The 55,494-nt window shown below is 70.1% G+C and carries 55 protein-coding genes and 1 tRNA gene (2 of these 56 running past the window's edge); 29 read left to right on the top strand and 27 right to left on the bottom strand.

Going from position 1 to position 55,494, the window contains the following annotated elements; all coding sequences use genetic code 11:
- From ACZ6S6_RS21420 to ACZ6S6_RS21430, 3 genes are all read right to left on the bottom strand, one after another.
- Positions 1 to 158, bottom strand: partial view of a hypothetical protein gene (locus tag ACZ6S6_RS21420; protein ID WP_362959612.1) — the 5' portion only. 91 nt of this gene lie to the left of the window's left edge; 158 of the gene's 249 nt are visible here — the first part of the coding sequence; its start codon is at positions 156 to 158; its stop codon lies beyond the left edge, outside the window.
- 157 nt (positions 159 to 315) lie between these two features.
- A complete protein-coding gene (locus ACZ6S6_RS21425) occupies positions 316 to 603 on the bottom strand; it encodes a hypothetical protein (RefSeq protein ID WP_469706600.1) in 288 nt (95 codons plus the stop codon).
- Between the two features lie 118 nt (positions 604 to 721).
- Positions 722 to 1,483 carry a phosphoglyceromutase gene (locus ACZ6S6_RS21430; protein WP_362959607.1) on the bottom strand — a complete coding sequence of 254 codons (762 nt, stop codon included), beginning with the start codon at positions 1,481 to 1,483 and terminating at the stop codon, positions 722 to 724.
- Positions 1,484 to 1,697: 214 nt separating this feature from the next.
- On the opposite strand from ACZ6S6_RS21430, the gene ACZ6S6_RS21435 reads away from it, so the two are divergent.
- Positions 1,698 to 3,077 (top strand): MDR family MFS transporter, encoded by a 1,380-nt coding sequence (locus ACZ6S6_RS21435; RefSeq protein WP_362959605.1) that lies wholly within the window; start codon positions 1,698 to 1,700, stop codon positions 3,075 to 3,077.
- A gap of 97 nt (positions 3,078 to 3,174) precedes the next feature.
- Here the strand turns inward: ACZ6S6_RS21435 and ACZ6S6_RS21440 are convergent, their stop codons facing one another.
- Positions 3,175 to 3,327, bottom strand: a complete 153-nt coding sequence (locus tag ACZ6S6_RS21440; protein WP_362959602.1) for a hypothetical protein — start codon at positions 3,325 to 3,327, stop codon at positions 3,175 to 3,177.
- Between the two features lie 263 nt (positions 3,328 to 3,590).
- Positions 3,591 to 4,268: a phosphate signaling complex protein PhoU gene (gene phoU, locus ACZ6S6_RS21445; protein WP_311304103.1), complete on the bottom strand. Its 678-nt coding sequence runs from the start codon at positions 4,266 to 4,268 to the stop codon at positions 3,591 to 3,593.
- Between the two features lie 198 nt (positions 4,269 to 4,466).
- On the opposite strand from phoU, the gene phoR reads away from it, so the two are divergent.
- Positions 4,467 to 5,741, top strand: coding sequence for a two-component system sensor histidine kinase PhoR (phoR, locus tag ACZ6S6_RS21450; RefSeq protein WP_362959598.1), 1,275 nt, complete (start codon positions 4,467 to 4,469; stop codon positions 5,739 to 5,741).
- Positions 5,742 to 5,746: 5 nt separating this feature from the next.
- A complete protein-coding gene (gene phoP / locus ACZ6S6_RS21455) occupies positions 5,747 to 6,418 on the top strand; it encodes a two-component system response regulator PhoP (RefSeq protein ID WP_469706742.1) in 672 nt (223 codons plus the stop codon).
- A gap of 105 nt (positions 6,419 to 6,523) precedes the next feature.
- On the opposite strand, the gene ACZ6S6_RS21460 is transcribed toward phoP, so the two are convergent.
- Complete coding sequence (locus tag ACZ6S6_RS21460) at positions 6,524 to 7,198, bottom strand: DUF461 domain-containing protein (RefSeq protein WP_362959593.1); 675 nt, start codon at positions 7,196 to 7,198, stop codon at positions 6,524 to 6,526.
- Between the two features lie 206 nt (positions 7,199 to 7,404).
- Positions 7,405 to 7,545 (bottom strand): hypothetical protein, encoded by a 141-nt coding sequence (locus ACZ6S6_RS21465; protein WP_362959590.1) that lies wholly within the window; start codon positions 7,543 to 7,545, stop codon positions 7,405 to 7,407.
- 300 nt (positions 7,546 to 7,845) lie between these two features.
- On the opposite strand from ACZ6S6_RS21465, the gene ACZ6S6_RS21470 reads away from it, so the two are divergent.
- The 10 genes from ACZ6S6_RS21470 (at position 7,846) to ACZ6S6_RS21515 (ending at position 20,137) form a co-directional block, all read left to right on the top strand.
- Entirely contained in the window at positions 7,846 to 8,328 is a 483-nt protein-coding gene (locus ACZ6S6_RS21470; RefSeq protein WP_006380568.1) for a CarD family transcriptional regulator, read from the top strand.
- A gap of 552 nt (positions 8,329 to 8,880) precedes the next feature.
- Complete coding sequence (gene ispD, locus ACZ6S6_RS21475; protein WP_362959587.1) at positions 8,881 to 9,627, top strand: 2-C-methyl-D-erythritol 4-phosphate cytidylyltransferase; 747 nt, start codon at positions 8,881 to 8,883, stop codon at positions 9,625 to 9,627.
- Positions 9,617 to 10,210, top strand: a complete 594-nt coding sequence (ispF, locus tag ACZ6S6_RS21480; protein ID WP_469706601.1) for a 2-C-methyl-D-erythritol 2,4-cyclodiphosphate synthase — start codon at positions 9,617 to 9,619, stop codon at positions 10,208 to 10,210. The genes ispD and ispF overlap by 11 nt, the downstream gene beginning before the upstream one ends.
- A gap of 120 nt (positions 10,211 to 10,330) precedes the next feature.
- The gene (locus ACZ6S6_RS21485) at positions 10,331 to 10,903 is read left to right on the top strand and encodes a GNAT family N-acetyltransferase (protein ID WP_469706602.1); all 573 of its coding nucleotides are present in this window, start codon (positions 10,331 to 10,333) and stop codon (positions 10,901 to 10,903) included.
- 77 nt (positions 10,904 to 10,980) lie between these two features.
- Positions 10,981 to 12,504 carry an ABC transporter substrate-binding protein gene (locus ACZ6S6_RS21490; protein WP_469706603.1) on the top strand — a complete coding sequence of 508 codons (1,524 nt, stop codon included), beginning with the start codon at positions 10,981 to 10,983 and terminating at the stop codon, positions 12,502 to 12,504.
- A 4-nt stretch (positions 12,505 to 12,508) separates the two neighbouring features.
- Positions 12,509 to 14,233: an ABC transporter permease subunit gene (locus ACZ6S6_RS21495; RefSeq protein WP_362959576.1), complete on the top strand. Its 1,725-nt coding sequence runs from the start codon at positions 12,509 to 12,511 to the stop codon at positions 14,231 to 14,233.
- Positions 14,230 to 15,483 (top strand): MFS transporter, encoded by a 1,254-nt coding sequence (locus ACZ6S6_RS21500; protein ID WP_469706604.1) that lies wholly within the window; start codon positions 14,230 to 14,232, stop codon positions 15,481 to 15,483. The genes ACZ6S6_RS21495 and ACZ6S6_RS21500 overlap by 4 nt, the downstream gene beginning before the upstream one ends.
- Positions 15,484 to 15,604: 121 nt before the next feature.
- Positions 15,605 to 17,008, top strand: coding sequence for a cysteine--tRNA ligase (gene cysS / locus ACZ6S6_RS21505; RefSeq protein WP_469706605.1), 1,404 nt, complete (start codon positions 15,605 to 15,607; stop codon positions 17,006 to 17,008).
- Positions 17,009 to 17,095: 87 nt separating this feature from the next.
- Positions 17,096 to 18,052, top strand: a complete 957-nt coding sequence (gene rlmB, locus ACZ6S6_RS21510) for a 23S rRNA (guanosine(2251)-2'-O)-methyltransferase RlmB (RefSeq protein ID WP_362959567.1) — start codon at positions 17,096 to 17,098, stop codon at positions 18,050 to 18,052.
- 336 nt (positions 18,053 to 18,388) lie between these two features.
- Positions 18,389 to 20,137: a DoxX family membrane protein gene (locus ACZ6S6_RS21515; protein ID WP_469706606.1), complete on the top strand. Its 1,749-nt coding sequence runs from the start codon at positions 18,389 to 18,391 to the stop codon at positions 20,135 to 20,137.
- 180 nt (positions 20,138 to 20,317) lie between these two features.
- Here the strand turns inward: ACZ6S6_RS21515 and ACZ6S6_RS21520 are convergent, their stop codons facing one another.
- From ACZ6S6_RS21520 to ACZ6S6_RS21535, 4 genes are all read right to left on the bottom strand, one after another.
- Positions 20,318 to 21,028 carry a nucleotidyltransferase family protein gene (locus ACZ6S6_RS21520; protein ID WP_362959562.1) on the bottom strand — a complete coding sequence of 237 codons (711 nt, stop codon included), beginning with the start codon at positions 21,026 to 21,028 and terminating at the stop codon, positions 20,318 to 20,320.
- A gap of 35 nt (positions 21,029 to 21,063) precedes the next feature.
- Positions 21,064 to 21,477, bottom strand: coding sequence for a hypothetical protein (locus tag ACZ6S6_RS21525; protein WP_362959560.1), 414 nt, complete (start codon positions 21,475 to 21,477; stop codon positions 21,064 to 21,066).
- Positions 21,478 to 21,691: 214 nt separating this feature from the next.
- Positions 21,692 to 22,828, bottom strand: coding sequence for an ABC transporter ATP-binding protein (locus tag ACZ6S6_RS21530; protein WP_362959558.1), 1,137 nt, complete (start codon positions 22,826 to 22,828; stop codon positions 21,692 to 21,694).
- 197 nt (positions 22,829 to 23,025) lie between these two features.
- Positions 23,026 to 23,763, bottom strand: a complete 738-nt coding sequence (locus tag ACZ6S6_RS21535) for an SDR family oxidoreductase (protein WP_362959555.1) — start codon at positions 23,761 to 23,763, stop codon at positions 23,026 to 23,028.
- 163 nt (positions 23,764 to 23,926) lie between these two features.
- On the opposite strand from ACZ6S6_RS21535, the gene ACZ6S6_RS21540 reads away from it, so the two are divergent.
- The 4 genes from ACZ6S6_RS21540 to ACZ6S6_RS21555 all read left to right on the top strand — a co-directional run bounded on the left by ACZ6S6_RS21540 (position 23,927) and on the right by ACZ6S6_RS21555 (position 26,408).
- On the top strand, positions 23,927 to 24,511 hold the full coding sequence (locus ACZ6S6_RS21540) for a TetR/AcrR family transcriptional regulator (RefSeq protein WP_469706607.1): 585 nt from the start codon (positions 23,927 to 23,929) through the stop codon (positions 24,509 to 24,511).
- A 71-nt stretch (positions 24,512 to 24,582) separates the two neighbouring features.
- A tRNA-Thr gene (locus tag ACZ6S6_RS21545) sits at positions 24,583 to 24,656 on the top strand.
- An 822-nt stretch (positions 24,657 to 25,478) separates the two neighbouring features.
- Positions 25,479 to 25,856: a CorA family divalent cation transporter gene (locus tag ACZ6S6_RS21550; RefSeq protein ID WP_469706608.1), complete on the top strand. Its 378-nt coding sequence runs from the start codon at positions 25,479 to 25,481 to the stop codon at positions 25,854 to 25,856.
- A 183-nt stretch (positions 25,857 to 26,039) separates the two neighbouring features.
- Positions 26,040 to 26,408 (top strand): VOC family protein, encoded by a 369-nt coding sequence (locus ACZ6S6_RS21555; protein ID WP_362959545.1) that lies wholly within the window; start codon positions 26,040 to 26,042, stop codon positions 26,406 to 26,408.
- 152 nt (positions 26,409 to 26,560) lie between these two features.
- On the opposite strand, the gene ACZ6S6_RS21560 is transcribed toward ACZ6S6_RS21555, so the two are convergent.
- The 7 genes from ACZ6S6_RS21560 to ACZ6S6_RS21590 all read right to left on the bottom strand — a co-directional run bounded on the left by ACZ6S6_RS21560 (position 26,561) and on the right by ACZ6S6_RS21590 (position 34,246).
- Positions 26,561 to 27,376 (bottom strand): hypothetical protein, encoded by an 816-nt coding sequence (locus tag ACZ6S6_RS21560; protein WP_469706609.1) that lies wholly within the window; start codon positions 27,374 to 27,376, stop codon positions 26,561 to 26,563.
- Positions 27,377 to 27,416: 40 nt separating this feature from the next.
- Complete coding sequence (locus ACZ6S6_RS21565; protein ID WP_362959539.1) at positions 27,417 to 27,821, bottom strand: hypothetical protein; 405 nt, start codon at positions 27,819 to 27,821, stop codon at positions 27,417 to 27,419.
- The gene (locus tag ACZ6S6_RS21570; protein ID WP_469706610.1) at positions 27,818 to 29,602 is read right to left on the bottom strand and encodes a hypothetical protein; all 1,785 of its coding nucleotides are present in this window, start codon (positions 29,600 to 29,602) and stop codon (positions 27,818 to 27,820) included. Before ACZ6S6_RS21570 ends, ACZ6S6_RS21565 begins: the two co-directional genes overlap by 4 nt.
- Before the next feature lie 222 nt (positions 29,603 to 29,824).
- Complete coding sequence (locus ACZ6S6_RS21575; RefSeq protein ID WP_469706611.1) at positions 29,825 to 31,105, bottom strand: ABC transporter permease; 1,281 nt, start codon at positions 31,103 to 31,105, stop codon at positions 29,825 to 29,827.
- Complete coding sequence (locus tag ACZ6S6_RS21580) at positions 31,102 to 31,779, bottom strand: ABC transporter ATP-binding protein (protein WP_362959780.1); 678 nt, start codon at positions 31,777 to 31,779, stop codon at positions 31,102 to 31,104. The genes ACZ6S6_RS21575 and ACZ6S6_RS21580 overlap by 4 nt, the downstream gene beginning before the upstream one ends.
- Positions 31,780 to 31,865: 86 nt before the next feature.
- Entirely contained in the window at positions 31,866 to 33,344 is a 1,479-nt protein-coding gene (locus ACZ6S6_RS21585) for a peptidoglycan-binding protein (protein ID WP_469706612.1), read from the bottom strand.
- Positions 33,341 to 34,246: a hypothetical protein gene (locus ACZ6S6_RS21590; RefSeq protein ID WP_362959528.1), complete on the bottom strand. Its 906-nt coding sequence runs from the start codon at positions 34,244 to 34,246 to the stop codon at positions 33,341 to 33,343. Before ACZ6S6_RS21590 ends, ACZ6S6_RS21585 begins: the two co-directional genes overlap by 4 nt.
- A 247-nt stretch (positions 34,247 to 34,493) precedes the next feature.
- On the opposite strand from ACZ6S6_RS21590, the gene ACZ6S6_RS21595 reads away from it, so the two are divergent.
- The 3 genes from ACZ6S6_RS21595 to ACZ6S6_RS21605 are packed head-to-tail and all read left to right on the top strand — an operon-like array spanning position 34,494 to position 37,251.
- The gene (locus ACZ6S6_RS21595) at positions 34,494 to 35,186 is read left to right on the top strand and encodes a response regulator (protein WP_469706613.1); all 693 of its coding nucleotides are present in this window, start codon (positions 34,494 to 34,496) and stop codon (positions 35,184 to 35,186) included.
- Positions 35,187 to 35,224: 38 nt separating this feature from the next.
- Entirely contained in the window at positions 35,225 to 36,676 is a 1,452-nt protein-coding gene (locus tag ACZ6S6_RS21600; protein WP_469706743.1) for a sensor histidine kinase, read from the top strand.
- Positions 36,673 to 37,251: a hypothetical protein gene (locus tag ACZ6S6_RS21605; protein ID WP_469706614.1), complete on the top strand. Its 579-nt coding sequence runs from the start codon at positions 36,673 to 36,675 to the stop codon at positions 37,249 to 37,251. The genes ACZ6S6_RS21600 and ACZ6S6_RS21605 overlap by 4 nt, the downstream gene beginning before the upstream one ends.
- 173 nt (positions 37,252 to 37,424) lie before the next feature.
- Here ACZ6S6_RS21605 and ACZ6S6_RS21610 read toward each other — a convergent pair whose 3' ends face one another.
- Positions 37,425 to 40,643 carry an AfsR/SARP family transcriptional regulator gene (locus ACZ6S6_RS21610; protein WP_469706615.1) on the bottom strand — a complete coding sequence of 1,073 codons (3,219 nt, stop codon included), beginning with the start codon at positions 40,641 to 40,643 and terminating at the stop codon, positions 37,425 to 37,427.
- Positions 40,644 to 41,461: 818 nt separating this feature from the next.
- The gene (locus tag ACZ6S6_RS21615; RefSeq protein ID WP_469706616.1) at positions 41,462 to 42,481 is read right to left on the bottom strand and encodes an ABC transporter permease; all 1,020 of its coding nucleotides are present in this window, start codon (positions 42,479 to 42,481) and stop codon (positions 41,462 to 41,464) included.
- A gap of 516 nt (positions 42,482 to 42,997) precedes the next feature.
- Here ACZ6S6_RS21615 and ACZ6S6_RS21620 point away from each other — a divergent pair.
- Complete coding sequence (locus ACZ6S6_RS21620) at positions 42,998 to 43,489, top strand: histone deacetylase (RefSeq protein ID WP_469706617.1); 492 nt, start codon at positions 42,998 to 43,000, stop codon at positions 43,487 to 43,489.
- A gap of 272 nt (positions 43,490 to 43,761) precedes the next feature.
- On the opposite strand, the gene ACZ6S6_RS21625 is transcribed toward ACZ6S6_RS21620, so the two are convergent.
- Positions 43,762 to 44,409: a cyclodeaminase/cyclohydrolase family protein gene (locus ACZ6S6_RS21625; RefSeq protein WP_469706618.1), complete on the bottom strand. Its 648-nt coding sequence runs from the start codon at positions 44,407 to 44,409 to the stop codon at positions 43,762 to 43,764.
- A gap of 156 nt (positions 44,410 to 44,565) precedes the next feature.
- On the opposite strand from ACZ6S6_RS21625, the gene ACZ6S6_RS21630 reads away from it, so the two are divergent.
- Complete coding sequence (locus ACZ6S6_RS21630; protein ID WP_469706619.1) at positions 44,566 to 45,393, top strand: arylamine N-acetyltransferase family protein; 828 nt, start codon at positions 44,566 to 44,568, stop codon at positions 45,391 to 45,393.
- An 8-nt stretch (positions 45,394 to 45,401) separates the two neighbouring features.
- Here ACZ6S6_RS21630 and ACZ6S6_RS21635 read toward each other — a convergent pair whose 3' ends face one another.
- Together ACZ6S6_RS21635 and ACZ6S6_RS21640 are read right to left on the bottom strand one after the other, a co-directional pair.
- Entirely contained in the window at positions 45,402 to 46,802 is a 1,401-nt protein-coding gene (locus ACZ6S6_RS21635) for an NAD(P)/FAD-dependent oxidoreductase (RefSeq protein ID WP_469706620.1), read from the bottom strand.
- A 74-nt stretch (positions 46,803 to 46,876) separates the two neighbouring features.
- Positions 46,877 to 47,626, bottom strand: coding sequence for a rhomboid-like protein (locus tag ACZ6S6_RS21640; RefSeq protein ID WP_469706621.1), 750 nt, complete (start codon positions 47,624 to 47,626; stop codon positions 46,877 to 46,879).
- A gap of 33 nt (positions 47,627 to 47,659) precedes the next feature.
- Here ACZ6S6_RS21640 and ACZ6S6_RS21645 point away from each other — a divergent pair, with 33 nt between their 5' ends.
- Positions 47,660 to 48,598: an aminoglycoside phosphotransferase family protein gene (locus ACZ6S6_RS21645; protein ID WP_469706622.1), complete on the top strand. Its 939-nt coding sequence runs from the start codon at positions 47,660 to 47,662 to the stop codon at positions 48,596 to 48,598.
- A gap of 67 nt (positions 48,599 to 48,665) precedes the next feature.
- Positions 48,666 to 49,148, top strand: coding sequence for a GNAT family N-acetyltransferase (locus ACZ6S6_RS21650; protein WP_362959499.1), 483 nt, complete (start codon positions 48,666 to 48,668; stop codon positions 49,146 to 49,148).
- Between the two features lie 60 nt (positions 49,149 to 49,208).
- Here the strand turns inward: ACZ6S6_RS21650 and ACZ6S6_RS21655 are convergent, their stop codons facing one another.
- Positions 49,209 to 50,411: an NAD(P)-binding protein gene (locus ACZ6S6_RS21655; protein WP_469706623.1), complete on the bottom strand. Its 1,203-nt coding sequence runs from the start codon at positions 50,409 to 50,411 to the stop codon at positions 49,209 to 49,211.
- A gap of 110 nt (positions 50,412 to 50,521) precedes the next feature.
- On the opposite strand from ACZ6S6_RS21655, the gene ACZ6S6_RS21660 reads away from it, so the two are divergent.
- A complete protein-coding gene (locus ACZ6S6_RS21660) occupies positions 50,522 to 51,229 on the top strand; it encodes a pentapeptide repeat-containing protein (protein WP_362959494.1) in 708 nt (235 codons plus the stop codon).
- A 31-nt stretch (positions 51,230 to 51,260) separates the two neighbouring features.
- On the opposite strand, the gene ACZ6S6_RS21665 is transcribed toward ACZ6S6_RS21660, so the two are convergent.
- From ACZ6S6_RS21665 to ACZ6S6_RS21675, 3 genes are all read right to left on the bottom strand, one after another.
- The gene (locus ACZ6S6_RS21665; protein WP_362959492.1) at positions 51,261 to 51,758 is read right to left on the bottom strand and encodes a hypothetical protein; all 498 of its coding nucleotides are present in this window, start codon (positions 51,756 to 51,758) and stop codon (positions 51,261 to 51,263) included.
- Between the two features lie 112 nt (positions 51,759 to 51,870).
- Positions 51,871 to 52,209 carry a hypothetical protein gene (locus ACZ6S6_RS21670; RefSeq protein WP_469706624.1) on the bottom strand — a complete coding sequence of 113 codons (339 nt, stop codon included), beginning with the start codon at positions 52,207 to 52,209 and terminating at the stop codon, positions 51,871 to 51,873.
- A gap of 163 nt (positions 52,210 to 52,372) precedes the next feature.
- Complete coding sequence (locus tag ACZ6S6_RS21675; protein WP_469706625.1) at positions 52,373 to 52,636, bottom strand: hypothetical protein; 264 nt, start codon at positions 52,634 to 52,636, stop codon at positions 52,373 to 52,375.
- Positions 52,637 to 52,736: 100 nt separating this feature from the next.
- On the opposite strand from ACZ6S6_RS21675, the gene ACZ6S6_RS21680 reads away from it, so the two are divergent.
- The 4 genes from ACZ6S6_RS21680 to ACZ6S6_RS21695 all read left to right on the top strand — a co-directional run.
- Complete coding sequence (locus ACZ6S6_RS21680; RefSeq protein WP_469706626.1) at positions 52,737 to 53,552, top strand: helix-turn-helix domain-containing protein; 816 nt, start codon at positions 52,737 to 52,739, stop codon at positions 53,550 to 53,552.
- Between the two features lie 11 nt (positions 53,553 to 53,563).
- The gene (locus ACZ6S6_RS21685; protein WP_362959482.1) at positions 53,564 to 53,773 is read left to right on the top strand and encodes a DUF397 domain-containing protein; all 210 of its coding nucleotides are present in this window, start codon (positions 53,564 to 53,566) and stop codon (positions 53,771 to 53,773) included.
- A gap of 403 nt (positions 53,774 to 54,176) precedes the next feature.
- A complete protein-coding gene (locus ACZ6S6_RS21690; RefSeq protein WP_469706744.1) occupies positions 54,177 to 54,998 on the top strand; it encodes a hypothetical protein in 822 nt (273 codons plus the stop codon).
- 78 nt (positions 54,999 to 55,076) lie between these two features.
- On the top strand, positions 55,077 to 55,494 hold the 5' portion of the coding sequence (locus ACZ6S6_RS21695; RefSeq protein ID WP_469706627.1) for a M1 family metallopeptidase. The gene runs 1,031 nt beyond the window's last position; the window shows 418 of its 1,449 coding nt (coding positions 1-418); its start codon is at positions 55,077 to 55,079; the stop codon falls past the right edge of the window.

Consider the following 55,494-nt stretch of genomic DNA (forward strand, 5'->3'; position numbering starts at 1 on the left):
TGCCGCATCACGGCCTGGATGTCGTGCACCCCGGCCTCGTTGATGGCACGGTCGAACTCCTCGCGTCTCGCCTCGGGCAGGGCGGCGCGGATGGCCGGGATGCTGTTGGGCACCTCGACCTCGGCGCCGCCGACAAAGGTCTTCAGAGGCTCACCCATGGCTGCACTCCCGATCTCCCCGCATGAGCCACAGAGTACGACGACGGGTACGGGCCGTCACCTCCGCCCGCGCCACCACCGCGACTTGGCGGCCGGCGCGGTGCCGGCCTCGGCGGCGGACAGTCCGGGCAGTTCTCGTACGGCGGCCCGTATGCGGTCAAAGGTGGCGACGGGTGGACTCGGACAGGCCGAGCCGCAGCCGTATCTCGGCGAGGTCATAGCGGGTCAGCGCCCCTGCGGTCAGCAGGTACTGCCGGTACGTCTCGTTTCCGTCCTCGTCCCTGTCCCCGTTCCCGTTCCCGTCCTCGGCGAGGAGATCGTTGAACCAGAACGCCGTCCCGAAGGCGTCGCCGCGGTGGGCCTGTTGGTACGGCAGCGTGCAGCGACCGCTGCTGCTGACGATGGCATCGATGATGGAGCCGTGATCGGCCGTCTGCTCGGGCATGAGAGCAGAACCTAGTGGAGGCCGGGCGGCTACGGCCGGGGCAGCGCCTTGGGCGCTGACGCAGCGGGGCCCCGCCCGTGGTTGAACCACGAGCGGGGCCCACGTGAGCGGCGGAGGGCTACTTCTTCTTGCCCTGGTTCTTCACGGCCTCGATGGCGGCCTTCGCCGCGTCCGGGTCGAGGTATGTGCCGCCCGGCTTCAACGGGCGGAAGTCCGCGTCCAGTTCGTACGCGAGCGGGATGCCCGTCGGGATGTTCAGGCCCGCGATGTCGCCGTCGGAGACGCCGTCGAGGTGCTTGACCAGGGCGCGGAGGCTGTTGCCGTGGGCGGCGACCAGGACCGTGTGGCCGGCCAGCAGGTCCGGGACGATGCCGTCGTACCAGTACGGCAGCATGCGGACGACGACGTCCTTGAGGCACTCCGTGCGCGGGCGCAGCTCCGGCGGGATCGTCGCGTAGCGCGGGTCGCCGCTCTGCGAGTACTCCGCGCCGTCCGCGAGCTCCGGCGGCGGGGTGTCGTACGAGCGGCGCCAGAGCATGAACTGCTCCTCGCCGAACTCGGCGAGCGTCTGTGCCTTGTCCTTGCCCTGGAGGGCGCCGTAGTGGCGCTCGTTCAGCCGCCAGGAGCGGTGCACGGGGATCCAGTGGCGGTCCGCCGCTTCCAGTGAGAGCTGGGCGGTGCGGATCGCGCGCTTCTGGAGCGAGGTGTGTACGACATCGGGAAGCAGGCCGGCCTCCGTGAGCAGCTCACCGCCGCGGACCGCCTCCTTCTCGCCCTTCTGGGTCAGGTTGACGTCCACCCAACCGGTGAACTGATTCGTTGCGTTCCATTCGCTCTCGCCGTGGCGGAGGAGGATCAGCTTGTACGGTGCGTCGGCCATGAGTCCGAGCGTAATCGAACCCGCGCGAGCCGCGCGCGCCCGGCCACGGAGCGGACAGCGGGGCGGGCCGGGGAGTCGGGGTGGCTTCGATTGACGGCAGGCGTCAATCGGGTGGCAGGGCGGAATCCGTGGTTCGTAATGTTCGGATCGGTGGCGGGGCTCTTACCTCTTACCCGCGCTGATCCGATTCCTTACGCCCCCGGGGGGAACCCGCATGTCTGTCGCCGGTCTCAGGCGGGCCACCCGTGACACCGTCTCCGGTCTCCCCAGGGAGTTCTGGTGGCTGTGGACCAGCACCCTGGTCAACCGGCTCGGGGCGTTCGTCGCCACGTTCATGGCCCTCTACCTGACCCTGGACCGGGGCTACTCCGCCTCGTACGCCGGTCTGGTCGCCGCCGTGCACGGGCTCGGCGGGGTCGTCTCCTCGCTCGGGGCCGGGGTGATGACCGACCGGTTCGGGCGGCGGCCCACCATGCTGGTCGCGCAGGTATCGACGGCCGTCTCGGTGGCGGTGCTCGGCTTCATGGTCCATCCGGTGGCCATCGCCGGTGTCGCCTTCTTCGTCGGCATGTCGAGCAACGCCTCCCGCCCCGCCGTGCAGGCGATGATCGCCGACATCGTCCCGGCCGGGGACCGGGCCCGCGCCTTCTCGCTCAACTTCTGGGCGATCAACCTGGGCTTCGCGGTCTCCTCGGCCGGTGCCGGGTTCGTCGCGGAGTACAGCTATCTCGCCGGCTTCGTCGGCGAGGCCGTGATGACGCTGGTCTGCGCCGTCGTCGTCTTCATGAAGATCCCGGAGTCCCGCCCGGAGAAGCCGGCCGCGCGCACCGCTGCCGGAGCGCCGGGCGCCTCGGACGCCGATGAGGTGCGGCTCGGCACGGTGCTGCGCGACGGGCGGTTCATGGGCATCGTCGGGCTGTCCTTCGTCATCGCCCTGATCTTCCAGCAGGGGTACGTGGGGCTGCCGGTGGCCATGGGGACGGACGGGTTCAGCAGCTCCGACTTCGGTACCGCCATCGCCGTCAACGGCGTGATGATCGTCGTGCTCCAGATCCCGGTCACCCGCCTCATCCAGCACCGCGACCCGCGCCGGCTGCTCATCGTGTCGTCGCTGCTGGCGGGGTACGGATTCGGGCTGACCGCGTTCGCCGGCTCGGTCGCCGTGTACGCGCTGACGATCTGCGTGTGGACCGTCGCCGAGATCATCAACGCACCCGTGCAGAACGGCCTGGTCGTTCAGCTCTCCCCGGCCCACGGCCGGGGCCGCTACCAGGGCATGTACACGCTCTCCTGGGCCGCCGCCGCGCTGGTCGCCCCGCTGCTGTCCGGTGTGGTCATCGACCACTTCGGGGCCGGGTGGCTCTGGGGGATGTGTGCGGTCCTGGGCACCGTCGCGGCGTTCGGGTACTGGCTGCTGATGCGGAATCTGCCGCAGGCCGACGTGACGGTGGAGACGGGCGTGACGGTAGAGACGGGCGTGACGGTGGAGAGCAGCGGGCCCTCCGTCGGTATCGATGCCGGTACCGCCGTCGGTGCCGAGGCCGGTGCCCGCATCGATACCGGCCAGGAGCCCGCCGTGGAGCGGACGCCCTGAATCAGGACGCCCTGACCCGGACGGCCGTACGCGGCAGCGCCCTCCGTCGTACGCGGCGGGCGCCCCGCGCGGGGCGCCCGCCGGTGCTCCGCGTCCGTCAGCCCGAGCAGCCGCCGCACTGGCACGGCGCTCCGGACTGGCATCCGCACCCGCAGCCCGAGCCGCAGCCGCAGGCGCCGAGGACGGCTCCGCGCGTCACGTCGGCGGCGGGTGTCTCCCGCTGGGGTTCGGTCGTGGGGGAATCGGCCATGGTTCCTCCTCAAGGCGTACGACAGGGCCGTACGCCCGCACGGGGCCCACGACCGGGGCGGTACGGACAAGTCGTGCCGCCCCGCCCCATTGCATGCCCACCCGGGCAGGCGCATCAACGGCGCACATGCGCAGGAACGCATGTGCGAGGCAATGCGCCGTCGTACGCCGTCGCCCCTCCCCGCCACACGCCGTCGTACGCCCGTCGCCTCCCGGCTTCGCGGGCATGTGGCTACACGGCTGAGTGGCTACGTGGCTGAGTGGCTACGCGCCCTCCACCGGTGCCGCCTGCTGGATCTCGTCCGCGTGCTCGCCCGTCACCAGGTACACGACACGCTTGGCCACCGACACGGCGTGGTCGGCGAACCGCTCGTAGTAGCGGCCGAGCAGCGTCACGTCGACGGCCGTCTCGATGCCGTGCTTCCACCGGTCGTCCATCAGGTGCTGGAACAGCGTGCGGTGCAGCAGGTCCATCTCGTCGTCGTCCTGCTCCAGCTGGAGCGCCAGATCGACGTCCTTGGTGATGATCACCTCGGCCGCCTTGGCCATCAGGCGCTGCGCCAGCTGCCCCATCTCCAGGATGGTGGCGTGCAGGTCGTGCGGGACCGCCGACTGCGGGAAGCGCAGCCGGGCCAGCTTGGCGACGTGCTGGGCGAGGTCGCCCGAGCGCTCCAGGTCGGCGCTCATCCGGAGCGAGGTGACCACGATCCGCAGATCGGTCGCCACCGGCTGCTGGCGCGCCAGCAGGGCGATGGCCCTGGCCTCCAGGTCGTGCTGGAGGTCGTCGACCTTCTGGTCCGCGGCGATCACCGTCTCCGCGAGCTTGAGATCGGCATCGAGCATGGACGTCGTCGCCCGGCCGATCGCCGAACCGACGAGCCGGGCCATCTCGACCAGCCCCTCGCCGATCGAGTCGAGTTCCTCGTGGTACGCGTCACGCATGGGAAGTCCCTCTCCAGTCCTAAACCGAGGCCGGGGCCAGCTCTGAACCCCACGCCCCTACGGTGACGGGGGTACGCGTCCGGATCCGACCGGCCAAGTGAACCGGTGCTTGCTCCTCGGTGAACTCTGGGCGACGAGTGTTCGAGTAGGCACTCGGATGGCTGGGAGAGTGTCCGCCGGGCCGCATAACCTGGAGGCATGGACGTGAACGCGGCGGTCGCCGCAGCTGCTGCGATCGCCGGTGTGTGTACCGGTGTGATCGCGATGCTGGCGTTCCGCTGGAGCGAGCGCGACCAGAAGAAGCCGACGCGTACCTCCATGCGGCCCGACAGCAATACCCCCCTGCCCCCCGGGGTCGACACGGTCCTGTCCGTGCTCAGCTCCTCCGCCGTCGTGCTCGACGAGAGCGACAGCGTCGTCAAGGCCAGCTCCGCCGCGTACGCGCTGGGGCTGGTCAGGGGCGGGCGGCTCGCCGTGGAACCGATGCTGAACATGGCCAGGGACACCCGCCGTGACGGCGAGATACGCCAGGTGGAACTGGACCTCCCGCGCCGCGGTACCGGCCGGGGCGAGGCCCTCGCGGTCTCCGCACGGGTCGCCCCGCTGGGCTCCCGGCTGGTCCTGCTGCTGGTCGAGGACCTCACCGAGGCCCGCCGCATCGAAGCGGTACGGCGTGACTTCGTCGCCAACGTCAGCCATGAGCTCAAGACCCCGACCGGAGCGCTGTCCCTGCTCTCGGAGGCCGTCATGGACGCCTCCGACGACCCGGAGGCGGTGGAACGGTTCGCGGGCCGGATGCAGATCGAGGCGACCCGGCTCACCAACCTCGTGCAGGAGCTCATCGACCTCTCCCGGGTGCAGAACGACGACCCGCTGGAGGACGCCGAACCGGTCCGGGTGGACGAGCTGGTCGCCGAGGCCATCGACCGCTGCCGCCAGCAGGCCGGCTCCAAACAGATCACCATGGCCGCGGGCGGTACCGCCGAGCTCCGCATCTGGGGCAACCGCGGCCAGCTCGCCGCCGCTCTCGGCAATCTCGTCGAGAACGCCGTCAACTACAGCCCCGCCCGCACCCGCGTCGGCATCGCCGTCCGCCGGGTGACCATGTCCGGCGGGGACGAGATCGAGATAGCCGTGACCGACCAGGGCTTCGGCATCTCGGAGAAGGACCGCGAGCGGGTCTTCGAACGCTTCTACCGCGTCGACCCGGCCCGCTCACGGGCCACCGGTGGCACCGGCCTCGGCCTGGCCATCGTCAAGCACGTGGCCGCCTCGCACGGCGGGGAGGTCACCGTCTGGAGCTCGGAGGGACAGGGCTCCACCTTCACCCTGCGGCTGCCCGAAGCGCGCGCCGCACGGGAACGGGACCGCACATCAGGCGGACCGCTCATCGTCAACGGCGACGAGGGGCCCTACCCGGCCGCCGCCCCCGACACTCTTGATTCATTCCCTGCCCCGGAGGCTCTTCCGTGACCCGAGTGCTTGTCGTCGAGGATGAGGAATCCTTCAGCGACGTCCTGTCCTACATGCTCCGTAAGGAAGGCTTCGAGGTCGCCATCGCGGCCACGGGTCCCGACGGCCTGGACGAGTTCGAGCGCAACGGCGCCGACCTCGTACTCCTCGACCTGATGCTGCCCGGACTGCCCGGCACCGAGGTGTGCCGGCAGCTGCGCAGCAAGTCCAATGTCCCCGTGATCATGGTCACGGCCAAGGACAGCGAGATCGACAAGGTCGTCGGCCTGGAAATAGGAGCCGACGACTATGTGACCAAGCCCTTCTCCTCGCGCGAGCTCGTCGCCCGCATCCGCGCGGTGCTGCGCCGCCGCGGGGAGCCGGAGGAGGTCGCCCCGGCCGCTCTGGAGGCGGGCCCGGTCCGGATGGACGTGGACCGTCACGTCGTCACGGTCTCGGGCGGCAAGGTCGACCTCCCGCTCAAGGAGTTCGACCTGCTGGAGATGCTGCTGCGCAACGCCGGCCGGGTACTGACGCGGATGCAGCTGATCGACCGGGTCTGGGGCGCCGACTACGTGGGCGACACCAAGACGCTCGACGTCCATGTGAAGCGGCTGCGCGCCAAGATCGAGCCCGACCCGGGCGCGCCGCGGTTCCTGGTGACGGTGCGGGGTCTCGGGTACAAGTTCGAGCCGTAAACCGGCCCGCTGCCCTGAGGGGCGATACAGGGCGATACGTACGGCTGAGGCGCCTCCCGGTCCGGGAGGCGCCTCAGCCGTATGCGCGCGTGCGGGGGAGTGCGGTCAGCCGTTCGGCTGGGCCGAGTCGGACGCCGCGTCGGTCGGCGTGGTCGTGTCGCTCGACGAGCCCGGCCCGGAGGTGTCGGACGAGGCGCCGGGGGTCTCGGACGCGGAGCCGGTGGGCGTGGCGTCGGCCGAGGCCGTCGCGTTCGGCGGCTCCGGGAGCGCGCTGGGGCCGAAGCCCTCGAAGTAGCTGGTGGCCGGGACGACGATGACGCCCAGCGGGATGTCGCCGGACTCACTGAACTTGAAGACCAGGTTCTGCACGTTGCCGTCCTGCATGGCCTCGCTGCCGTTCTCGATCACGGCGGCGGCGTTGCCCTGGCCGCCGAGCACCACCCGGCCGCCGGCCGGTACGACGACCGGGCCCGAGCCCTTGGCGGCGTGCAGCCGCACGGACGCGCTGGTGCCGGTCAGGGCGATGCCGTCGAGGGTCTCCGCCTTGGTGCTGTTGTTGAACAGCGTGGCGATCACGACGGCCGGGCCCTTGGCGCCGCGCTTCGGCTGGGTCACCACGTTGGCGTTCTGGATCTTGATGGCGCCGGCCGACGTGGCGGCGTTGTCAGGCCTGACTTCGAGCGTCTGCGCGTTCATTCCCGCACCACATGCGGAGAGCGCGGCGATCGAGAACGCGATGGCGGTGGCGGCGAGGGCGCCGTGTCGAAGGCTGCGGCTCACGGCGGTGGCAACTCCTTGAACGAGCGGACGTACGGACGGGGTCGGGCGAGCACTTCGGGCGAGTGGTGCCGAAGCCGCCCCAAGGGTGTGACAGCGGCCAGGTTACCGAGCCGTCGTCCCGGCCCCGCACCCGACCCGCCCCCCGGCGCTCCGGGGATCGGGGACCGGCTCGCGGGGCGGCCCGCGAGCGATGATTCGCAAGCCGTTCACATAACACGCTTGATCAATTCCTCCGGACGTTCGGCCCGCGCTTCCTGTGGATGTTCCACCTGCTCTTGGCGTGCCCCGGCGCATTCATTGCGGATAATCCACGCGATGGCCGAACGTTGATCAATTTCATTGGTCATCGGCACTTACCGCCGTACGGGTGATCGATCCTCGAACGGCGTACGGAAAGTTCACCATCTTGAACCCGGCAAACCGGGACGTTAGGTCTCTTCCGAGCAGGTTCCGGCAGATGTGACGTCCGCGTTTCTCCTCGCCCGTACAGCGGCTCCGACCTGCGAATACCGTCTCCGGCGAGCCTTCCGCAGCACGTACGTGTTGCAGTTGTCAAGCCCCGAGATATGCCCTGACCTGCGAAAACGCCATTCAGGAGAAGCTGTTCTCGTGTTACTCTGGATAGCCACGGAAGGGGTACCTGTCACATGACGTTCAAGGTTGGCGACACCGTGGTCTATCCCCATCACGGGGCCGCGCTGATCGAGGCTATCGAAACTCGCCAGATCAAAGGCGTGGACAAGACCTACTTGGTGCTCAAGGTCGCTCAGGGCGACTTGACGGTGCGTGTACCGGCGGACAATGCGGAGTTCGTGGGTGTGCGCGACGTAGTCGGGCAGGAAGGGCTGGACCGGGTCTTCGAGGTGCTTCGCGCGCCGTATGCCGAAGAGCCGACGAACTGGTCCCGGCGCTACAAGGCAAATCTCGAGAAGCTCGCCTCCGGCGATGTCATCAAGGTCGCGGAAGTTGTTCGTGACCTGTGGCGTCGTGAGCGTGAGCGTGGACTCTCCGCAGGTGAGAAGCGCATGCTCGCCAAGGCTCGCCAGATCCTGGTGAGTGAGCTCGCTCTCGCGGAGAACACCAATGAGGACAAGGCCGAGGCTCTGCTCGACGAGGTCCTCGCGTCCTGAATCGGATCGCACCGGTCTGAGGCGTAAATAATGTGCCGCGGTGCCCGCTGACCAGCCGTATGAACGGCGTGTCGTCGGGCGCTGCGGCATGTCCGGATTCGGATCTGGATCCAGATCTGGAATCCGACGGTTCGGCCGATGGTCCGACGGCGGTCCGGCCGAGGCCCGATCGGTGGCCTGATCGGTCGGTGGCCCGATCGGTGGTCCGGCTGGCTGGATTCCGACGGTCCGACTGCGGATTTCGGACAGCCGGATTCCAGACACATTCCGGATTCCGGGCACAGGGACGCCGGCGGGCGGTAAGACCCGGGCATCCCGGATGTTGTTCTCGATGCGCCGGCGCATTGGCCTCGCCGACGATCCCCCGGTACTTTGCTCGCGATCTTGTGAAGTCGACGTGTCAGGCCGATCCCGAGCGGCCGGGGCGGTCCTCGTCTCGCCCGGGGTCACGGAAAGGGTCCCGGTCGAGTCATGGCGTAGCGCCCGGCTCGATTGAGGCCATACCCACGTCGGCCGTGGAGACAAACATGCCGATGCTTCGGAGTGCAACCGATGTCTGATCAATCGCTTCCCTGCCGCACCGCCGCCGTGATTCCCGCGGCCGGCCGCGGCGTACGGCTCGGCCCCGGCGCCCCCAAGGCGCTCCGTGCGCTGGGCGGAACGCCCATGCTCGTCCATGCGGTACGGGCCATGGCGGCCTCCCGTCAGGTCTCCCTGGTCGTGGTCGTCGCACCGCCGGACGGTGCCCCCGAGGTCAGGAATCTGCTCGACGAGCACGCGCTGCCCGAGCGCACCGAATTCCTCGTCGTGCCCGGCGGCGACACCCGCCAGGAGTCGGTGAAGCTCGGCCTGGACGCGCTGCCCGCCGATGTCCGCGCCGTCCTCGTCCATGACGCGGCCCGCCCCCTGGTGCCCGTCGACACGGTGGACGCGGTGGTCGAGGCGGTACGGGACGGGGCTCCGGCCGTCGTCCCGGCGCTGCCGCTGGCGGACACCGTCAAGGAGGTCGAGCCGGGTGCGCCGGGGGAGCCCGAGCCGGTGCTCTCCACGCCGGTGCGGTCCAGGCTGCGGGCGGTGCAGACTCCGCAGGGCTTCGACCGCGACACGCTGGTGCGGGCCCATGAGCGGGTCGCCGTCAGCGGCGAGGGCGCGACCGACGACGCGGGCCTGGTCGAGCAGCTCGGGGTGCCCGTCGTGGTCGTACCCGGCCACGAGGAGGCGTTCAAGGTGACCCGGCCGCTGGACCTGGTCCTGGCCGAAGCGGTACTCGCACGCAGGAGGGCGAACGATGGCTTCTGAGGAACACGCCGTACCGGTGGAACACGCCGTACCGGTGGAACACGCCGTACCGGAGGAACGCGCCGTACCGGTGGAACGCGCAGCATCAGTGGAACGCGCCGCACCGGTGATCCCGCTCGTCGGGATCGGCACCGACATCCACGCCTTCGAGGAGGGCCGCGAGCTGTGGTGCGCGGGTCTCCTGTGGGAGGGCGAGGGCCCCGGGCTCGCCGGGCACTCCGACGCGGACGTCGTCGCGCACGCCGCGTGCAACGCGCTGTTCTCGGCCGCCGGGCTCGGCGACCTCGGGCAGCACTTCGGCACCGGGCGCCCCGAGTGGTCCGGCGCCGCGGGGGTCACGCTGCTCACCGAGGCGGCCCGGATCGTGCGGTCCGAGGGGTTCGAGATCGGCAACGTCGCCGTCCAGGTCGTCGGCGTACGGCCGAAGATCGGCAAACGGCGCGACGAGGCGCAGAAGGTCCTGTCCGCCGCCGTGGGCGCGCCCGTCTCGCTCTCCGCCGCCACCTCCGACGGGCTCGGCTTCACCGGCCGCGCGGAGGGCATCGCGGGGATCGCCACCGCACTGGTCTACCGCACGGTCTGACCTGCCCCGGAGCCGTACGGCGGGCCCGGCCGACCGCCGGGCCCGCAGCCTTCTTGCACATCAGTTGCACGTACCCTGGTACAGCAATGAAGTGACACGAGGGACTGGAGAGGCAGCGGGATGAGTACGACGACGATGGCCGCGGTACGGGCCGATGCCGACGGATACGTCCTGCGCACCGCCACTCCCCGTGACATCGGCGGCGCGCGGGCCGTGATGCTCGACACCGTCTACCGCGACCTGAGGTCCGGGTACGTGCCCCGCTGGCACGCCGACATCATCGACCCCGAGGCCAGTTATCTGCGGCCCGAGCGCTGCACCCTGCTGGTGGTCGAGCGCGACGGCGAGATCGTCGCGACGGGCGCCGTGCGCGACCGGGGGCCGCAGGCGCCGCCCAATCCGCAGTGGGTCGCGGACCGCTTCCCGTCCGGCACCACCGCCCAGCTGTGCCGGATCTACGTCCGGCCGGAGCACCGCAGGCACGGGCTGGCGCGGCGGCTGGTGCGCGAGCTGTGCGACTTCGTCGCACGGGCCGGCGGGTACGAGGCGGTCTATCTGCACACCGACCCGGCCGTGCCGGGCGCCGAGCCGTTCTGGCGCTCGCTCGCGCGGGAGGTGTGCGACGAACGCACCCTGCCCGGCCGCGGCCAGAGCATCGTCCACTTCGAGCTGCCGATGCCCGAGGCCCGTTGAGGCGCCCGTCGAGCCGCCTCGTGAGCCGTTCGCTGAACCATTTTTAATGACAATCGTTTTCATATAAGGTCGTTGCCATGTCCCCGTCCCGACTCCGCCGCGCCGCGCTGCCGCTGACCGCGGCCGCCCTCCTCGTCCCGCTCGCCACCGCCTGCTCCGGCGGCGCGAACGACACCACAAGCGCGTCGGACGGCGGCGGGAAACGCCTCAGGGTCGTCATGGCCTTCCCGCCCGCCCAGGCGATGTCCCCCTACGGCGACGACGCCGTCACCCTCAGCCGCCTCGCGGTCATCGAGGGCCTCACCTCCCTCGACCGCGAAGGCGCCGCGAAGCCCGCACTCGCCGCCTCCTGGAAGCGCGAGAGCCCGAAGGCGTGGACCTTCACGCTGCGCGAGGCGTCCTTCCAGGACGGCACCAAGGTCGACCCGGCCGCCGTCGTCCGCTCCCTGAACGCCGCTCAGAAGGCCTCGCCCAAGCCCCGCGTCCTGTCCGACACCGGCATCACCGCGACCGCCCTGGGCGCCGGCACCGTACGGATCGTCACCACAGAGGCCGACCCGCTGCTGCCCCAGCGCCTCGCCAACCCCTCCCTCACGATCCTGTCGGCCGCCGCCTACCGGGACGGCGCGGTGAACCCGGCCGGACACGCCACCGGGCCCTTCACCCTCGCCGCCGTCAAGGGCGCCGTCAGCGCCACCCTGGAGCGCAACGACCACTACTGGGGCGGCAGGGCCAAGGCCCCCGGTGCCGACGTGACCTTCGTCGCCGACGGCACCGCCCGCGCCAACGCCCTGCGCACCGGCGCCGTCGACGTCGCCGAGTACGTACCGATCTCGCAGGCCTCCCTCCTCGGCGACCGGCTCGTCCACGAGTTCCCCTCCGCCCGCACCAACGGCCTCTCCCTCAACACGGAACACGGCGTCTTCGCCGACCCCGCGATGCGTGCCGCGGCCCGCGAGGCGATCGACTCCAAGGCCCTCGTCAAGGCCGTCTACGAAGGCCGCGCCGACAGCGCGCAGGGCCTCATCGGCCCCGGCGTGCCGTGGGCCGCCGACGCCCGCCTCGCCCCGGTCGACCGGGCGAGGGCCGCCGGCAAGGCGCAGGTCGCGAAGACGGAACAGATCGTCCTCGCCACGTACACCAACCGGCCCGAACTCCCCGAGGTCGCCACCGTCGTCCAACAGCAGCTCCAGAAGCGCGGCTTCACCGTCAAGCAGGTCGTCCGCGACTACGCCCAGCTGGAGGCCGACGCCCTCGCCGGCAAGTACGACGCCTTCATCCAGGCCCGCAACACCCTCCTGGACACCGCGGACCCCGTCTCCTACCTCGCGTCCGACTTCACCTGCGACGGCAGCTTCAACATCTCGCAGCTCTGCGACAAGCGCGTCGACACCGACGTGAACAAGGCCGCCGAAGTCGCCGGCACCGAAGCCCGCCACCGCGCCGCGATGACCGCCGAGGCCGACGTCCTCGGCACCGACGCCCTCGTACCGCTGCTCCACGAGCGCTTCGTCCAGGGGTACGACGACAGCCGCGTCCGCGGTGTCTCGCTCGACCCGATGGAGCGCACCCTCATCACCGCAGACACCCGCGTCGGATGAGCGGGTGAAGTACCTCGCCGGACGGTTCGCCGCGCTCCTCGCGGTCCTCGCCGTCATCGGCCTGCTGCCCCGGCTGACCCGCACCGACCCCGCGCTCACGATCCTGCGCGCCCGGTACGCCGACCGGCCGCCCACCCCCGAGACCCTCGACGCCATCCGCGCCGAGACCGGACTCGACGGCGGCCCCCTCCACATCCTCGGCGACTGGTTCGGCGGACTCCTCCACGGTGACCTCGGCACCTCCTGGGTCTCCGGGCAGCCCGTCGCCCCCGACGCGATATCCGCCCTGGGCGTCTCGCTCACCCTCATGGGCGTCTCCCTCGCCGTCGCCCTGCTCCTGGCCGCGGCGCTCGCCGCCGGAACCCTGCGGCGCGGGGCGGCGCGCCGCATCGTCACCACCCGCGCGGGCGTCGGCGCGGCCGTCCTCGCCGCCTTCCCCGAGTTCCTGATCGCCGCCGTGCTCGCCGCGCTCGTCGCCGTCCGGCTCGGCTGGCTCCCCGCGCTCGGCTGGGGGACCCCCGCGCAGGCGGTGCTGCCCGCCCTCGCCATGGGCATCCCCGCCGGCGCGCTGCTCGGCCGGCTGCTGGACGACGCGCTGCCCGCCGCGTTCGCCGAACCCTGGGCGCGCGCCGCCACCGCCGGCGGACTGCCCGGAACCCGCATCGCCCGCCACGCCCTGCGCCGCACCCTGCCGGGACTGCTGCCCCAGCTCGGCCTGATCGTCGTCGGGCTCACCGGCGGAGCCGTCGCCGTCGAGACCCTCTACGCCATCCCCGGCCTCGGCGGCAGCGCCCTGGCCGCCGCACTCGCCCAGGACCTCCCGGTCCTCCAGGCCTGCGTCCTGATGCTGCTGCTCCTCGGGGTGGCCGCCGGACTGGCCGCCCGCCTCGCCTCCCGCACCCTGCTCGGCCCCGCCCTGCACGACGGCGCCCTGCCCGCGCTCCTGCCGCCCGCCCTTCCGGCCCGCCGGCTGCTGACCGCGGCCGCCGTCGTCCTGGCCGTGCTCTTCGCCGCGGTCACCGTCGCCGGACTCCTGCGCGACCCGCTCCAGATCGACGCCGCGGCCCGCCTCGCCGGACCGTCCACCGCCCACCCCTTCGGCACCGACTCGCTCGGTCGCGACATCCTCGCCCGCCTCGGACACGGCGCGGCCCGTACCGTCCTCACCGCCGTCGCCGTGTCCGCGGCCACCTTGCTGATCGGCCTCGCGCTCGGAGCCGTACGCGCCGGAGCGCTCACCGAGACCGCCAACGCGCTGCCCGCGATCCTCACCGGCCTCGTCGTCGCCGGTGTCGCCGGACCCGGCCCCTGGAGCGCCGCCGCAGCCGTCACCGCTGTCGCCTGGGCCCCCATCGCCGCGCACACCAGCGCCCTGTACGCCCAGGAACGCGCCGCCCCGCACATCGCCGCCGCCCGCGCCCTGGGCGCCGGACGCGCCCACCTGCTGCGCCGTCACGTCCTGCCCGGCGTACTGCCCCCCGTCGTCCGCCACGCCGCCCTGCGCGTCCCGGCCATCGCGCTGGCCCTCGCCTCCCTGGGCTTCCTGGGCCTCGGCACCGCGCCCCCGTCACCCGAATGGGGCCGGATGCTCTCCGAGAACCTCCCCTACGCCGAACGCGCCCCCTGGGCCGTACTCGCCCCCGCCGCCGCCCTCGCCGTCCTCGGCGCGACGGCCGTCCTCGCCGCCGCCGCCGTCCGGGGAGTGCGACACCGCAAGGGCGCCGCGTGAGCGCCGCCCCGGCACCGGGCCTCGCCCCGGACCGCTACCTCCGCCTCCTCACCACCACCCAGTTCGCGTTCAACATCGGCTTCTACGCCGTCCTGCCCTACCTCGCCACTCACCTCGGCACCGGCCTCGGCATGGCCGGCTGGCTCGTCGGACTCGTCCTCGGCCTGCGCACCTTCAGCCAGCAGGGCCTCTTCGTCATCGGCGGCGCACTCACCGACCGGTACGGGCCCCGCCCCGTCGTCCTCGCCGGCTGCGTCCTGCGCATCGCCGGATTCGGCTGGCTCGCCTTCGCCGGGTCCACCGCGACCGTCATCGGCGCCGTCCTGCTGACCGGACTCGCCGCCGCGCTCTTCTCACCCGCCGTCGAGTCCGAGACCGCCCGCGAGGCCGTCCGGCACGAGAGGGAGACCGGCACCCCGCGCGCCCGGGTGCTCGCCCGGTTCTCCGCCGCCGGACAGGCCGGGGCGTTCCTCGGACCGCTCCTCGGCTCGGCCCTCCTGCTCCTGGGCGGCGGGTTCCGGGCCGCCGCCCTCGCCGGGGTCCTCGTCTTCGTCGCGGTCCTCGCCGGACACGCCCGGCTGATGCCGCGCCGCGCCCCCGTGGCCCGTACGACCCGGTACCGGGGCTCCGTGCGCGAGGTCTTCGGCAACCGCCCGTTCCTGCTGCTCTGCCTCACGTACAGCAGCTACCTCGTCGCGTACAACCAGCTCTACCTCTCGCTCCCGGCCGAGGTGCAGCGCGCCACCGGCTCGCAGGCCGCTCTCGGCTCGCTGTTCGCGCTCTCCTCGCTGCTGGTCGTCTGCGCCCAGCTGCCGGTGACCCGCTGGGCCGCCGACCGCCTCGCACCGCGTACCGCACTCGTCGCCGGGCTCGCCACCGTCGCCGCCGGGTTCGCCGCCGTGCCCCTGGCCCCCGGCGGGCCCGCCGGACTGCTGCCCGCGGCCGCGCTCGTCGTCCTGCTCACCCTCGGGCAGATGCTGCTGGTGCCGGCCGCCCGCGGCCTCGTACCGGATCTCGTCGCCGACCGGCACCTCGGACTGGCCACCGGGGCGCTGTCCTCGGTCTCCGGAGTGGCCGTACTCGCGGGCAGCGCGGCCACCGGGGCGCTGCTCGGTGTCCCCGCACCCGTCCGGTGGGCGGTGCTCGCCGCCGTGCCGCTCGCGGGAGCCGCCCTCGCGCTGACCCTTCCGGCGGGCGCGGACGGGAAGCGGACCGGGCAACCGGTGACCTCCTCAGGACGTACGCCATGACCGCCGCACTCCCCGCCGGACTCAAGGCGCTTGCGGCCGGGCGAACACGCGCCATAACAACTGTCATCGCAATCCCCCAAGGGGTCGCGGGGCACTGGTGCGCGCCCACTACCCTTGAGGCGTGACTATTCGCCTGTACGACACCAGCGCCCGGCAGATCCGTGATTTCGTCCCGCTCACAGCGGGCTGCGTCTCGATCTACCTCTGTGGCGCCACTGTCCAGGCCGCCCCGCACATCGGGCACATCAGGTCCGGACTGAACTTCGACATCATGCGCCGCTGGTTCGAGCACCGCGGGTACGACGTGACGTTCGTCCGGAACGTCACCGACATCGACGACAAGATCATCACCAAGTCGGCCGAGCAGGGCCGCCCGTGGTGGGCCATCGGCTACGAGAACGAGCGCGCGTTCAACGCCGGCTACGACGCGCTGGGCTGCCTCCCGCCCACGTACGAGCCGCGCGCCACCGGCCACATCACCGAGATGATCGAGATGATGCGGGGCCTCATCGAGCGCGGCCACGCCTACGCGTCCGACGGCAACGTCTACTTCGACGTGCGCTCGTTCCCCGGCTACCTGTCGCTCTCCAACCAGGACCTGGACGATCTGCGCCAGCCCTCCGGCGAGGGCGAGACCGGCAAGCGCGACCAGCGCGACTTCGCCATGTGGAAGGCGTCCAAGCCCGGCGAGCCCAGCTGGGAGACGCCCTGGGGCCGCGGCCGTCCCGGCTGGCACCTGGAGTGCTCCGCCATGGCGCACCAGTACCTCGGCACCGCCTTCGACATCCACGGCGGCGGCATCGACCTGATCTTCCCGCACCACGAGAACGAGATCGCCCAGGCCAAGGGCTTCGGCGACGAGTTCGCGAAGTACTGGGTGCACAACGGCTGGGTCACCATGTCCGGCGAGAAGATGTCGAAGTCGCTCGGCAACTCCGTACTCGTCAGCGAGATGGTCAAGACCTGGCGCCCCGTCGTGCTGCGCTACTACCTCGGCACCCCGCACTACCGGTCCATGATCGAGTACAGCGAGGAGGCCCTGCGCGAGGCCGAGTCCGCGTTCGCGCGCATCGAGGGCTTCGTCCAGCGCGTCACCGAGAAGGCCGGCGAGCCCGTCGCCCCGGCCACCGAGGTGCCGCCCGCCTTCGCCGAGGCGATGGACGACGACCTGGGCGTCCCGCAGGCCCTCGCGATCGTCCACACCACCGTCCGCCAGGGCAACTCCGCCCTCGCCGCCGACGACAAGGAAGCCGCGGTCGCACGCCTCGCCGAGGTCCGTGCCATGCTCGGGGTACTCGGCCTCGACCCGCTCGACGACCACTGGGCCGGCGAGAGCGACCGCGGCGACGACCTCCACGGCGTCGTCGACACCCTCGTACGGCTCGTCCTCGACCAGCGCCAGTCCGCACGCGAGCGCAAGGACTGGACGGCGGCCGACGCCATCCGCGACCAGCTCAACCAGTCCGGGCTCGTCATCGAGGACAGCCCGGCCGGACCACGGTGGACACTCGGCCCGCGCCAGTAGTCCTCCCGAGTGCCGCCCGGCCCGCCGGGCGGCACACTTTCACTTACGTACACGTACGCACGTCTGAAGCAACGAAACAGGTAGGTCATGGCCGGGAACAGCCAGCGCAGGAACCGCCGCACGTCCAACAAGAAGGGCATGCAGGTCGGCAGCGGTGGTCAGCGACGCCGTGGTCTCGAAGGCAGGGGACCGACGCCGCCCGCCGAGGACCGTAAGAAGCACAAGAAGAACCGTATGGCGACCGCCAAGGCCAAGCAGGCCGCCAGCCGCCGCCCCGCGCCCCGGCGCGGCGGCGCCAAGGGCACCTCCGAGATGGTCGTCGGCCGCAACCCGGTCTTCGAGGCGCTGCGCGACGGCGTCCCCGCCACCACCCTGTACGTCCAGCAGTACATCGACAACGACGAGCGGGTCCGCGAGGCCCTCCAGCTCGCCGGCCAGCGCGGCAACATCAACCTGATGGAGGCCCCGCGCCCCGAGCTCGACCGGATGACGAACGGCCTGAACCACCAGGGCCTCGTCCTCCAGGTCCCGCCGTACGAGTACGCGGAACCGCAGGACCTCACCGCCGCCGCGTACGACAACGGCGAGGACCCGCTGATCGTCGCCCTCGACGGCGTCACCGACCCGCGCAACCTCGGCGCCATCGTCCGCTCCGTCTCCGCGTTCGGCGGCCACGGCGTGGTCGTGCCCGAGCGCCGTGCCGCCGGAATGACCGCCGGAGCGTGGAAGTCCTCCGCCGGGACCGCCGCCCGCACCCCGGTCTCCAGGGTCACCAACCTGACCCGCGCGCTGGAGGCGTACAAGAAGGAAGGCATCACCGTCGTCGGCCTGGCCGCCGACGGCGAGCACACCGTCGAGGACCTCGAAGCACTCGGCGGCCCCGTCGTCATCGTCATCGGCAGCGAGGGCAAGGGCCTCGGCCGCCTCGTCGGCGAGACCTGCGACTACCGGGTCCGCATCTCGATGCCCGGTGGCGCCGAGTCCCTGAACGCCGGTGTCGCGGCCGGCATCGTGCTGTACGAGGTCGCCCGCCGCCGCGCCTGAGGGTCTGCCGTGCGTGAGGGGCTGCGGCGTCTGAGGTCTGCCACGCCTGGAGGTCTCCGCGTCTGAGGTCTGCCACGCCTGTGGAGGTCTCCGCGCCCGAGGTCTGCCGTGCCCGAGAGTCTGCCGGGGTGGCCGTCGGCCGCCGCCCCGCAGGACCACCCGCACGGGCGGCGGCCGACGGAGGAAACCCCCGGCGCCCGCTGCCCCCGGACGGCCCTGTCGGGGGGCGCATGGGGCCGCGCGTACGCCCCGCCGCGCCCCGCCACCACCGGTTGACGGGCCTCGGACACTTCGACACCGTCAAGGCAGTGTCCTAAACACACATCACTCGGTTAGATGAGTGTGGACACCAGAACGCCTCGGTTCGACGAACAACCCGCCCTGAGCATGACCAAGGTGGACTGCGACCCTGCGCAGGTCATCGTCAACCACGCCAGCTTCCGGGTGCGGCTCGCACCCGGCCAGCGCGCACGGCTGCGCGGTGTGACCCCCGCCGGTGCGCCCAGGATCCCCGTCATGAGCGGCCCCGGAGCGGGGCGCGGCCGGCGCGCCCCCGTCGTGTGGAGCGGCAGGTCCGCCCCCGGCGACCCCGGCGCCACCGGACTGCTCCAGGCCGTACGGAACTCCACCGCGGGCCGTCCCGGTGTCACGGGCCACCCCGACACGGCGTACGACCCCTACGAGCCGTACGAGCCGTACTCCTCGTACGAGCGTGAAGGCGGGCGGGGCGGAGTCGGCACCCAGCTCATCCCCCGTCTCGAAGAGACCCAGCCCACCCCCGTCATCGGCGGCTCCCGGCCCGGCGGGCCGCTGCTGCCTCCGATGCGGCAGGCGGTCGGCGCCTTCGACCCCGTAGAGAGCGGACCCGGACCGTACGCCGCGGACGGATACGGCCGGGACGGTGACGACCGGGACGGATACGGCCGGGGCGGGGCGGGCGGATACGACCGGGACGGTGAGGACGAATTCGACGTCACCGACGCCCGCGACCGCCGCCAGAGCACCGACTCGGTCCGGCACGCGTACTACCCCGGCCGCCGGATGAATCTCGGCGTCGTCCTCCTGCCCATGCGGGTCTTCCTCGGCTTCATCTCGATCTACGCCGGCATGGGCAAACTCTGCGACCCCGTCTACTTCGACGGCGGCGACCGCGGCTCCATGGTCAAGTGGCTGACCTCGCTGCACCCCTGGGCCCTCGCCGAACCGCTGCGCGAATTCGCGCTCTCCCACCCCGTCGGCGCCGGACTGAGCATCGCCTTCCTCCAGGTCGTCGTCGGGGTCCTCACCGTCCTCGGCCTCTGGCAGCGCGTCGCCGCCTCCGTCGGCGCACTCCTCTCCGCCGCCCTCCTGGTCACCGTCAGCTGGCGCACCGTCCCCGTCTACGACGCGCCGGACATCATCTACCTCGCCGCCTGGAGCCCCCTGATCATCGCGGGCGCCCCCGTCTACTCCGTCGACGGACGCCTCGCCGGAGAGGCCTGGCGCAAGCTCGGCCCCCGCTCCGAGATCTGGGACCTCCGCCGCCGCGTGCTGCGCCGCGGCGCGGCCGTCGCCACCGTCGTCGTCGGCCTCACCCTGCTCATCGGCTCCATGCTCGGCGGCGCCGTCCGCTCCTCCGGAGTCGTCACCGTCCCCGGGCCCAACGGTGTCCCGACGAACCAGCTCCCCGGCTCCCCGCTCCCCGAGAAGTCCCGCAGCGGCGGCAAGGCCTCGCAGACCCCGGCCGGCCAGCAGCCCGCCCCGTCCCGCAGCACCGCCCCCAGCACCCCGTCCGCCAGGGCCTCCACGCCCGCCACGGGCACCGTCCGGGAGTCGGGCCAGGCAACGGCCGGCACGGGCCGGCCCAGCGCCACCCAGGGCACCGGCCAGCAGCCCCCGCAGCAGACGACCCCCCAGCAGCCCCCGTCCACCAGCGCCGGCCCCAGCTCCTCCGGCCCCGCCGGAGGTCCCGGCGGGGGCTCCGGGGGAGGTTCCGGGGGAGGCTCCACGGGAGGCGGCTCGGACCCCGGCGCAGGCTCCGCCGGCGCCACGGACGGCTCTGGCGGCGGAAGCGGTAAGAACCCCATCGGCGGCCTCCTGGGCTGACCAGGGCCCACCGCACCCGCACGCGAGAGGGGCGGGCACCGGAATCGGATCCGGTGCCCGCCCCTCTCGCGTGCGGGTGCGGCGGGCGAATCGGGGAGGGGAGGGCGGACGAGGGCCATCGGGCAGGGAGGACGGACAACGACCCCAGGCGACCCGGCGGCTCCCACCGCCCGTCCAGTCCTACCGCCCGTCCAGCTCCTTCGCCGCCTCCGTCAGGTCCTTGGCGGTGTCGATGGCGCGCCAGTAGGCCCCGTGCGGCAACGGGTACCCGGCCAGCCTGCGCTCCCGCGCCAGCCGCGGGAACGTCGTCCGCTCATGATCACCGCGGTCCGGCAGCATCGCCGTGAACGCCGGGGAGAACACGTACACCCCAGCGTTGATCAGATACGGCGACGGCGGCGACTCGATGAAGTCGGTGATGTGCCCGAACGCGTCCGTCTCCACCGCGCCCCACGGAATCCGGGGACGGGCCAGCGCCAGCGTCGCGGTCGCGTCGCGCTCCGCGTGGAACGCGGCCATCTCGCGCAACGAGAACCGCGTCCAGATATCGCCGTTGGTCGCGTACCAGGGCTGCTCCGGATCGGGCAGCCGGGCCGCCGCGTACTTCAGCCCGCCGCCGCGGCCCAGCGGTTCGGACTCCACCACCGTCGTGACGCGCAGCGGCAGCACCGCCGCGTCCAGCCACTCCTGCAGCACCTCGGCCAGATGCCCGCACGACACCACGGCATCGGTCACGCCCTCGGCGGCCAGCCAGGAAAGCTGATGGCCGATGATCGGAGTCCCGGTACCCGGGATCTCGACCATCGGCTTGGGGCGGTCATCGGTGTACGGGCGCAGCCGTGACCCCTGGCCACCTGCCAGGATCACGGCCTGCGTCGGAAACGTATGCATGTCAGGCACGATATGCCGTGCCCGCGCGGGACCGGTCAGCTGAACTGCGCGACACCCGAGGCGAACGACGTGTCGCAGACGGGACGCGAGAACCGGTGCGCCCGCGTCGGACCGTACTGCTCGACCGCTGCCTTGCCCAGGGCCTTCGCGATCGACATGCAGTGCCTGGCGAGCGACGGACGCCCCTCGACGGCACGCTGGAGGTCAGTCAACGCGGCGGCGGGGTCCTTCTCCTGGAGCTCCAGGAGGAGCTTGTCGCGCAGAATGTCCTGCGAGGTGCGCGGCTTGGCCCGCTTGGAGAGGGTGTGGGCCGACGCGGTCAGTACCTGGGAATCGGAGTTGTGCGCTGCCCACGGCACGCGGGTGACCGCGAGGGTCCCGGACAGGACCATGACGACAGGCAGTACGAGAGCGAGAGTTCGGCCGATGCGGCGCGCGGAGTGGGTCACGCAGTGAGCGTAGCGGGCAGTGATGAATTGGCGACATTACGTCACCCTCGCGAGGGATGGTTCGAGAGTGTTTTTCGAATCCCGTGTTGACGAACCGGAGTGAAATGACCGTTGTGCCGGGGAATTTGGCGTCCGCCGTCCAAACCCGCTGAACGCGCGTCGGCCCCGCACGGAGAACGTGCGGGGCCGACGTCGTACAGCGGGTGGTGCGAAATCAGTCGGTGAGACGCTCACCCGTCGAGGTCGCGAAGACGTGCAGCTCGTCCGGGCGCGGCACGACGTGCAGCTTGGTGCCCTTCTCCGGGACCGCGCGGCCGCCGACGCGGACGACGAGGTCCTTGTCCTGCTCGCCGACCTGGGCGGAGCCGTAGACGAAGCCGTCGGCGCCGAGCTCCTCGACGACGTTGACCGAGACGGCCAGGCCGGCCGGGGCGTCGGCGGAGTCCTTGGTGAGGGACTTCGCGGCGGCGCCGCCGTGCTCGACGATGTCGAAGTGCTCGGGGCGGATGCCGACCGTGATGGTCGTGTCGCCGCGGTCAGCGGCGGCGGTGAGCGCGGCACGGGAGACCGGGACGACGCTGTTGCCGAACTTCACGCCACCGTCGGTGATCGGGACCTCGATGAGGTTCATCGCCGGGGAGCCGATGAAGCCGGCCACGAAGAGGTTCGCCGGCTTGTCGTACATGTTGCGCGGCGAGTCGACCTGCTGGAGCAGACCGTCCTTGAGGACCGCGACGCGGTCACCCATGGTCAGGGCCTCGACCTGGTCGTGGGTGACGTACACGGTCGTGATGCCCAGGCGGCGCTGGAGCGAGGCGATCTGCGTACGGGTGGAGACGCGGAGCTTGGCGTCGAGGTTCGACAGCGGCTCGTCCATGAGGAAGACCTGCGGCTCACGGACGATGGCGCGGCCCATCGCGACACGCTGGCGCTGACCACCGGAGAGCGCCTTCGGCTTGCGGTCGAGGTATTCGGAGAGGTCCAGCATCTTGGCGGCCTCTTCGACCTTCGCCCGGATCTCGGTCTTGTTGATACCGGCGATCTTGAGCGCGAAGCCCATGTTGTCCGCGACGGACATGTGCGGGTAGAGCGCGTAGTTCTGGAACACCATCGCGATGTCCCGGTCCTTCGGCGGCAGGTGCGTGACGTCGCGGTCACCGATGCGGATCGCGCCGCCGTTGACGTCCTCAAGACCCGCGAGCATGCGCAGGGAGGTCGACTTGCCACAACCGGAGGGACCGACGAGGACGAGGAACTCGCCGTCCTCGATGTCGATCTCGAGCTGGTCAACCGCGGGCTTCGTGGAGCCGGGGTATACGCGGGACGCCTTGTCGAACGTGACACTGGCCATGCTGATGCTTCTCCTTCACCGGCAGGAACGTGCCGGACGATCCGTTGTAAGGGAGTGGTCTGGTCCACTTGAGTGAACCTTCAGCGACGCTACCTGGCCATTTCGAATCTGTCAGCAGTTCTTGGGCCATGAATATCCCCCGGCATGATCAGGCCGGATCCGGGCGGGATCCGGGCGGGAGGCCCCTGGGGCAGGCGTTAGTCCTGAGCGGTGGGGCGGACGACGATGTCGCCCACATCGACGCCGTCCGGCTGCTCGACGGCGAAGGCGATCGCACGGGCCACCGCCTCCGGCGGGATCGCGATCTTCTCCATCCTGTCGGCGATCTGTGCCCGGATCCCGGGGTCCGACAGGGAGTCCGCGAACTCCGTACGGACGAAGCCCGGTGAGACGACGGTGACGCGCAGGCTGTCGCCGGCCTCCTGGCGCAGCCCCTCGGAGATGGTGCGGACCGCGTTCTTCGTGCCGGCGTAGACCGCCTGGAGGGGGACGATGCGCAGCCCCGCGGTGGACACCGTGTTGACGAAGTGGCCGAAGCCCTGCTCCCGGAACACGGGCAGCGCGGCGGCGATCCCGTACAGCACGCCCTTGAGGTTGACGTCGATCATCTCCTCCCATTCCTCGACGCGGAGGTCGTCGAGAGGGGAGATCGGGCCCACCCCGGCATTGCTGACGAGGACGTCGAGCTTGCCGAACCGTTCGCGTGCCAGGGCGACGAGGCCGGTCAGGTCCGCGCGCCTCTTCACATCCGTGCGGGCCCAGGCGGCTTCTCCGCCGGCTTCCTCGATACGGGCGGCCAGGGCCTCCAGGCGCTCGGGGCGGCGTGCTCCGAGGACGACCTTTGCACCGCGCGCGGCGAGCAGGAGCGCTGTCGCTTCACCGATGCCGCTGCTGGCGCCGGTGATGGCCACGACCTTGCCTTCGATTCCCGACATGATCGGCAGTCCTTCCAGAAGGGGGGTGGGGGCGAGGGCAGGCAGGGGTCGTTGCCCCGGCGCATTGCCCTACAGTGAAAGTGGAGGCGCCGCCACTTCCTTCACAGTAAGTGGCGGCGCCTCCACTTAGCAAACGAAGAGCGAGAGTGAGGGAGCGTCGTTGATGTCCCCAGCCGCAGAACGCCCGCTGAGGGCCGACGCACAACGCAACCGGGACAAGATCCTGGCCGCGGCGGTCCGTGTGTTCACCGAGGAGGGGCTGGACGCGCACTTCGAGCGCGTAGCCAGGGAGGCGGGCGTGGGCACCGGCACCCTCTACCGCAACTTCCCCACCCGGGAGGCCCTGATCGAGGCGGCGTACCGCAACGAGGTGTCCCGCCTGTGCGACTCCGTCCCCACGCTCCTGGCGGCCATGGGGCCCGGCGAGGCGCTGCGCGCCTGGACGCGCGGCTTCATCGACTACGCCACCGCCAAACGCGGCATGGCCGAGGCGCTCCGCGCCGTCGTCGCCTCCGGTGCCAATCCCTACGCCGACAGTCACCGGATGATCCAGGAGGCCCTGTCGTCCCTCATGGACGCCGGTATCGCGGCCGGTGTGATCCGGTCCGACATCAGCGCGACCGACATGTTCGCCGCCCTCGCCGGAATCGCCCTCACCTCAGCCGGCCCCGAACAGCGAGAACAGGCCGAACGCCTCCTTGACCTGACCCTGGACGGACTGCGATCCGCACCCCGTGAGCAGGGGTGAAACTTCGTGGATGGGCCAGAGGGGCGCTGTGTAGAGTGAGGGCTCGCGCGCGTGCCTTCGGCGTGCGCGGTGCCTCCTTAGCTCAGCTGGCCAGAGCAACGCACTTGTAATGCGTAGGTCATCGGTTCGAATCCGATAGGGGGCTCCGGAAAACCCCAGGACTCACTCGCCGTGACCTGGGGTTTTTCCTTTTCCGTGACCTTGCTCCTGTCGGTGGGCCGGTCCAGAGGTCCCGCTGTGCACCCCCTGGTGGCCGACCGTGGGGCCATGGTCGTCGACGGCGGAGACGAGGGTCCGACCTGCTTGTTCTGCCGCCAGGTATGGACGGAGGACCCGGAGTCCGCAGCCGCCAACTACGTTCATATGCCGGAGTCCCGGTCGGATCTGTTCCAGGGGGCGTGGACATCCGGTTCAGGTCCAGCGCTTTCCGTTTGATTTGCCTTGCAACCACTCTTCACTTATGTTGAGTCCGGCGCGGGGGGAATTCCGCGCACAATTTACGGCACACGGAGGTGATCGCATGTCATCCGACAGTCATAGTCGACCAGTCAACATGCTGATCCCTCACGGAGTGCTGAGGTAGTTTCGGCGCGCGCCTTGCCGGCGTGACGCCCGCCGCCCCTGCGTTCATGGTGATTCAGCACACCTGACCAGGGGTTTTGTCATGTTCGGACGTCTTCGCGTACCGCACCTCGCCTCTCCCCGGACGCGGTGGTACGCGGCAGGAGCCTGCGCGACGCCCTTTCCACCGTGTGACGCGGCACGCGCCCACGCGGTTTCGGACCGCGCACGGCATCCGCTCCGATACCGGCATGTCTCAGTTCCGGTTCCTGGCACGGCCCAGCCTTCCCTTTGATCTCTCCGAATCATCACGCGCTATTTCGATGCGTTTCTCAGGCATGCCCAAAAAGCCGACGTAACCGGAATGCGCCACGCACCCTATAAATTTGGATCTGGTGAACTGAATATGACCACGAGGAACGAACTGGACGACGTCCGTGGTGTCGCCGACCCCCACGCCGCCGAGCCCCACGTCACCGACCACCACATTCAGCAGCTGGAAGTGCTGCGGGACATCAAGTCCGAGCTCCAGGACTTCAACAGGGACATGGACGACCTGCGCATGCTCACCGAGCAGCAGGTGGTGGCCACCGTGCAGACCAGGAAGATCACGTCCTGGACCGCCGTCGCGGTCATCCCGGGCTCCCTCGGTTCGCTCTACGGATCGAACTTCACACACATGCCGGAGCTGGAGTACACCTGGGCCTGGCCCGCCTTCCTGGGAGGTCTGGCCGCCGCGGCCTTCACTGTGTTCGTCCTGATGAAGCGGCGGGGCTGGCTGTAGGCGGGCCGGGGCGTTCCACCGCGCGTACCACCGTCTTGGACTGACGGAAACCGGAAACCGGACGCCGTCCCGGGGCCGGCCACCGGCCGTCCGGGTCGGGAGGTGGGCCGATCCACCCCGCCGATGAGTTCACGGTCCTCAAACGGTCTACCCAACGACACGACCGTTCTCGACAGGAGTGCCATGTCCACCATCCAGCCAGTGATCATCACTGCCGACCAGGACGTTCTGCTCGGCTTCTACACGAAATTGTTCGGCGCTGAGGAGATCTTCCGGGTACCGGCGGAAGGCCCGGCCTTCTACCTCGGCCTGCGCATCGGCGACACCGACCTCGGGCTGGTGGCCAAGGAAAACCCGGGGACCGGGGCGGCTTCGCGGATCCTGCTCAGCATCGGTGTCGACGACGTCGACGAGACGCTCGGCCGGGTGGAGTCGCTCGGCGGCTCGGTCGGCGGAGGCCCCAACGACATGCCGTGGGGACAGCGCGTCGCCCACATCAAGGACCCCGACGGCAACCCGGTGAACCTCACTCAGCCGATCCCGGCCCGGTGACGCTGTTCCAACGCTTGCCGCCTGCCCGCCATGAGTGAGATTCCGAGGGCTGGAGCCTCTGGTCAACCTCGCCCGACCCCAGATCCGTGCAGGGGGCATGAGGGTGACGGCCGCCAGAGGCTCCTGGACCTGCACGAAGCCGTCGGTATTCCCTACTGCTCGCTCTCATCACCGCCCGGTTCGGAGCAGTGTGGGAAATGGGCGCTGTCTGCCGCCCTGAAGCTCTTGACGACATCCACCTTCAGACTCAGCACATCCTTCTTTCCGTGTTTCGGCCCGTAGACGACGATTGCGTACAGCTTGCCGTCCTCCACCGCCTTGAACCGGTGGTCGACAGCAATATGTGTGACGCCCTGCTCGTCGTTGTACTTGTAGGTCCGTTCGGCGTCAGCGTCCTCGCCGCCATTTACCTGAATACCAGGGGGAAGTACGTGGTATTCTTCGGAACCCCCTTTTTCCGCTTCTTCCGAGGCCTTCATCACTGATTCGGCAGGAGTTTCTTCCGATACCGGGAAGACCCTAATGTCCCAATATCCTTCACCCATGAACTTGTAGTCGAACACGCCCACCTTTCGGTTTTTGGTGGGACTTTCCTTCCAGTTTGGCGGAATCTTCAGGGAGGAGCATCCCGGCCCCTCGACTCTCGTGTATCCCAGCGTCTCGGAGGACTCGTCCTCCGAGGGGACGCCGGACGAAGGCGTCATCGCCCCTGACGTTGCTGGAGAGCTTCCACGCTCTGTTGGCGTCGCGGATTTACTCTCCGCTGCCCTGGACCCGGGCGATGCGCTGACGGGTCCGCCGTCATGAGCCACCGCCAGCGCGACCCCGGCACTCCCACAGACCAGCGCTGCCGCCAGCCCGGCCAGTCTTGCCGTCCTGGACCAACTGCGCACGCCCGGCGGCCAGTCGTTCGTCCAGCGGCTGAGGGTTTCCGGCCCCGCGTCTGCGGGCCGGGCGTTGTCGTCCACCCATCGCTGACTCTCCGCGTCGTACCTCATGTCGCCCTTTTCAGCCCAGCACTCGCCCGATGGCCTGAACCACCGGCAAGGCGGAGGTCAGCGCCGAGATCCCTGTCGTTCCCACTTCCAGGTAGCCGCGAAGCCGCTCCAGGCGGCCGGGGGACGGACTTCCCGACTGTGCGATGTCAGCGGTGATGGAGGTGATTTCGGAGCGGACCCCGTCTGTCTCCTCCGTGGGCGTCAGCAGGCGCAGATGATCGAGCAGGGCCGTCATGGCCGCCAGCAGTTCGCTTGTCGCCTCGTCGGGCACGGAGTTGGCGGGTGCCGCTTGATGGATGGCCTTGCCGTGGGAGCCCGTCGCGACGGCTCCCCCGGTGATCCACCCGATGTGGACGTCTCCGCCGCCCTGCCTCGGTTCGTTCCGGGTGCCGTCCGTCTGTCCGTCCTGGTTCACCGTGTCCCCGTCCTGTCGCTGGTGTGCTGGGCCCGGCCTCGCTCGCCGGTGGCGACCGCGCCCCCGGTGACCTGGCCGAGTGCGGTCCCGCCGCTCATGTGCCTGATGAAGAGCCCGCCGTCTCCCACGTTGACGATCTGCTGCTCGAATCGGTCCGTCCGGTAGCCGCTCTGCTCCAGAGCGTCCCGGACGCCCGAGGCGATCCGGTCCTGAACCGTCTTGATGTACCGGCTCACGTCCATCTCCTGGAACAGAGAGGAAACCGGTGTGCTGCCCATCTCCCGGACGGACTTGACGGGTGCGCCCAACGCCGCGTGCTCCGGCTCCGACAGCCAGGTCCGGAACACCATGAGGACGGTGCGCAGGGCCGAGATCCCGGTGGCCGCCGAGACGCTCGGTGCCGCGAAGAAGGCCCTGACGGCGTCGCTCGGCCAGTCCCGGGCGGCGACGGACGTGCTCGGCCCGAGGAGGAGTGCCCGCAACGTCGTGCGTGGCAGGTCCCGCACCCGGCCGGAACGCGCGGTTACGGCATCGACCTCCGCGAACTCTTCCTTGATCGGGCCGAGCACATGCGGAGCGACTTCCAGGACGAGCATCCGCCCCTGTGTGTGCACCCGTACGAAAATGGTGACCACGACCTGTTCGTCCCACGCTCCGATCCTGACGCGCAGGTAGTGGCGGCGGGCCTCCCCCGCCTCGTTCACCGACCACGCGATGTGCCGCTGAATCTGCTCGTGTCCCAAGACGGCAGCATCACCTCGGGCTGCACCGGGAGGCAGGTAGACGAACTCCTCGATCTCCAGCTCCTTGAGCCTGTCCCTGCCGGTGCTTCCCGAGGCCGCCGACTCGCGGAGGGACTCCAGGCGCGGCCTGATCAGATCAATGATGTTCCGCGGGGTGAGAGCGGCGTCACCGACGGCGCCCTGCGCCGGAATGGTCCCCTCGTCCGTGCGGCCGGCGCCCTCGTCGTTCTTGCGCTGCAACTCCAGTGCAAGCGACCATGGTTCGCGAGGCGTTCCCGCGCCGACGAAGGGGAGCCGAGGGTTGTAGACCGTCCCCTGTGCGTACTGTTCATGCGCGATGAGCTGCTGCAGCCGACGGTATCGCGCGGAGTCCGGCAGCCGAAGGCCAGGACTTCCCGGCTGTCGGCGACGGAACGCCTCCACGCTGAGATCGGCACGCAGGGTCAGGGTTACCCGAGCGCGATGCACCCATACGACGAACGCGATCAGCAGTGGAAAGATCACGCCGGCGGGGCTGCTGCTCCACCTGGGCAGAACAGCGATCCAGTAGCCGAGGTTGAGTGCCCAGAACAGGAGCGTGAGGGTGATGCCCCAGATCCTGCGCGTGGTTCGCAGCTTCCGGAACCCGGCGAGCAGCGGTGCCCCCATGTAACTGGTGAGCGAGAGGCCGGAGACGTATCGGGCCAGCAGCATGCCCAGGCACACCAGGGCGTACCAGCAGGCCCACAGGTGTGCTGAAACGGCGGCGAGGGATTTACTCAGGACCAGGTGGAAAGGCAGTGCTCCGCCTCCCGCCATGAAGAAGCCGACCCAGACAGCCAGCAACGCGACTGCGGCCATGACCTCCTGCCGCCGGGCGCGCAGCGCGTGCCCGAGAACGGACAGGACGTCAACCCCCAGCGAAGGGGCGACGATTCTTTCCTCGTGTCCGACGAGTTCGTCGACGACCTGCCGACGGAAGTCGGGGCTCAGATAACTTCCCGCGCAGAGCAGTCGGGTGGCCTCACTGCCGGTATGACGTAATGACGATCCGCTCATGGATTCCCCGTTCGGCGTCCCCTCAAGGCATTTGCCCGGTTGGGATTTTCACCGTAGCTGAGCCCCCGTCAACACCCAAACGGAATGGTGTACTGCTCTTCTAAAGAGCGGTCGCTCCAGTTGATTTCACGCCATGATCCTTTTCGCGGCGACTACCGCACAAATTGCAAAAGGCGACGCTCTCGACCGCGGCAGCCGTCAACCGGGCGGGCTTCGGCACTCTCAGGAGGGTGCGCGCAGCGCGTCGACCGGTTCCATGCGTGCGGCGCGCAGTGACGGGTAGGCGCCGGCGAGCAGGCCGACGAGGGCTCCGGCGACGGGGGCGCCGAAGGCGAGGCCCAGGTCGAGTACCGGGGTCCACTGCTTGAAGACGGCGACGCACACCACGACGGCGATGCCCAGCGCCGCGCCGACGATGCCGCCGAGCAGGCCGATCGTCGTCGACTCAAGGAGAAATTGGCCGGCCACCTGCCGTCGCGACGCGCCCAGCGCGCGGCGCAGTCCGATTTCGCCGACCCGTTCCATCACCGTCACCAGGGTGACGTTGGCGATGCCGATCGCGCCGACCACGAGGGAGACCAGGCCGAGGATGAGGAAGAGACCGTTGACGTCGCTCTGGACGCCGTCGCGGGCCTTGGACAGGTCGGCCGGTGCCACGACCGTGAGGGATTTCTCCTGTCCGGGGGCCAGGGCGATCGGCGCCTGGCGCGCCACCTGCTGGGCCGCGCCCATCGCGGTGTTGACGAGTACGCGGGTGACGTCGCGCAGGCCGAGGCGGTCCGCGGCGGTGGTGGGCGGGAGCATCACGGCGGTGGACAGCCGCTGCTCACGCTTGATGCCGTCGAGGATGCCGATGACGGTGTACGACTGGCCCTGGAAGAAGACCGCCGGGGAGTCCTGCACCCGGCTGATGCCCAGCAGCCGCGCCGCCTGGTCGCCGAGGACCGCCACCTGGGCGTGCCGGCCGATGTCGCCGGAGTCGTAGAACCGCCCAGCGGCCATCGCGCCGCGTACCCCGCTGGGAAGGTCCGCGGAGGCGGCCACCACGGCCAGCGTCTGGCCGGAGACGTCGCCGGGTGCCTTTACGTCGTTGGACCGGACTTGGATGCTGTTGGTCGTGGCGGAGTCGGCGAGGGCGGCGACCGATTCCACGCCGGTCAGCCGCCGGACCGCGTCGGTCCCCGACCAGTCCACCAGAGGTTTCGCGTCCGAACCGTCGGGCGCGGGTGGCACTGTCACGGTCACGGAGGTCGCGGTGAGTGCGTCGAACCGGCCGACGATCTGGTTGCCCGCGGTGGAGGCCACTCCGATGGTGATGACGAGGGTGGCGATGCCTAGCACGGTGCCGAGCGTGGTGAGCGCGGATCGTACGGGGCGGGCGAGTACGCCGGCGAGGGCTTCCGTCCACAGGTCTCGGGGGTCCATCCAGGGGCGTTCGGTACGGCCCCCGGCCGGTGTCCGCGCGTGGGCCGGTGTCGTCTTCGTCCTGACCGCGAGTCTCATTCGGCCTCCGGGGTGAGGTGGCCGTCGGTGATGCGGACGCGCTGTCCTGCTCGGCGGCTGACCGTTTCGTCGTGGGTGATCAGGACCAGGGTCATGCCCTGGGCACACAGGTCGTCGAAGAGTTCCAGTACGGACAGGGTGTTCTCGCTGTCCAGGTTGCCGGTGGGTTCGTCGCAGAGCAGCAGCGCGGGGTCACCGATCAACGCACGTGCGATGGCGACGCGTTGGCGTTCGCCCCCGGACAGCCGGTCGGGTCTGAAGCCTGACCGGTGTCCGAGTCCCACGCGTTCCAGTGCCTGGCGGGCGCGGGCGAGGCGGGTGCCGCGTGCGCGCCCGGGGCGCGGTTTGCGGTACGCCTCCGCGAGCATGACGTTCTCGTCCACCGTCCGGTAGGGGAGGAGGTGGAAGGACTGGAAGACGAATCCGATCCGGCTGCCGCGCAGCGCGGTGCGTTCGAGGTCACCGAGTCCTGTGGTCTCCACCCCGTCGAGACGGTAGGAGCCCGTGGTGGGCCGGTCGAGCAGCCCGAGGGTGTTGAGCAGTGTCGATTTCCCGGAACCGGACGGCCCGACGATGGAGAGGTGCTCGCCGCGCCGCACGGTCAGGTTCACCCCGCGCAGGGCGTGAACGGGCGGCTCGGAGTCGAAGGTCCGCTTCACGTCGGTGAGTTCGATGACGGTGTCCGGGCCGTCGGAGCCGTCCTGTGCTGCGGTACTGCCGGTGGCCGTGGCCGTGGTGGCGGCCGGGTCGGGGACGGAGGTCACTCGCCGACCACCACTTGGTCGCCCTGCTTCAGCGCGCTGCCGACCGGCTTCACCTCTACGAGACCCGCTGCGGAGAGTCCGACGGTGACGTGGACGTCACTCACCTTGCCGCCGCGTTCGGCCTGCACCCGCGCCTTTCCGTCGGACGAGGTCCGGATCGCGGCGAGTGGCACGACCAGTACCTCGCCGTCCGAGGCGCCGATCTTGATGGTCACCTTCACCGCGGTCTCGGCTTCGCCGGTCAGGTCGCCGGAGCCGGGTACGGAGATCCGCAGCTGGACCGGGGCCGAAGTGCTGGTGGCGTCGGCGTCGGCGTCGTCGGCTCCGGAGCCGGTGCTCTGCGATGTCGTCCCGGCGGATCCGTCACCGCCGTCCTCCGTTGCCGTCGTCGAGGACGCGGCGTCGGCGCCGATCGCGGACACCGTGCCCTGTGCCTTCTTCCCGTCAGTCGTCGTCAGCTCGACGGCCATGCCCTTCCTCAGCAGTTCGGCGTCCGTGCCGGGAACGGTCGCCTGTACCTCCAGGTCGGAGCTGGTGACAGTGCCGATCGGGCCGGACACGGTGTCCCCGGTCTTCACGGTCACCTTGTTCAGCCGTACGGGCAGCTTCGGGAAGAAGACGAGCTCGCCGGCCGCGACCTTCGTCCCGTAGGAGGCCTGGAAGGTGCTGAGGGCGGCGTTGGCCAGGTCCAGCGTCTTGCGCGCGGAATTGAGCTGCAGCTGGTGGATCTGCGCGTCGGTGCTGGACTGCGGGTTCGGCGAACTGGAGCTGGACTGCGGGTTCGGCGAACCGGAGCTGCCACGCGTGCCTGCTTTTGTCTCCGTCTCGCTGCCGCTGCCGCTGCCGCTGGTGACGCTGAGGAGCGTCTCCTGGGCGGCGGACACCCCCTGCTGCAACTGGCCCAGCTGCTGCTGGTCGTCCGCGCTGGGCTTCTGCGCTTCGTAGCCCTTGCTCGCGTACCAGCTGTCGACTGATGCCGCAGTGCCCTGGCGGTAGTTGCCGCTGATCGATCCGGGGTCGAACCCGAGCCGCTGCAACGCTCTCTGGAGCTGCTTCACATCGTCGCCGGAGGCACCCGGGCCCAATGCGCGGTACATCGGTACGGATCCGCTCAGCGCGAGCACCGGACGGCCGCTGACCGTCATCAGCACGTCGCCCTCCTTGACCGTGGTCCCGGAGACGGGCGCTTTGGTGATCCGTTGCTCCCCCTCGTCGCTCGCCCCGGTGCCCACGGGACCGGCCAGCGAGAGCGGACGTGGCGAGGCGAACTCGACGGACCCCGTCGCCACCACGGTCGCGGTGAGGGACTGCCGCTCTACCGCTACGGTCACCGGGCCGGCCTTCGGAGCGTTGTGCGCGGCGGCGGCATCGGCGGGGGAGCGCACCTGCGCACCGGCGAACCAGCCGCCCGCCCCGATCAGGACCACCACGCCGACCAGGGCGCCCAGCCGCTTACGGCTGCTGAGCCGGCTCATGCGCCTTCACCCCAGTAGGGGTGGGCCTTCTCCTTGGGGAAGTACGCGGCCCGGAACTTCTTTCCGCACTCCAGGTCCTTCAGGGAGATGTCGATTTCCTTGGTGAGCAGCGGCAGAGCGGTCTCCTTGGCCATGCTGAAGTGGTTCTCCGGTACGTCTTGGGCCAGCCGGACCATGCTGACCATGCCGGTCGGCTGGGTGGTGCTGACCGCGATGCCCTGCCCCTTGAGGCAGGTGGCGAACTCCTGTGCAAGCTGAACCAGTTGGGTGTCGCCGTTGAGCTCAAGACCGTTGGTGCGGTTCTCTTCCTGCCTGGCCTCCCACGCCTTCTTCTCCTCGGCGGCGCTGAGAGCCGGTCCGTTCGCCGCTTCCGATCCCTTGAGTTGGCAGCCGCCGATCTTCTCTTCCGCCTTGGTCTTGGCCGGGGGGCCTGACAGCGCCTCCGAGTAGGCCTTCTGCTGGGCGGGGGTGAGCCCCTTCTCGTCCTCGTCGTGAGTGAGTACCTTTCCTGACCCTCTTCCCGTCACGTCGGAGTGGGGGGCGTCGTGGCTGTTCGGGTACACGGCGGCCGAGTAATTGCCGAACCCGTACTTCTGCCGGGTCTTCTTCGCCTGCGCGTAGTCCTCCCCGTCGCTCCAGCTTTCGGTGGCGCTCGCCGATGCCACATGCGGTGTGAAGACGAATCCCTGCTTCTTCATGCAGGCCGAGATGGCGTTCTGCTCGATGTACTCCTTCTTGGTCGCGTCATCCGCGTCATCCGGAACGGTGAGCTGCGTGGCCCCGTCGGCGTTGGTGCTGCTGTTCGAGGCGTTCGAGGAGGTGGGATCCGCGCCGGCCTTGTCGCTCGAACCGCCGCAGGCGGCGAGGAGCGGCAGGAGGCCCACCGCCAGGGTGGTGGCCACGGAAACGCGGACTTTATGCATGATGATCAGACCTTTTCTCTTGCCGCGCCGGGACAACGGGAACGGGGACTCGAAGCCGTCGCATGGTGTGCGGTCACGGCGGTCGATCCTGGGCGCACGGTGTGACGGGAGCTGGCCCGGAGTGTGATGAAACGGCAACAGCCGATCCGCCGAGGCTCGGCCCGCGAGTATGTGATCATCTGGTAACAGCCGCTGACCTGCGCGTTCTCGTGCGGATACTGAGCGCATGCCACGTATCCTGCTCATAGAAGACGACCGCGCCGTTCGTGAGGGCATCCAGCTCGCCCTGCGCCGTCAGGGACATGACGTCGCCTGCGCCGTGACGGGCGAGGACGGGCTGGAGCAGCTGCGGTCGTTCCTGCCGGATGTCGTGGTGCTCGATCTGATGCTGCCCGGCATGCCAGGGCTGGAGGTGTGCCGCCGCGTCCGCGCCGCCGACGACCAGGTCCCGGTCATCATGGCGACCGCCCGGGGCGACGACGTGGACATCGTCATCGGACTCGAAGCGGGCGCGGACGACTACGTCGTCAAACCCGTACAGGCCAGGGTGCTCGATGCTCGTATCCGTGCCGTCCTGCGACGGACCGGTGGGGCACCCGCCGACGGTCACATACCGAAGATCGAGACCCACGGAGAGCTGACCATCGACCGGGCCTCACTGACCGTCTCCCGCCGGGGCGTGCCGGTCGCACTGGCCCCGTCCGAACTACGGCTCCTGCTGACCCTGTCCGCCTCGCCCGGCCAGGTCTTCAGCCGGCAGCAGCTCCTCGAAGCGGTATGGGAGCACAGCTACCACGGCGACTCACGGCTGGTGGACGCCTGCGTCAAGCGGCTGCGCACCAAGATGGGCGAGCCCCCGGGGGAGCCGTACTACATCCGGACCGTGCGCGGTTTCGGCTATCGGTTCATGTCCCGGTGAAGGCTCCACGGCTGCTGCGCGGTCTGCGCGGCCGGCTGATGGTGGCCTTCTTGCTGGTCGCCTCCGTCGCCACCCTGACCACCGGCGCCCTGACCTTCCGCGAAGCACGCACCGGGGTGCTCCAACAGAGCCAGGACACCGTGATCCAGCGGTTCCGCGACCATGTCAACGGCTCTGCCCCCTCCCTCGACTATCCCCCGACCCAGGCCGAACTGGATGTGTTCGTCATGAACGTGGCCAGGTCCGAACCGTCGGGAAACTGGCGCATATTGGCCACCTACGACCATCTCAGCGCCACCTCCGCACCGCAGGACCGGTTCAGCGAGCTGACCCCCGACATGCGCGAGGCCGTGAGCTCCCGCAAGAGCACCGTCTTCCAGCGTGTGACGAGCAGTGGCCGGCCCGCACTGGTCGTCGGCCTGCCGGTCACCTTCGACTCCAGGCAGCGGCCCACCTCCGTCGCCTCCGGCCTCGATGTCTTCCTGACGGTGCCGCAGACCAACGAACAGGGCTACATCCAGGCTCTGGTCCCTGCCGTGGAGCGGGCCACGGTCCCCGCACTGATCCTCGCCGTACTGCTCGCTCTGCTGGCCGCCCGCGGAGTACTGCGGCCGGTACGCGAGCTGCGCCGCGCCACCCGCAGTGTCGCCGAGGGGCACCTGGACACCCGGCTCGCCGTCAACGGCTCCGACGAACTCGCCGATCTCTCCCACACCTTCAACGAGACGGCGGCGGCCCTGGAGGAATCGGTGGCCGAGCTGCGCCGCATGGAGGCACGTGCCCGCCGCTTCGCCGCCGACGTATCGCATGAACTGCGCACCCCGCTGGCCGCCATGTCGGCGGTCACCGACATCCTTGACGAGGACGCGGCCCAGCTCGCCCCCGACACCGCCACCGCGGTTCGGCTCATCAGCGCGGAGACCGTCAAGCTGGCCCGCCTGGTGGAGGACCTGATGGAGATCTCCCGCTTCGACGCGGGCGCGGCCGGACTGCACCTGGACGAGATCGACCTCGCCGATTCCGTCCGCCGCACCCTGGCCTCCCGTGCCTGGCAGGAGAAGGTGGACACCCAGCTGCCCGGTCCCGGCGAGATCCGCGGCCGTCTCGACCCGCGCCGCCTTGACGTGGTCGTCGCGAACCTGGTCGCGAACGCCCTGCGCCACGGAGCGTGCCCCGTACGGCTGCACCTGTACGCGCGCGAACACCCGGACACGGGACGGTGGGCAGTCATCGAGGTACTGGACAACGGACCGGGCATCCCCGGAGATGTCCTGCCCCACGTCTTCGACCGTTTCTACAAATCGGACACCGCCCGCGCCAGAACCGAGGGCAGCGGTCTCGGACTCGCCATCACCGCGGAGAACGTCCACCTGCACGGCGGCACCATCGACGCGGCGAACGGTCCGCACGGCGGCGCCGTCTTCACGGTCGAACTCCCGCTGTGGCCCGACGAGACACCATCCGAACCACAGGAGGGGAGCCACCCATGAGACCGGCCCACCGGGTCGCCCGGCCCGCGCTGCTGGCCGCGGCAGCGCTCCTGCTCTGCGCCTGCGGCATCCCCACGACCGGTGTGGTGGAGGCGGGGGAGAGCGCCACCGGTATCCGGCCGGCTGCGACGGTCTACTTCCTCAAGAACCGGGCTCTGACCGCGGTCCCCCGCAAGGTTGGCCGGCGGGCCGAGGTCGAGGGGGCCGTGGCAGCCGTGTTCAAGGGACCGGACAGCGCGGAACGACGCGCGGGCCTGACCAGCGGACTACCGGCGCTGGTGAACGATCCGACGGTCCGGACCGAAGGCGCCAGGGTACGGATCGAACTGGACTTTGACACCAGGCCACAGCTTTCGGCGGCTCTCAAGCTGCTGTCCGTAACCCCCTCCCTCAACCAACTGGTCTGCACGGCCGCCGGAGCCCGTCAGGCCGAAGACCCGGACATCGGATCTGTGTCGGTGACCGTGACAGCCTCCGCGGGGGATGCCAAGGGCCGCTGGAGAGCCGAGGGGAACAGCGGCACGGGGTGCTCCAACGCACGCCGGGCCCCCGGCGCTGCCTCCCGGCCCGGATAGAGGACCGCGTGCGCGCGAGCGGATTCCCCGATCACGCTGCCCATGAGGACGTACGAAGCCTTGTGCTGCCGGCACCTGTGGCCGGACGTGTAAACGGTGTGCACCGGCGGTGGGCGAGAGTGCCGGCGGGTGCTTGCGGTCGGCGCTCGCCGGGTCTGCGGAGCCGTTGTGAGTCAACCGGGAAATCGCTTATCGAGTTCAGCCAGGCGCTGGTTGATCGCCGCTGTCTTGCTGTGGCCTCGCTGGTTGCCGAGCGCGTCGAGTGCTGACTGCAACGCGCTGTGTGCCGCAGCTGCATCGCCGGAAGCGACCAGTACATCGGCCAGAACCGTGTTCGCTTCCGACACCTCGTCCAGGTCCTGGATGCGGGCAGCGGTGGCGGCGGCCGAGCGGAGGTGTTGGGCCGCCGAGTCCATTCGTCCCAGGGCGAATTCGGCGCGCCCGAGGCCGCGCAGGGCTTGGGCCTCCTGGTGGGGTGCGCCGATGTTGAGGGTGATTTCCAGCGCCTCTCGGTGGTACTTCAGGGCCTCCCCGGCATTGCCGGCCGCACGGTGCGCCTCGCCGATGCCCACGAGAGCCTCGCTTTGGCTCTTTTTGTCGCCCAGCGACTGGAACGTCTGGAGTGTGTCGAGGTACAGGTCCAGAGCCGTGTGCGTCTCACCGAGTTCCATGAGGACATCGGCGAGGCTGCTGCGTACGGTGGCCTGGTCGTACCGATTTCCGCCCGAATCCAGGAACGCCAGGGCCTCTTCGAAAGCGAGGCGGGCGGATTGGAGGTCACCGTTGCGCAGGTGGTGGTCGCCCACGTTGTTGAGGACTTTGGCAGCCGATGCCCTGTCCCCCGTATCCCTGAATCCGGCCAGAGCCGCTTCGAAGTGCTGGTGGGCTCGGTCGTTCTGACCGAGGAAGAGCAGTGTGACCCCAATGTTGCTGTTCAACCGGGATGTCTCCCAGAGGTCGCCGGATGCCTCCTGGATGGCAAGCGACTCCTGGAAGGTCCGCAGCGCGGTCGTGTTCTCGCCGCGGCTCCAGCCGAGGGTGCCCAGCATCCGTAACGCTTCGCCCTCCGCCTTGCTGTCGCCGCCGGAGCGGGCGATCTCCAGTGCTCGGGTGCCGGTCTCGCCGGCTTGCGGGTAGCGTCCGGTGCTCGTGTGAACGGCGGTCAGGCCGAGCAACGCCCGGCAGTAGCTGGCTTCTGGGCCGTGCCGCAGCCAGTACGTGCCGGCTCGCTGCAGTACGTCGCCCTCGTCGTGCCAGTGGCATTCGGCGTCGAGGAAGCCGGAGAGCGAGTAGCCGAGCCGGGCCGCCCGCTCGGTGTCGCCGTGTGTGCTGGAGTGGCGTTCGGCCGCCAGGAGGTTCCCGTGCTCTGTGCTCAGCCATGCCTTCGCCGCGTCCGGGTCCGGCCACGTGGGCAGGTGTGGTCCGGGGTCACCAGGTGGAGCGTCGATCTGTAAGCGGCGAGGGTAGGCCAGTTGGTCGGCTCGATGGGCCGCGTGGAGGTAGTGGTGCGTCACGCGGTCCTGAACCTGCGACCGGACGGCGGAGGTGTCTTCTGCCGCGGCGAGTTGGCGCGCGAAAACGCGCAGCAGGTCGTGATATCTGTACCGGTCGGGTGTGGGTTCCCTCAGCAAGTGGCAAGCGAGGAGCGCTTCAAGCACCCGCTCGGTGGCGCTGCGTGTCAGGTCGAGCATGGCTGCGGCGACTTCGGGGGTGAAGTCGGCGCCGGGGTGGAGGCTGAGCAGGCGGAACGCGGAGCGCTGGACTTCGGAAAGGTCGCGATAACTGAGGTCGAAGGCCCGAGCCACATCGTTGTCCGCGTCGTGGATCTCGCCCAGCCGGTCCGGCTCGCGGGACAGCCTTTCGCTCAGCGTCGTCAGGGTCCAGGACGGGCGAGTACGGAAACGGTTGGCCACCAGCTCGATGGCCAACGGCAGCAAGCCGCACTGTTCCGCGATCAGGCCGACGACCGCTGTCTCCTGTGTGCGCTCCTCGCCCGCGAAACTCCGAAACAGCGCGATCGCATCGCCGGTTGACATCACATCCAGAAGGAGGGACCTCGCCTCGGGAATGCCCGTGAGATGCCGCCTGCTGGCGATGATGACCAGGGACGGTGAGCCGGCCGGTAATAGGGGTCTGACCTGAGTGGCACTCGCGGCGTCATCGAGAACCACGATGGCACGGCGTTCGGCCATCATCGCCCGCCACAGGGAGACTTGTTCAACTGTCTCGACCGGGATGGCTGAGGCGGGAGCACCCAGCATGCGCAGCAGCGTGGAGAGCGCTTCACCTGGGCTCATCGGTTCCTGAGCGGGGGAGTGGGCGCGCAGGTTCAGATAGAGCTGCCCATCGGGGAAGCGTGAAGACAGTCGCTCTGCCGCGTGCACGGAGAGAGCGGTCTTGCCTACGCCCGGCATGCCGCTGACCGTCTCCAGGGAGACCACCGACCCGTTCGCGGTCACCGTGTCAGTCAGCGCTGCCAGCTCGCGGTGCCGGCCTACCAGAGGCGGTTGGTGCGGCAGGGCCCTGGGCGTGGCGGCAGACGAACCGGCAGCCGTCCCGGACGGTGTGACCACGGGCGTGGCGGCCCTGTTGCTCGGCGCGGTGAGTGCCTCTACCAGCTCGGCGACCGGTCGTCTGTCCAGTACCCCCCGGTGCAGAAGGTTGAGTTCATCGCTCGGACGGGCTCCGTACTCCTTCAGCAGCCGGTGACGGGCCTGCTGCAGAATCCGGAGCGCCTCCACGAACCGCCCGCTCCCGTAGTACGCCACTGCCAGTTGGCCGAGCAGCGTCTCGTCCTGGGGATGTTCTTGAGCCAGAGCCGGTAACTCGCTGATCAGTGAGACATAGTCGCCCAGCCTCAGTTGGGCCGCACTCCGCGTGATGGTCGCGGCAAGCCGATGTTCGGCGAGCGAGGTGCGCACCGTCTCCGCCCACAATCCAGGCAGTCCTGAGAGCGCCTCTCCCCGCCAGAGCGCATCCGCACTGCGCAGCAATTCCACGGTTCGCTCTTCGGGTTCAACGGCTGCTGCCTCCACCAGACGTTGATAGCGGTACCAGTCCACTCCGTCAGGTGGCATTTCCAGCTCGTACGTGTGGGCGCGACCGATGATTCTCGGCGCAGCCGGGTCATCGTCGACACGTTGGCTCGTGCCGGCATCGGCGCCGGCGCGTCGTATGCGCCTGCGCAGCCGGGAGACATAGGTGTGGACGCCGGCCCGCCCTCGTGGCGGGGCATCCCCCTCCCAGAGCCTGTCCATCAACGTGGCCAGAGCGACCGGGCGCCCCACGTCGAGCGCGAGTGACGCGAGGACGATCCGCTCCTTATCGGATCCGAGGTCCACCCAATCGCCTCGCAGCCCGAGCAGCACAGGCCCGAGAATGTGAAATTCCACCAGCGCTGCCCTCCCGCTGGATCGCCCAACTAGGGCCATGAGCATGACACGCGGTGACCAAGGTCGCCATGTGGCGACCGAGTCTGGCCGAAACGCCGCCCTTTCCTGGACTGGCTTGCTGTAGCGGGCGTTTCGGTCGCACACATTTCCGGGCGGCTGCTGAGATGTGTAATCTGTATGATTAAATACTCAAGTCTTTACAATGATTAACGTGCTATTTCGGCCATGGCGTTTGCCGGTGGTCAGAGGCGCTGTTGGCGTGATGCCCTTCGGAATACTCCCTTGCGGAGGTGCCGTCCTGGCGGGCACGTCGCTTGGCGTCGGGTTCCCCCCGGATGGCGGTACCCTCCCCTTGTACGATGATCTTCGGGACGGGGAAAAACGCACGTGAAGACGGCTGCGCGGGGCATCGCTGGTGGGTTCATGGCCGCAGGACTGTTTGTCAACGCCCCAGTGGTATCCGCCGGAAGCAACCCACCGGCCGCCCAGTCTGCGATCGTCGCGCCGGTCGCACCGCCGCACTCTGCGGCTGGCTTCGAGCGTACGGGTGACACCAAAGTTCAGGCCAAATGCATCATGCTGGGCATGACATCAGACGCTCCTTCCTCATCCGTGGCCGTTTAAAGCCTTGAAGTAACCCCGGCCTGAACGAACCTCAGCCTGACTGCGGGAAGCAGGGCTGGGGCCGTTGCGGGGGCTCGACGAAACCCCAGGTCACGTGACACGTGACCTGGGGTTCTCTGATGCTCGGAGCATGGCGCGTCAGATGGCTGGGGTGCCGTGGGGGGCTTACGCGAGCGATGAGTGAGCGGAGCCGCTCAGTGGTCCACTCCTTGGGCGACCCCTGGGGCGACTACCTTGCGGCGCCGGCCGCGCACGGCTGCGGACAGGATCGCGGCGGCGATTCCGCCGAAGGCCCAGGCGCCGAGGATCCACAGGGCGCCGGTGGTGGCGTTGCCGTCGAAGTACACGGTATTGCGCACCACGGTCGTGCCGGCGCCGGGCGGCAGCCCCTGGCCGATCGCGCGCCAGAACGGCGGCAGCAACGATGCGGGATACACCCCGCCCGAGCTGGGATTGCCGAGGATGGTGAAGATGAGGATGGTGAGGCCCAGGCCGACCGTCCCGGCCAACGACTGCAGGGCCACGCCCACGGCCCCGGAGGCGAACACCACCAGCGTACCGATGCCGACGAGCTCCCAGAAGGAGCCCGGCAGGCAGTGCAGCACGGGTCCGACGATGATCGCGCCTCCGATACCGGAGATGAAGGCGTAGGGCACCATCGCCGCCAGGCGCACGAGAATGCGGCGGAGTGTGGGGCGCTTGGAACCGGCCGCCATATTCAGGGCCGACGCGGCGAGGTAGCCGCCGATCGTCCAGCTGAGGACCAGGTAGAAGGACGAGAGCCCTCGCGAGTCGCCCGCCGCGGGCGGACGGATGTCACGCACGACGATGTCGCGGCCCTGGGTCCGTTCGACCGCCTGCACCACCTTCGTGGCGGCGTCTGCTGCCGAAGGCCCACCCGCCGAGGCGACCAGCAAGGTGTCCGTACGCCCGGCCGCGTCGACGACGAGGGCCGCGTCCGTGCGCCGGTCGAGAAGGCGGGACCGGGCCTGGGTCCGGTCGGCGACGGAGCTGACGAGCAACGGGTCGCCCGGCAGCGCGTTGAGCCGGGCCACCAGGTCCCTCTCCATGGCCTCCGGTGCGACCACCACGATCGGGACCCGGTGAGGTTTCGGGGCGTGGAAGGCCCCCATATAGGAGAGGGCGAAGCCCAGTTGGAGCAGGAGCACCCCGACCATGACGAGCACGGCCCTGGTCGAGATCGCATCGCGCAACTCTGCCCAAGCGCCGCCTCTGTCCGCTGCTGACCGATCCACCGCATTCGACACATGAACTCCCGCACTCAGCCGTTGTTGCTCGGTTCAAACCGCAACCACCACATCCTCGGCCGCCCCCGGTGCCAGACAGGGAGACCACGCCTCCCCCGGGCGCCCCCTCCCCCGTTCGGCTGAATGCCGTCGGCGGATTGACGGCCAGGGCCGTGCTTGCCCGCCACCGGGTCGTGCAGCCTGACTGACTGATTGACTGCCTGGACTGCGTGGTGGCGGCCGTTGCCGCGTTGCCGGCAGTCGCGGGCCACCGCATCGCTGGGCGGAAGCAGAGCCAGGAAGGGAGGCGTCATGGTTGGCGCGCATTCCATCGAGCCGGGAGCCGTGGGGAGGTCCGTGCCAGAGCGTGTCTGGTACACCTCGTACGGGTCGAACATGCATCTCGACCGGCTTGCCTCTTACATCAAGGGTGGCCGGCCACCCGGCGCCGGCAGGGCGTATCCGGGGTGCAGGGACCAGCGCATGCCCAGCCGATCCGTTCCGGTGGAACTGAGGGGCGCGCTCTATTTCGCCACGGAGTCGCCCGTCTGGGGCGGCGGGCGAGCCTTCTATGACCCGGAACGAGACGGGCGGGTCTATGCCCGCGCCCACCTTGTTTCGGCGTCGCAGTTCGCGGACATCGCCGCTCAGGAGATGTACAAGAGCCCCGGCGAAGACCTCGATCTCAGTGCAGTGCTCACGTCAGGCGTCGCACAGCTGGGGAACGGGCGGTACGAGACGCTGGTGTGCGCCGGACAGCTGGACGGGCTGCCGGTCCTCACCTTCACCGCGCCCTGGCATGCCGACGAAGTGACCTTGGTACCTCCCTCTCGGGCGTACGTGCAGGTCCTCGCATCCGGCTTGCTTGAGGCGGGGAAGTGGGATGTGGGCACCGTGGCGGCCTACGTCGCCTCGTCGCGGGGGGCCGCCGGCCACTGGTCGGAACAGGCGATCCGGGACCTGATCACGATGTGACCCGCAGCTCGGTCGGCCTGAGCGGTGATGTCGGTCGGGCCGTCCGTGGGCCGTCAGAGGGCCGTTCAGCCGTTCATCCGAATCCGCTTCGCGGCGTCCGGGTCCGATGGGTGCGGATCGAGGAATACGTCCGGAACGCTTCCCCACTCGGAGCAGTCGGTATCCCTGCTCGGGCGGTTGTCGGGCGGGTCCGTGACACCGGTGCGTGACACCGGTGCGTGACACCGGTCCGCCAGCTCGGTGACCGCGGAGATCCTGCCGGTCGCCGCACGCTATACGGGAGTCACCGGCGGTTCCCGCCGGGTGTACCTTGCGCGGATCTCGGCCGTGATCGCTTCGGATTCGGCGACGGCTTCGAGGGAGCGGACAAGCTGGAGCCGGGCGGCCGAGCGGTGTTCGGTGTCGGCGATCCCGGACAGATTGGCCTCCGCGATCAGCGCCGCGGTGTCCAGGGCCGCACGGGCGGAGGACGCGGCAACGGCGAGGTCCGCGACGACATCCGCTCTGGCTACGGCGATGAGCCCGCGGGCGAGCCGAATCACTTCGGCCGCGGTTCGCGCGGTGCGCAGCGGTACTTCGGTCGCGGCGGTCAGCGCCGCCTGGACGGCCGCGGCGCGTGCTCGTGTGCCCGAGGCGGTGGTTCCGGGCAACCGGTGTGCGGCGAGTACGGCGCCGAAGGCGGCCGCGTCGTCCGCTGCCAGGCCGAGGGCGGTGCTCCGCAGGTCCTCGGCGGCCGCCTGTGCGGCGACCAGGTCGGATGCGTGGGCCGCGCACTTCGGATGGCCGATGCTGAGGTTGCAGACCATGGAGATCAGGGCGGCGCCCACCGCGGTATTCATCGCCGCGGCCGCCCCTGCTCCCGGCGGGAACGACGCGGAGGCCAGAGCGTCGAGCCATCCGCCAACGGTTTCGTCTCGCACGCAAGTCTCCCTCGGCAAGGACGGTGTGTCTCGGCCGGGCGACGATGACGGGCATCGGGACGCAGATGGCCGGATATCGGCGCTCGTGACGAGGATGTCAACAACGGGCACACTGTGCGTAATATCCACCGATACGCCTGGGTATTCATGCGGTTCATGACGACACCGGACATCGACTCGCTCCTGAAGCGCATCGGCTGCCCCCGGCCGCTCCGGCCGGACACTCCCGCGCTGCGCGGACTGTACCGGGCGTGGCAGCGCCACGTTCCCTACGAGAACATCGACACCCAACTGGGCCGCCCCATCACGCTGGAAGCCGGCGATCTCATCGGCAAGTTCGGACGCCGGCGCCGTGGCGGCCAGTGCTTCGAGGCCAACGCCGCCTTCGCCCTGCTGCTGCGCGACATCGGTTTCGAGGCGATGCTCGTCGACGGAGCAGCGGACCGCGAGACCTACGGCGACGAGCGATGGGGCGGGCACAACGTGCTGCTCGTACGGAGCCAGGACGACACCTGGCTGGTGGACGTCGGCCTGGCCGACCCGTTCCTCGATCCGCTTCCTTTGCGCGAGGGCCGTTATGCGCGCGGTGAGTTCGAGTACGCGTTGGAACGGCTGGGCGGGGGAGTGTGGCGGGCGCATCATCACCCCGCCGCCCTGCTGTCCTCCGTCGACTTCCGTACCTCCGCCCGCCAGTTCTCGCAGTACGTCGCACGAGCCAACAGCCAGCGCGGGCAGTTGATGGTGCACCTGCACAAGGACGGCTACAAGCAGGCCCTGCGCTCCCGCACCGTGCGACGTGTCACTCGCACGGGCGGCACCCACATACACACGTTGACCAGCGTCGAGGAGTTCGCCCGGACACTCGCCGAGGTGTTCGGCGTGCCACTGGACGATCTCGGAACCAGCGGCCTTCACGCCCTGTGGGACATCACCGGCGAACAGCACGCGCGATGGCTGAGCAACCGGATCAGGGCCCGTTCATAGGGACCGGTTCAGCCCCGCCCCGCCAGCCGGTCCGCGATCTTCGCGATCGGGTCCGTGTCCGCGCGGGGTGAGGTGAGTTCGCGGCGGTCGGCGGCGCGGTAGGCGGCGTACATGCCGTGGACGCCGAGCCAGCGCAGGGGTTCCGGTTCCCAGCGGCGGACCTTGTGGCCGACCCAGGGCAGCGTGGTCAGCTCGGTGGGGCCGCACTGGCCGGAGTCCTGTTGGATCAGGTCGCGCAGGGTGCGGGCGGCGAGGTTGGTGGTGGCGACGCCGGAGCCGACGTAGCCGCCCGCCCAGCCCAGGCCGGTGGAGCGGTCCAGGGTGACGGTGGCGCACCAGTCGCGGGGGACGGCCAGGACGCCGGACCAGGCGTGGGCGATTCGGGTGCCCGCGGTGGTGGGGAAGAGGCTGACGAGCAGGTCGCGCAGGGCCTCGATGGTGGCGGGCTGGGTGCGGCCGTCGTTGTCGGTGGCCGAGCCGTAGCGGTAGGGGATGCCGCGGCCGCCCAGGGCGATGCGGTCGTCGGCGGTGCGCTGGGCGTACAGGTAGGCGTGGGCCATGTCGCCGAGGGTTTCGCGGCCGTTCCAGCCGATGGTGTCCCAGAGGGATTCGGGGAGGGGCTCGGTGACGATCATGGAGGAGTTCATCGGGAGCCAGGTGCGCTTCTGGCCCTTGATGCCCGCCGTGAAGCCCTCGGTGCAGCGCAGTACGTAGGGGGCGCGGACCGTGCCGTACGGGGTGATGGCGTGTTTGGGCCTGATCTCGGTGACGGGGGTCGACTCGTGGATCGTGACGCCGAGGGCCTCCACGACGTCGGCGAGGCCCTTGACGAGTTTGGCGGGGTGCAGGCGGGCGCCGTGCGGGGTCCAGGTGGAGCCGACGGCTCCGGTGACGCGGACGCGTTCGGCGGTCTCGCGGGCGCCGTGCAGGGTGCGGTCGGTCTCGCCGAAGGCGATCTCGACGGAGTGGAAGTCCTTCAGGCGGGCGAGCTGGGCCGGGGTGCGGGCGACTTCGAGGACGCCGCCCCGGTGGATGTCGGCGTCGATCTTCTCCTCGTCGGCGACGCGGATGACCTCGGCGACGGTGTCGTTCATCGACTGCTGGAGGCGGACGGCCGCCTCGTGGCCGTGGAGCTTCGCGTAGCGGTCGCGGCCCGCGATGCCGTTGTAGAGCCAGCCGCCGTTGCGTCCGGAGGCGCCGTAGCCGCAGAACTTGGCTTCCAGGACGGTGATGTTGAGGAAGGGGACGGCCTTCTTGAGGTAGTACGCCGTCCAGAGTCCGGTGTATCCGCCGCCGACGATGCAGACGTCGGCGGTGGCGTCGCCGGGCAGGGGCTCGCGGGGGATGGGGGTTCCCTGGTCCGCGTACCAGAAGGATATGCCGCCGTTGACTGTGCTGACGGTGCTCATGTTGCCCCTGCTGTCCGTGTGACTGGCCGGCTGTCCGGCCGGCTGTGGAGTGCGGTGTTCTGCTCGGCTGGACGTTACTGGGCAGGGGGCGGTTTCGTCTCGCGGCGGAGGGGGCGGAGGGGGCGGAGGGGGCGGAGGGGGCGGAGGGGGCGGAGGGGGCGACGGTGACGGCGACCGTGGCGGCGGCGGGTCAGGGGGTAGCAGGCGAGGCCGATGAGCGCGGCGGTGATGTGGCCGATGTCGGTGAAGGTGGGGCCGGTGATGAGGGGGACGCCGTAGACGACGAGGACGGCGAAGAGGTACACGTACCGCCAGGGGCGCTGGACGTAGTAGGTGAGGACGGCGACGACGCCGGCCAGCGCGTAACTGACGCCGACGTCCAGGGTGTTGGCGGCGCTCTCGGGTGCGTGTCCGTGCCGGATGGCCCAGGCCAGGACGCCTTCGCTGACGAGGGTGGCCAGGATGTGGGCGGCGGCGACGACGACGAGCCAGCGCAGCGTGCCGAGACGGCGTTCGGCGGGGGCGTGGAAGACGGTGTAGAGGACGGCGTAGGGGACCCACTCGCCGCCGTCGATCCAGAACGCGCTGCTGATCAGGACGCGTACGGGGTTCTGGGACAGTTCGTGGATGTTGGTGGAGCGCTGGCGGAGGAAGTCCTCCTCGAAGTCCGGTGACATCTGGTGGACGATGACGGTGGTGACGAAGAGGGCCGCCAGCCAGACGTAGGTGCCGGGGGCGCTGCGGATCCATGAGCCGACGCCGCGGAGCCACGTGACGGGTACGGAGCGGGGCCGCGTGGGCGGGGCGGGGTGGCTCGGGGTCATAGCCGATTGACGCACGCTCCTACGATCGGGGGCGTGATTGACATTCCGGATGCGCTGATCGCCACTCAGTCCAAGTACAACGGTGAGGCCGGGCGGGCCTTTCTCGCGGCGCTGCCGGGGATGGCGGCGGAGTTCCTGGAGCGGTGGGGGCTGCGCCGGGACGGCGAGGCGTTGTACGGGGTGTGCGCGCTGGTGCTTCCGGTGGTGCGGCGGGCGGACGGGCGCCGTGCCGCGTTGAAGTTGCAGCTGGTGGACGCGGAGACGGTGGGGGAGCCGCTCGCGCTGCGGGTGTGGGGCGAGGCGTCGGCGGGTGCGGTGCGGTTGCTGGACGACGACCCGGCGACGGGCACGATGCTGCTGGAGCGGCTGGACGGGCACCGTCCGCTGTCGGGTACGCCCGATGTGCGGGAAGCGGTGCGGGTCGTCGCGGAGTTGCTGGCGGGGCTGACCGCGGTGCGGGCGCCGGCGGGGTGCGGTTTGCGGGGGCTGGGCGAGGCGGCGGCGCGGATGCTGGCGGCGGCGCCGGGGGCGGCGGGGCTGCTGGTGGACGAGGGGGAGCGGCGGCTGCTGGCGGACTGCGCCGCGGCGGTGCGGGAGGTGGCGGGTGAGCCGGGGGACCGGTTGCTGCACTGGGACCTGCACTTCGGCAATGTGCTGGCCGGGGGTGACGGTGGGGACGGGCGGGGCGGGCGCGTGGGCCGGGAGGCGGGATGGGTGGCGATCGATCCGAAGCCGCTGGCCGGTGATCCGGGGTTCGAGCTGCTTCCGGCGCTGGCGGACCGGTTCGACGTGGACACGGTGGGGTGGCGGTTCGATCTGCTGACGGAGGCGCTGGATCTTGACCGGGGGCGGGCGCGGGCGTGGACGCTGGGGCGGGTGCTGCAGAACGCGTGCTGGGGCGCCGAGGACGGTGCGCTGCGGCTGGCGCCGGAGCAGGCCGCGATCGCGCGGTGGCTGCTGGGCCGGGGGTAGGACGCGATTGCGCGGTGGCTGCTGGGCCGGGGATAGGCCGCGGTACGGCGCTGCTTACGCTGCCCTCATGATTCGTACCGCTACCGCTGCCGATGTCCCTGCCATTCACGCGATGATCCGTGAACTGGCCGATTACGAGAAGGTGCTGCACGAGGCGAAAGCCACCGAGGAGCAGTTGCATGAGGCGCTGTTCGGTGAGCGGCCTGCCGCGTTCGCGCACATCGCCGAGTCCGACGAGGACGGTGAGGTGGTGGGCTTCGCGTTGTGGTTCCTGAACTTCTCCACCTGGCGTGGGGTGAACGGTATCTATCTGGAGGACCTGTACGTGCGCCCGGAGCGGCGTGGCGGCGGGCACGGGAAGGCGTTGCTGGGGGAGCTGGCGCGGATCTGTGCGGAGCGCGGCTATGAGCGGCTGGAGTGGTCGGTACTGAACTGGAACGCTCCGTCGATCGCGTTCTACGAGGCGCTGGGTGCGCGGCCGCAGGACGAGTGGACGGTGTACCGGCTGACGGACGGGGCGCTGGCGGAGCTGGGCGGCGGGATTTCGTAGGCCGGGCCGTGCGTGGTGGGCTCCCCGGGGCGTCGGTCTCGGTGGCCCCACCCCCTGACCTCAGGTGCGCTTGAGGTCAAGCGGTGTGCTGCTGGCCACGGTGCGGTTCTCGGTGGCCTTGAGGGCGAGGAGGGCCGCTTCGATGCCGCTGTTGAAGGAGACCTCGCTGAGCAGGCCGGGGGCGGCGACCTGGTCGCCCGCGAGGTAGACGCCGTTGCCGCGGTCGATGGCGGGCCGGTCGCGCCAGGTGGTGCCGGGGTGGTCGACGGCGCCGGTGCGGCCGGTGGCGAGGGCGTCGCGGCGCCATACGGTGCGCTCGCGCCAGCCGGGGTAGCCGAGGTCGAGGAGTTCTTCGGCGCGGGCGGTTCCGGTGGCCCGGGATTCGTCGGGGGCGATGGGGAACTGTCCCTGGAGGAGCTGTTCCCCGTGCGGGGCGAGGGTGCGGTCCTGGGCGGTGAACCGTTCGATCCAGCCGGGGGCGTCCAGGTCGGACACGGCGAACGCGTCGCCGCGGCGGGTGCGCAGGGCGAGGTCGACGAGGGCGGTGCGGCCGGAGGCCCAGGTGAGGGCGGGGTCGCCGAGGAGGGTGCGGGCGGCGTCGAGGGAGGTGGCGACGACGACCGGGCCGGTGCGGGCGAGGGTGTCGAGGGCGGCGGTGTCGATCCGGCTCGCGGTCTCGATGCGGACGCTGAGGTTCCAGGCGCGGGACGCCATCCGGTCGATGATCCGGTCCCAGCCGCCGATGGGGTAGCGGGCCTCGGGCGGCAGTGCGCCGGCGCGGTGCAGCCGTTCCTGGACGAAGGCGGCGGAGAGGCTGCCGGGGTCGTGGTGGAAGAGGGCGACGGCGGTGTAGTTCGCGGCGATGCGGGCGCCCTCCGCGCCGATCCGTGCGGTGGCCCAGGTGCGGAAGTCGGTGTCGGCGGGGGCCTGCGCGGCGCTGCGGCGGCTGAGCCGGAGCAGGGCGAGGGGCGGGGTGCGGCGCAGGGCGGAGCGGTGGCGGAAGCGGAGCCGGGTGGCTTCGAGGGGCGGGACGGCGGTGGTGGGGCCGAGGAGGTCGCGCCGGTCGAGCCAGCTCCAGTGGGGGCCGCGGCGGTAGAGGGCGTGCGGTCCCTCGTTGGTGCGGTACGGGCCTTCGGCGGTCCTGGCGCGTCCGCCGAGGGTGTGGTGGGCCTCGTGGACGGTCACCAGGGCGCCGGATTCGGCTGCGGTGATGGCTGCGGTGAATCCGGCGAGGCCGCCGCCGATGATGTGGATGCGCTGCATGGTCCCGGTCTCCTTCGCTGAAGGTGCCTTTGGGTACATGACGGGCGGCGGGGGGCCGGGTGTGACATCGGCGGTGGGGCGTTGTCAGTGGTGTGCGTCACGATGGGGGGATGGTGCGCAGCAGCGGTAGTGGTCAGGGCAGCGGCAGGAGCAGGGCCGGCAAGGACGGTGTCGCGGCGGCGCGGCGTCCGGAGGTGCGGCTGCCGCCGCTTGAGCCGTACGGCGGCGGGGGGCTGGAGCCGGACGGGGATTACGACGGGGTCCGCTTCGACGCGGTGGATCTGGCGGACGAGTCGGGTCCGGGCGCCCGGTTCATGGACTGCGCGCTGGATGGCTGCGCTCTGGACCGTACGGAGCTGGTCAGGGCCCGTTTCATCGATTCCGTGCTGACGGGGGTACGGGGGGTGGGCACGGATCTCGCCGGGGCGTCGCTGCGGGACGTGGAGATCGTGGACGCGCGCCTGGGCGGGGTGCAGATGCATGGTGCGGTGCTGGAGCGGGTGCTCGTGCGGGGCGGGAAGATCGACTACCTGAATCTGCGGAAGGCGCGGCTGAAGGATGTGGTGTTCGAGGGCTGTGTGCTGTCCGAGCCGGATTTCGGGGGCGCGACGCTGGACCGGGTGGAGTTCCGGGACTGTGTGCTGAAGCGGGCCGATTTCAGTGCGGTGCGGATGGAGTCGGTGGATCTGCGGACGGTCGCGGAGCTGGACATCGCGCGCGGGGTGGAGCGGCTGGCGGGTGCGGTGATCAGCCCGTCGCAGCTGATGGAGCTGGCTCCGGCGTTCGCGGCGCAGATCGGGGTGCGGGTGGAGGCGTGAGGGGCGGGTCCCCCCTGGCTTCCGGGCCCGCTCAGAGGCGGGGGAAGCGGGCCTGGAGGTCCCAGATCGCCGGGTTGTCGGCGAGGCCTTCGTGCATGTCGGCGAGGTCGGCGATCAGGTCGTGCAGGAAGTCACGGGCCTCGCGGCGCAGCACGGAGTGGTTGAAGGTGAGCGGTGCTTCCTCCGCGGGCATCCAGTCGGCCTCGACGTCGACCCAGCCGAAGCGGCGCTCGAAGAGCATCCGGTCGGACGACTCGGTGAAGTCGAGTTCGGCGAACTGGCGGCGGTGCGAGCGGTTGCCGCGGGGGTCGCGGTCGATCTGCTCGACGATGTCGCACAGGGCCCAGGCGAAGTCGAGTACCGGCACCCATCCCCAGGCTGTGGATACTTCGCGGTCCTCCTTGGTGTCCGCGAGGTAGACGTCCCCGGAGAACAGATCGTGTCGCAGGGCGTGGACGTCCGCTCGGCGGTAGTCGGTCTGCGGGGGATCGGGGAAGCGTCGGGAGAGGGAGTAGCCGATGTCGAGCACGCTTCGATGGTGTCATGCCCGGCGTGTCGCTCCCGCACCAGCGGGATCGGAGCCGGTGCGGCGCCGATACGGAGCCCGGCGGCGAGCCGGGCCTCGGGGCGAGACGTGGCCGTCAGCCGAACAGTTCTCGGATCTCCCAGGAGTGACCCGGCGGGTGCTCCGTGTACAGCGTGCACACTTCTTGTCGCACGGGGTCGATGGTGGGGTCCGTCATCCCGCACGCGGGGGCGGCGACGTAGGTCATGTGGTCCGCGTCCCAGCGCACCCACACCTCGAAGGCGCCGCGCCCCATGTCTCCCAGCTGGTCGGCGTGATCACCGGGGTGCCCCTCGACCAGTTCGCAGGCAAGCGGTTCGCAGAGTTCGGGGTCGCGCTGCTGCCCGTACGCGCGCACGGTCTCGGACCAGGGCGTGCGGGCCACGGCGTCACACCGGTGCACGGTCTTGGTCACGGTGTACCCGCCGGCAGGTCGTACGGCAGCTCGGCGGGCAGGTCGCCCGCCCGGTGCCGCTGAGGAGCGAGCGCGTATATGAACCGGGGGAAGCGGGTCCGCAACCGGATCTCCGCAGCTCCCAAGGCGAGGACGAGCCGAACGGGTAAACGGGTCGTGGCTCTCACAGCACCTCACCCCTGCTCCGGGCATTGCACCGCGCGTTCTGTGCGCGCAGCCGCTCTATGGGGTCCGCGAGGCGTACGTGCTCGGGTTCGGCTTCCCATTCCTGCCCGCCGCATACCGGCCGCAGTGCCCAGTACGGGCCGGCGACCCCTCGGAACTCTCCGACACGGTCCTTGCGACCGGTGTCAACCATGAGCGTGCCGGGGGCGGGAATGGGGGCGGGTTCCTGTCCGTCCTGGGGGACATCCTGCACAGCCACCATCGCTCCTCTCCGTAGTGCTTCCGCTACTCGGAGCGCCCAGCGTGGACTGCGCTGGCAGCACCTTCAACCTTCGTGAGACCGAATGATGGAGAGGTAACGGGTGGCCAATCGCAAGGAGTTGGATCCGTCGGCGAGTCCCCGCGCCGCCTTCGGGGAACGTCTGCGCAGACTGCGCGAGGAACGCGGGTGGACACAGGACGACTTGGCTGCACGTACGGGATACTCCGCGTCGCATATTTCAGGCGTGGAAACCGGCTCCCGAACTCCAACTTCCGCGTTCACTGAAAGTGCTGACCGAGCCCTCGGGACAGGTGAAGCGCTGACCCGGCAGGGCGCGGCAACGCGCGACAGCGCGATACTCAACGGCTTCCCTGAGTTCGTCGTGCAGGAGGGGCAGGCCACAGAGATCCGGCTGTTCGAAATGGGCCTTGTGCCAGGTCTGTTTCAGACTCCGGCATACGCCGCTGCCGTCACCACGGGTGCGGTGCGACGAGGCGCGATCACCGAAGTGCAGGCAGAGGAACGCCTTGCGCTGCTTGACCGGCGTCAGCAGTCACTCGCCCGTACTCCGCCCCCGCAGGTGTATGCCGTGCTCGATGAAAGCTGCATCCGGCAGCACGTGGGCGGGCCCGGAGTCATGGCGGAGCAACTGGATCATCTCGCGATGATCGCTGACAGGCCGAACGTGGTCGTGCAGGTGGCCCCGTTCCGACTCGGTGAACGCCGCTCGCTGAACAAGCCGGTGACCCTGGTCACCATGGTGGACAGGTCGCACCTGGCCTACGCGGAGTCCGCGCACTCGGGCCAGTTGGAACGTGACATGCGGTTCGTCGGGCCCCTGTTGACGTCCTACCATCAACTACAGGTCGAAGCGCTATCGCAGGCTGACTCCGTGGCCATGGTCAGCCAGGTATGAAAGGGCCCCTCGTGACAACCGATTCTTTCCACTGGTTCAAGTCCTCCTACAGCTCCGATGGCGGTCAGTGCGTGGAGGTGGCTACCAACCTCGCCCCCGCGCGCGGCGTGGTCCCCGTCCGTGACTCCAAGGATCTGTGCGGCCCGGCTCTGGGTTTCGCCGCCGGCGCGTTCGCGTCGTTCGTGGCGGGCGTCAAGGCGGGCGAGTTCGGCACCGTCTGACTGCTCGGTCGGCGTACACCGGCCCCGCACGCCTCGCATTGACGAAAGCCCTGCCGTGTCCCCGAGTCGGGAGGCGTGGCGGGGCTTTCGCCGCACTGCCCGGATGCCGATCCTGTCGCGCTTTCCGCAGCTCACGGCCGGGGCTCAAGCGTCGAGATCCGAGCGCTCTTTCAGCGGAATGGGTGGAGGGATTGGATGCCCACCCACCCTCCCTGCCTTGAGGGTTGACTTTTCGCGATCGACTTGCCACGGACGGTAGTCGGGCTCTAGCGTCAGCCGGGACACGACGGCCCCCGTCGGTGCAGAAACACCTAACGGGGGCCTGACCACTTCGATCGTAAAGGGCGATCTCATGGCTGTCGGCCAGCTTAGTGCTGCCCCTGTTTCCATGCTTGAGCACCCGATGGCCAATCCCGGGTACGGCAAGCGTTCGGCGCCGGGCCAACGTCCCCGTACTGCCTCGGACTTCGTTCATCTGCTTCCCCGTGACGCTGCCGTCGCCGCGTACATCGACGGGCTGTGCGACGGCGCCGACATCTCCGTGAAGACCCTGGCCAAGGCGCTCCCGTACGGACAGTGCGCCCTGCGGACCACGCTGAACCGCCTCCAGGAAGCGGGCCACCTGCGCCGGGGCAGTGAGTGCATCGCGACCGAGGAGGTGCTGCTCTGGGTCACACGGACGTTCTTCTCCCGCACCTGGCGCGACGACGACTGGTGGGATGCCTTCACCCGAGGCGACGTACCACCGCAGCAACCCCAACGCCCCACCCGCTCACGCTCATTCATCCTGCTCGCCGCCCTCGGCCGCACCACCCCCACACTCAGCCTGTCCCAGGCGGACTGCCTCGCACTGGAACCCCAGGTCAGCGAATGGTTCGAACGCGGCGCCACCGAACCGGAACTCCTGCACGCCCTGACCGAGGGCCTGCCGACACCCGTCCACCACGCCGCCGCACTCCTCCGCCGACGCCTGCGCGACAAGCTCCCGCCCGTACGCGAAGCCTCCCCCGCCCACCGCGTCGTCCTGCGGACCCTGGAATGCGGCGAGTGCCGCGCCCCCGGCAGCCCGGAAGCCATGCCGGGCGGCCTCTGCGGCACCTGCCGGAGCAACCCCGACCCCGCCCCCACCGGCCCCGCAGACGCCGTACCCGCCCACGGCGTACGCGCCAGGATGAGCGAGGTACGGGCGGGACTCGTCCCCCGCACGGAGCGCAACCACCGGTGATACGGGACACCTCAGGTCCGGGACACCCCCGGTCCGGACATCCCCGCACTCCGACATTGCGTATATAGGATCATCGCCGTGGACCCACGCTCCCCGGCACGTTTCCCGGCACGCGGCACCGCAAGCACCTCCCGCACGGGCAGGACCGCCGCCCTGCTCCTCGGCCTCGCGCTCCTCGTCCCCGCCTGCACCGGCGGAGGCGGCGTGCACGGCACCCCCGGTGCCTCCGGGGTGCGCGATCCGTACTTCCCCAAGCTCGGCAACGGCGGCTACGACGTCACGCACTACGACCTCACGCTCGACGTCGGCCAGGACGCGAAGACGCTGCGCGGCACCGCCGGGATCACCGCGCGGGCCACCCAGGACCTCAGCTCCTTCAACCTCGACCTGGCCGGGCTGACCGTGGAGTCGGCCACCGTGGAGGGGCGTCCCGCCGCCGTCAACCGGGCGGGCGACGAGCTGACGCTGCGTCCGGACATCAAGGTCCAGGACCGCC

Source organism: Streptomyces sp. NPDC048671 (assembly GCF_055587045.1).

Bases quoted from the DNA above. Each gene is read 5' to 3' on its own strand.
- ACZ6S6_RS21550 (WP_469706608.1), top strand. From the start codon at position 25,479: ATGACCACGAGGAACGAACTGGACGACGTCCGTGGTGTCGCCGACCCC.
- ACZ6S6_RS21430 (WP_362959607.1), bottom strand. From the start codon at position 1,483: ATGGCCGACGCACCGTACAAGCTGATCCTCCTCCGCCACGGCGAGAGC.
- ACZ6S6_RS21640 (WP_469706621.1), bottom strand. From the start codon at position 47,626: ATGACCCCGAGCCACCCCGCCCCGCCCACGCGGCCCCGCTCCGTACCC.
- ACZ6S6_RS21530 (WP_362959558.1), bottom strand. From the start codon at position 22,828: ATGGCCAGTGTCACGTTCGACAAGGCGTCCCGCGTATACCCCGGCTCC.
- ACZ6S6_RS21535 (WP_362959555.1), bottom strand. From the start codon at position 23,763: ATGTCGGGAATCGAAGGCAAGGTCGTGGCCATCACCGGCGCCAGCAGC.
- ACZ6S6_RS21440 (WP_362959602.1), bottom strand. From the start codon at position 3,327: ATGGCCGATTCCCCCACGACCGAACCCCAGCGGGAGACACCCGCCGCC.
- ACZ6S6_RS21635 (WP_469706620.1), bottom strand. From the start codon at position 46,802: ATGAGCACCGTCAGCACAGTCAACGGCGGCATATCCTTCTGGTACGCG.
- ispD (WP_362959587.1), top strand. From the start codon at position 8,881: ATGTCTGATCAATCGCTTCCCTGCCGCACCGCCGCCGTGATTCCCGCG.
- ACZ6S6_RS21570 (WP_469706610.1), bottom strand. From the start codon at position 29,602: ATGAGCGGATCGTCATTACGTCATACCGGCAGTGAGGCCACCCGACTG.
- ACZ6S6_RS21675 (WP_469706625.1), bottom strand. From the start codon at position 52,636: ATGGTGGCTGTGCAGGATGTCCCCCAGGACGGACAGGAACCCGCCCCC.
- ACZ6S6_RS21595 (WP_469706613.1), top strand. From the start codon at position 34,494: ATGCCACGTATCCTGCTCATAGAAGACGACCGCGCCGTTCGTGAGGGC.
- ACZ6S6_RS21555 (WP_362959545.1), top strand. From the start codon at position 26,040: ATGTCCACCATCCAGCCAGTGATCATCACTGCCGACCAGGACGTTCTG.
- ACZ6S6_RS21470 (WP_006380568.1), top strand. From the start codon at position 7,846: ATGACGTTCAAGGTTGGCGACACCGTGGTCTATCCCCATCACGGGGCC.
- ACZ6S6_RS21690 (WP_469706744.1), top strand. From the start codon at position 54,177: ATGGCCAATCCCGGGTACGGCAAGCGTTCGGCGCCGGGCCAACGTCCC.
- rlmB (WP_362959567.1), top strand. From the start codon at position 17,096: ATGGCCGGGAACAGCCAGCGCAGGAACCGCCGCACGTCCAACAAGAAG.
- ACZ6S6_RS21520 (WP_362959562.1), bottom strand. From the start codon at position 21,028: ATGCATACGTTTCCGACGCAGGCCGTGATCCTGGCAGGTGGCCAGGGG.
- ACZ6S6_RS21660 (WP_362959494.1), top strand. From the start codon at position 50,522: ATGGTGCGCAGCAGCGGTAGTGGTCAGGGCAGCGGCAGGAGCAGGGCC.
- ACZ6S6_RS21600 (WP_469706743.1), top strand. From the start codon at position 35,225: ATGGTGGCCTTCTTGCTGGTCGCCTCCGTCGCCACCCTGACCACCGGC.
- ACZ6S6_RS21630 (WP_469706619.1), top strand. From the start codon at position 44,566: ATGACGACACCGGACATCGACTCGCTCCTGAAGCGCATCGGCTGCCCC.
- ACZ6S6_RS21650 (WP_362959499.1), top strand. From the start codon at position 48,666: ATGATTCGTACCGCTACCGCTGCCGATGTCCCTGCCATTCACGCGATG.
- ACZ6S6_RS21485 (WP_469706602.1), top strand. From the start codon at position 10,331: ATGAGTACGACGACGATGGCCGCGGTACGGGCCGATGCCGACGGATAC.
- ACZ6S6_RS21515 (WP_469706606.1), top strand. From the start codon at position 18,389: ATGAGTGTGGACACCAGAACGCCTCGGTTCGACGAACAACCCGCCCTG.
- ACZ6S6_RS21620 (WP_469706617.1), top strand. From the start codon at position 42,998: ATGCCCAGCCGATCCGTTCCGGTGGAACTGAGGGGCGCGCTCTATTTC.
- ACZ6S6_RS21540 (WP_469706607.1), top strand. From the start codon at position 23,927: ATGTCCCCAGCCGCAGAACGCCCGCTGAGGGCCGACGCACAACGCAAC.
- ACZ6S6_RS21655 (WP_469706623.1), bottom strand. From the start codon at position 50,411: ATGCAGCGCATCCACATCATCGGCGGCGGCCTCGCCGGATTCACCGCA.
- ACZ6S6_RS21490 (WP_469706603.1), top strand. From the start codon at position 10,981: ATGTCCCCGTCCCGACTCCGCCGCGCCGCGCTGCCGCTGACCGCGGCC.
- ACZ6S6_RS21605 (WP_469706614.1), top strand. From the start codon at position 36,673: ATGAGACCGGCCCACCGGGTCGCCCGGCCCGCGCTGCTGGCCGCGGCA.
- ACZ6S6_RS21465 (WP_362959590.1), bottom strand. From the start codon at position 7,545: ATGACCAATGAAATTGATCAACGTTCGGCCATCGCGTGGATTATCCGC.
- ACZ6S6_RS21585 (WP_469706612.1), bottom strand. From the start codon at position 33,344: ATGAGCCGGCTCAGCAGCCGTAAGCGGCTGGGCGCCCTGGTCGGCGTG.
- phoU (WP_311304103.1), bottom strand. From the start codon at position 4,268: ATGCGTGACGCGTACCACGAGGAACTCGACTCGATCGGCGAGGGGCTG.
- phoR (WP_362959598.1), top strand. From the start codon at position 4,467: ATGGACGTGAACGCGGCGGTCGCCGCAGCTGCTGCGATCGCCGGTGTG.
- ACZ6S6_RS21575 (WP_469706611.1), bottom strand. From the start codon at position 31,105: ATGAGACTCGCGGTCAGGACGAAGACGACACCGGCCCACGCGCGGACA.
- ACZ6S6_RS21435 (WP_362959605.1), top strand. From the start codon at position 1,698: ATGTCTGTCGCCGGTCTCAGGCGGGCCACCCGTGACACCGTCTCCGGT.
- ispF (WP_469706601.1), top strand. From the start codon at position 9,617: ATGGCTTCTGAGGAACACGCCGTACCGGTGGAACACGCCGTACCGGTG.
- ACZ6S6_RS21425 (WP_469706600.1), bottom strand. From the start codon at position 603: ATGCCCGAGCAGACGGCCGATCACGGCTCCATCATCGATGCCATCGTC.